Annotated in this window: 47 protein-coding genes; 19 read left to right on the top strand and 28 right to left on the bottom strand. The window is 71.1% G+C overall.

The genetic code is table 11. The features are described 5' to 3' along the window. Positions 1–184: 184 nt before the first annotated feature. Positions 185–1,630 (bottom strand): glyceraldehyde-3-phosphate dehydrogenase, encoded by a 1,446-nt coding sequence (locus ACZ4IF_RS34915; RefSeq protein ID WP_467570254.1) that lies wholly within the window; start codon positions 1,628–1,630, stop codon positions 185–187. A gap of 496 nt (positions 1,631–2,126) precedes the next feature. Next, positions 2,127–3,242 carry a GNAT family N-acetyltransferase gene (locus ACZ4IF_RS34910; RefSeq protein WP_467570251.1) on the bottom strand — a complete coding sequence of 372 codons (1,116 nt, stop codon included), beginning with the start codon at positions 3,240–3,242 and terminating at the stop codon, positions 2,127–2,129. 662 nt (positions 3,243–3,904) lie between these two features. Between ACZ4IF_RS34910 and ACZ4IF_RS34905 the strand changes: the two genes are divergently transcribed. Next, positions 3,905–5,104 carry an MFS transporter gene (locus ACZ4IF_RS34905; RefSeq protein ID WP_467570248.1) on the top strand — a complete coding sequence of 400 codons (1,200 nt, stop codon included), beginning with the start codon at positions 3,905–3,907 and terminating at the stop codon, positions 5,102–5,104. A gap of 122 nt (positions 5,105–5,226) precedes the next feature. Then, complete coding sequence (locus tag ACZ4IF_RS34900; protein ID WP_467570246.1) at positions 5,227–5,967, top strand: maleylpyruvate isomerase family mycothiol-dependent enzyme; 741 nt, start codon at positions 5,227–5,229, stop codon at positions 5,965–5,967. Positions 5,968–6,019: 52 nt separating this feature from the next. Here the strand turns inward: ACZ4IF_RS34900 and ACZ4IF_RS34895 are convergent, their stop codons facing one another. Beyond that, positions 6,020–6,433 carry a MarR family winged helix-turn-helix transcriptional regulator gene (locus ACZ4IF_RS34895; RefSeq protein WP_467570244.1) on the bottom strand — a complete coding sequence of 138 codons (414 nt, stop codon included), beginning with the start codon at positions 6,431–6,433 and terminating at the stop codon, positions 6,020–6,022. 85 nt (positions 6,434–6,518) lie between these two features. Here ACZ4IF_RS34895 and ACZ4IF_RS34890 point away from each other — a divergent pair, with 85 nt between their 5' ends. After that, positions 6,519–8,000 carry an MFS transporter gene (locus tag ACZ4IF_RS34890; RefSeq protein ID WP_432187598.1) on the top strand — a complete coding sequence of 494 codons (1,482 nt, stop codon included), beginning with the start codon at positions 6,519–6,521 and terminating at the stop codon, positions 7,998–8,000. Positions 8,001–8,074: 74 nt separating this feature from the next. Continuing rightward, positions 8,075–8,428, top strand: a complete 354-nt coding sequence (locus tag ACZ4IF_RS34885; protein ID WP_467570241.1) for a DUF6332 family protein — start codon at positions 8,075–8,077, stop codon at positions 8,426–8,428. Here ACZ4IF_RS34885 and ACZ4IF_RS34880 read toward each other — a convergent pair. The 3 genes from ACZ4IF_RS34880 to ACZ4IF_RS34870 form a co-directional block, all read right to left on the bottom strand. Further along, complete coding sequence (locus ACZ4IF_RS34880) at positions 8,389–9,054, bottom strand: response regulator (protein ID WP_467570238.1); 666 nt, start codon at positions 9,052–9,054, stop codon at positions 8,389–8,391. The two genes, ACZ4IF_RS34885 and ACZ4IF_RS34880, sit on opposite strands and share 40 nt — an antisense overlap. Then, entirely contained in the window at positions 9,051–10,295 is a 1,245-nt protein-coding gene (locus ACZ4IF_RS34875; protein WP_467570559.1) for a sensor histidine kinase, read from the bottom strand. Before ACZ4IF_RS34875 ends, ACZ4IF_RS34880 begins: the two co-directional genes overlap by 4 nt. Before the next feature lie 138 nt (positions 10,296–10,433). Beyond that, a complete protein-coding gene (locus tag ACZ4IF_RS34870; protein ID WP_467570235.1) occupies positions 10,434–11,147 on the bottom strand; it encodes a TetR/AcrR family transcriptional regulator in 714 nt (237 codons plus the stop codon). Between the two features lie 249 nt (positions 11,148–11,396). On the opposite strand from ACZ4IF_RS34870, the gene ACZ4IF_RS34865 reads away from it, so the two are divergent. Continuing rightward, positions 11,397–11,846: a nitroreductase family deazaflavin-dependent oxidoreductase gene (locus tag ACZ4IF_RS34865; protein ID WP_359496295.1), complete on the top strand. Its 450-nt coding sequence runs from the start codon at positions 11,397–11,399 to the stop codon at positions 11,844–11,846. 264 nt (positions 11,847–12,110) lie between these two features. Here the strand turns inward: ACZ4IF_RS34865 and ACZ4IF_RS34860 are convergent, their stop codons facing one another. Then, positions 12,111–13,340: a geranylgeranyl reductase family protein gene (locus tag ACZ4IF_RS34860; protein WP_467570232.1), complete on the bottom strand. Its 1,230-nt coding sequence runs from the start codon at positions 13,338–13,340 to the stop codon at positions 12,111–12,113. Positions 13,341–13,523: 183 nt separating this feature from the next. Between ACZ4IF_RS34860 and ACZ4IF_RS34855 the strand changes: the two genes are divergently transcribed. Next, positions 13,524–14,879, top strand: a complete 1,356-nt coding sequence (locus ACZ4IF_RS34855; protein ID WP_467570229.1) for a M20/M25/M40 family metallo-hydrolase — start codon at positions 13,524–13,526, stop codon at positions 14,877–14,879. 173 nt (positions 14,880–15,052) lie between these two features. Here ACZ4IF_RS34855 and ACZ4IF_RS34850 read toward each other — a convergent pair whose 3' ends face one another. Both ACZ4IF_RS34850 and ACZ4IF_RS34845 read right to left on the bottom strand, forming a co-directional pair. Then, complete coding sequence (locus tag ACZ4IF_RS34850) at positions 15,053–16,096, bottom strand: NUDIX hydrolase (RefSeq protein WP_467570556.1); 1,044 nt, start codon at positions 16,094–16,096, stop codon at positions 15,053–15,055. Positions 16,097–16,226: 130 nt separating this feature from the next. After that, complete coding sequence (locus ACZ4IF_RS34845; protein WP_467570226.1) at positions 16,227–16,424, bottom strand: hypothetical protein; 198 nt, start codon at positions 16,422–16,424, stop codon at positions 16,227–16,229. A 187-nt stretch (positions 16,425–16,611) separates the two neighbouring features. Between ACZ4IF_RS34845 and ACZ4IF_RS34840 the strand changes: the two genes are divergently transcribed. From ACZ4IF_RS34840 to ACZ4IF_RS34830, 3 genes are all read left to right on the top strand, one after another. Further along, positions 16,612–16,812: a hypothetical protein gene (locus ACZ4IF_RS34840; RefSeq protein ID WP_095932575.1), complete on the top strand. Its 201-nt coding sequence runs from the start codon at positions 16,612–16,614 to the stop codon at positions 16,810–16,812. A 133-nt stretch (positions 16,813–16,945) separates the two neighbouring features. Then, entirely contained in the window at positions 16,946–17,128 is a 183-nt protein-coding gene (locus ACZ4IF_RS34835; protein WP_467570223.1) for a hypothetical protein, read from the top strand. A 120-nt stretch (positions 17,129–17,248) separates the two neighbouring features. Beyond that, on the top strand, positions 17,249–17,989 hold the full coding sequence (locus ACZ4IF_RS34830) for a VOC family protein (RefSeq protein ID WP_467570220.1): 741 nt from the start codon (positions 17,249–17,251) through the stop codon (positions 17,987–17,989). Between the two features lie 9 nt (positions 17,990–17,998). Here the strand turns inward: ACZ4IF_RS34830 and ACZ4IF_RS34825 are convergent, their stop codons facing one another. Genes ACZ4IF_RS34825 through ACZ4IF_RS34815 form a run of 3 tightly spaced genes read right to left on the bottom strand, consistent with a single transcriptional unit; the run spans position 17,999 to position 21,127 of the window. Further along, positions 17,999–18,928 carry a carbohydrate ABC transporter permease gene (locus ACZ4IF_RS34825; protein WP_467570217.1) on the bottom strand — a complete coding sequence of 310 codons (930 nt, stop codon included), beginning with the start codon at positions 18,926–18,928 and terminating at the stop codon, positions 17,999–18,001. Beyond that, positions 18,925–19,839 (bottom strand): carbohydrate ABC transporter permease, encoded by a 915-nt coding sequence (locus ACZ4IF_RS34820; protein WP_467570215.1) that lies wholly within the window; start codon positions 19,837–19,839, stop codon positions 18,925–18,927. The genes ACZ4IF_RS34825 and ACZ4IF_RS34820 overlap by 4 nt, the downstream gene beginning before the upstream one ends. A gap of 19 nt (positions 19,840–19,858) precedes the next feature. Then, complete coding sequence (locus ACZ4IF_RS34815; protein WP_467570212.1) at positions 19,859–21,127, bottom strand: ABC transporter substrate-binding protein; 1,269 nt, start codon at positions 21,125–21,127, stop codon at positions 19,859–19,861. A 267-nt stretch (positions 21,128–21,394) separates the two neighbouring features. On the opposite strand from ACZ4IF_RS34815, the gene ACZ4IF_RS34810 reads away from it, so the two are divergent. After that, the gene (locus ACZ4IF_RS34810) at positions 21,395–23,440 is read left to right on the top strand and encodes an NPCBM/NEW2 domain-containing protein (RefSeq protein ID WP_467570210.1); all 2,046 of its coding nucleotides are present in this window, start codon (positions 21,395–21,397) and stop codon (positions 23,438–23,440) included. Positions 23,441–24,077: 637 nt separating this feature from the next. Here the strand turns inward: ACZ4IF_RS34810 and ACZ4IF_RS34805 are convergent. Next, positions 24,078–25,031, bottom strand: coding sequence for an ROK family protein (locus ACZ4IF_RS34805; RefSeq protein ID WP_359503998.1), 954 nt, complete (start codon positions 25,029–25,031; stop codon positions 24,078–24,080). 240 nt (positions 25,032–25,271) lie between these two features. On the opposite strand from ACZ4IF_RS34805, the gene ACZ4IF_RS34800 reads away from it, so the two are divergent. Further along, positions 25,272–26,366: a LacI family DNA-binding transcriptional regulator gene (locus ACZ4IF_RS34800; protein WP_467570207.1), complete on the top strand. Its 1,095-nt coding sequence runs from the start codon at positions 25,272–25,274 to the stop codon at positions 26,364–26,366. A gap of 3 nt (positions 26,367–26,369) precedes the next feature. Next, positions 26,370–27,116 carry a hypothetical protein gene (locus ACZ4IF_RS34795; RefSeq protein ID WP_467570205.1) on the top strand — a complete coding sequence of 249 codons (747 nt, stop codon included), beginning with the start codon at positions 26,370–26,372 and terminating at the stop codon, positions 27,114–27,116. A 7-nt stretch (positions 27,117–27,123) separates the two neighbouring features. On the opposite strand, the gene ACZ4IF_RS34790 is transcribed toward ACZ4IF_RS34795, so the two are convergent. Beyond that, positions 27,124–28,428: a DUF6986 family protein gene (locus ACZ4IF_RS34790; protein ID WP_467570201.1), complete on the bottom strand. Its 1,305-nt coding sequence runs from the start codon at positions 28,426–28,428 to the stop codon at positions 27,124–27,126. Between the two features lie 195 nt (positions 28,429–28,623). Here ACZ4IF_RS34790 and ACZ4IF_RS34785 point away from each other — a divergent pair, with 195 nt between their 5' ends. After that, on the top strand, positions 28,624–29,517 hold the full coding sequence (locus ACZ4IF_RS34785) for an endonuclease/exonuclease/phosphatase family protein (RefSeq protein ID WP_467570197.1): 894 nt from the start codon (positions 28,624–28,626) through the stop codon (positions 29,515–29,517). Between the two features lie 53 nt (positions 29,518–29,570). Here the strand turns inward: ACZ4IF_RS34785 and ACZ4IF_RS34780 are convergent, their stop codons facing one another. The 4 genes from ACZ4IF_RS34780 to ACZ4IF_RS34765 all read right to left on the bottom strand — a co-directional run bounded on the left by ACZ4IF_RS34780 (position 29,571) and on the right by ACZ4IF_RS34765 (position 32,778). Continuing rightward, on the bottom strand, positions 29,571–30,533 hold the full coding sequence (locus ACZ4IF_RS34780) for an electron transfer flavoprotein subunit alpha/FixB family protein (protein WP_359504011.1): 963 nt from the start codon (positions 30,531–30,533) through the stop codon (positions 29,571–29,573). Between the two features lie 52 nt (positions 30,534–30,585). Next, positions 30,586–31,371: an electron transfer flavoprotein subunit beta/FixA family protein gene (locus tag ACZ4IF_RS34775; RefSeq protein WP_028799665.1), complete on the bottom strand. Its 786-nt coding sequence runs from the start codon at positions 31,369–31,371 to the stop codon at positions 30,586–30,588. A gap of 240 nt (positions 31,372–31,611) precedes the next feature. Beyond that, the gene (locus tag ACZ4IF_RS34770; protein WP_467570193.1) at positions 31,612–32,121 is read right to left on the bottom strand and encodes a flavin reductase family protein; all 510 of its coding nucleotides are present in this window, start codon (positions 32,119–32,121) and stop codon (positions 31,612–31,614) included. Positions 32,122–32,364: 243 nt separating this feature from the next. Beyond that, positions 32,365–32,778, bottom strand: coding sequence for a TlpA family protein disulfide reductase (locus tag ACZ4IF_RS34765; protein ID WP_467570553.1), 414 nt, complete (start codon positions 32,776–32,778; stop codon positions 32,365–32,367). Positions 32,779–32,853: 75 nt separating this feature from the next. On the opposite strand from ACZ4IF_RS34765, the gene ACZ4IF_RS34760 reads away from it, so the two are divergent. Both ACZ4IF_RS34760 and ACZ4IF_RS34755 read left to right on the top strand, forming a co-directional pair. Then, the gene (locus tag ACZ4IF_RS34760) at positions 32,854–33,270 is read left to right on the top strand and encodes a DUF4395 domain-containing protein (protein WP_467570191.1); all 417 of its coding nucleotides are present in this window, start codon (positions 32,854–32,856) and stop codon (positions 33,268–33,270) included. Between the two features lie 186 nt (positions 33,271–33,456). After that, positions 33,457–34,185 carry a lysophospholipid acyltransferase family protein gene (locus ACZ4IF_RS34755; protein WP_467570189.1) on the top strand — a complete coding sequence of 243 codons (729 nt, stop codon included), beginning with the start codon at positions 33,457–33,459 and terminating at the stop codon, positions 34,183–34,185. Between the two features lie 4 nt (positions 34,186–34,189). Here ACZ4IF_RS34755 and ACZ4IF_RS34750 read toward each other — a convergent pair whose 3' ends face one another. The 6 genes from ACZ4IF_RS34750 to ACZ4IF_RS34725 all read right to left on the bottom strand — a co-directional run bounded on the left by ACZ4IF_RS34750 (position 34,190) and on the right by ACZ4IF_RS34725 (position 39,907). Further along, positions 34,190–34,882 carry a B3/B4 domain-containing protein gene (locus ACZ4IF_RS34750; protein ID WP_467570186.1) on the bottom strand — a complete coding sequence of 231 codons (693 nt, stop codon included), beginning with the start codon at positions 34,880–34,882 and terminating at the stop codon, positions 34,190–34,192. A 13-nt stretch (positions 34,883–34,895) separates the two neighbouring features. After that, positions 34,896–35,468: a transglutaminase domain-containing protein gene (locus tag ACZ4IF_RS34745; protein WP_467570181.1), complete on the bottom strand. Its 573-nt coding sequence runs from the start codon at positions 35,466–35,468 to the stop codon at positions 34,896–34,898. Positions 35,469–35,550: 82 nt separating this feature from the next. Beyond that, positions 35,551–36,624, bottom strand: coding sequence for a threonine aldolase family protein (locus ACZ4IF_RS34740; protein ID WP_095932590.1), 1,074 nt, complete (start codon positions 36,622–36,624; stop codon positions 35,551–35,553). Next, positions 36,621–37,373, bottom strand: coding sequence for an SDR family oxidoreductase (locus ACZ4IF_RS34735; protein WP_095932627.1), 753 nt, complete (start codon positions 37,371–37,373; stop codon positions 36,621–36,623). Before ACZ4IF_RS34735 ends, ACZ4IF_RS34740 begins: the two co-directional genes overlap by 4 nt. Positions 37,374–37,411: 38 nt before the next feature. Then, complete coding sequence (locus ACZ4IF_RS34730; RefSeq protein ID WP_467570174.1) at positions 37,412–38,809, bottom strand: DUF6421 family protein; 1,398 nt, start codon at positions 38,807–38,809, stop codon at positions 37,412–37,414. A gap of 81 nt (positions 38,810–38,890) precedes the next feature. Beyond that, positions 38,891–39,907: an alpha/beta hydrolase gene (locus tag ACZ4IF_RS34725; RefSeq protein WP_467570171.1), complete on the bottom strand. Its 1,017-nt coding sequence runs from the start codon at positions 39,905–39,907 to the stop codon at positions 38,891–38,893. A 633-nt stretch (positions 39,908–40,540) separates the two neighbouring features. Between ACZ4IF_RS34725 and ACZ4IF_RS34720 the strand changes: the two genes are divergently transcribed. After that, positions 40,541–41,224: a glycerophosphodiester phosphodiesterase gene (locus ACZ4IF_RS34720; protein WP_467570168.1), complete on the top strand. Its 684-nt coding sequence runs from the start codon at positions 40,541–40,543 to the stop codon at positions 41,222–41,224. 108 nt (positions 41,225–41,332) lie between these two features. On the opposite strand, the gene ACZ4IF_RS34715 is transcribed toward ACZ4IF_RS34720, so the two are convergent. Beyond that, the gene (locus tag ACZ4IF_RS34715) at positions 41,333–41,875 is read right to left on the bottom strand and encodes a GNAT family N-acetyltransferase (protein ID WP_359504035.1); all 543 of its coding nucleotides are present in this window, start codon (positions 41,873–41,875) and stop codon (positions 41,333–41,335) included. Between the two features lie 70 nt (positions 41,876–41,945). On the opposite strand from ACZ4IF_RS34715, the gene ACZ4IF_RS34710 reads away from it, so the two are divergent. The 3 genes from ACZ4IF_RS34710 to ACZ4IF_RS34700 all read left to right on the top strand — a co-directional run bounded on the left by ACZ4IF_RS34710 (position 41,946) and on the right by ACZ4IF_RS34700 (position 46,340). Further along, positions 41,946–42,332: a VOC family protein gene (locus ACZ4IF_RS34710; RefSeq protein WP_359504037.1), complete on the top strand. Its 387-nt coding sequence runs from the start codon at positions 41,946–41,948 to the stop codon at positions 42,330–42,332. Between the two features lie 400 nt (positions 42,333–42,732). Continuing rightward, on the top strand, positions 42,733–45,810 hold the full coding sequence (locus ACZ4IF_RS34705; RefSeq protein WP_467570164.1) for an AfsR/SARP family transcriptional regulator: 3,078 nt from the start codon (positions 42,733–42,735) through the stop codon (positions 45,808–45,810). Positions 45,811–46,178: 368 nt separating this feature from the next. Then, positions 46,179–46,340, top strand: coding sequence for a hypothetical protein (locus tag ACZ4IF_RS34700; RefSeq protein WP_467570160.1), 162 nt, complete (start codon positions 46,179–46,181; stop codon positions 46,338–46,340). A gap of 89 nt (positions 46,341–46,429) precedes the next feature. On the opposite strand, the gene ACZ4IF_RS34695 is transcribed toward ACZ4IF_RS34700, so the two are convergent. The 3 genes from ACZ4IF_RS34695 to ACZ4IF_RS34685 all read right to left on the bottom strand — a co-directional run. After that, positions 46,430–48,235, bottom strand: a complete 1,806-nt coding sequence (locus tag ACZ4IF_RS34695) for an AfsR/SARP family transcriptional regulator (RefSeq protein WP_467570158.1) — start codon at positions 48,233–48,235, stop codon at positions 46,430–46,432. A 154-nt stretch (positions 48,236–48,389) separates the two neighbouring features. Next, on the bottom strand, positions 48,390–51,344 hold the full coding sequence (locus ACZ4IF_RS34690) for an amino acid adenylation domain-containing protein (RefSeq protein ID WP_467570157.1): 2,955 nt from the start codon (positions 51,342–51,344) through the stop codon (positions 48,390–48,392). Beyond that, positions 51,341–53,536: condensation domain-containing protein (locus ACZ4IF_RS34685; protein ID WP_467570155.1), on the bottom strand; the 2,196-nt coding region annotated here is incomplete at its 5' end. The genes ACZ4IF_RS34690 and ACZ4IF_RS34685, both read right to left, overlap by 4 nt.

The following is a 53,536-nucleotide window of genomic DNA, read 5'->3' as shown; positions in this document are numbered from 1 at the left end:
GGCCCCCCGGCGCGCGCCCGGCCCCCCCCCCCCCCCCCCGGGGGGGGGGGGGGGGGGGCCCCCCCGCCCGCGGGGGGCGCCCCCCCCCCCCCCCGCCCCCCCCGCCCGTCGCGAGGACCCGGTGGACCTCCCTGGTCTCCAGGGTTGTCCAAAACGTTTCGGGTGTCTGTCGGAGACCTACGCGTCAGGCCACCGGGGCCGGGTAGGTCGGGTACTCCACCCCGGAGACGTGCTGGACGACGCGGATGACCTGGCAGGAGTAGCCGAACTCGTTGTCGTACCAGAGGTAGAGGATCGCGTTGTCACCGTCGACCTTGGTGGCGCCGGCGTCCACGATCGACGCGTGGCGCGAGCCGACGAAGTCCATGGAGACGGCGTCGGGGGCGGTGGTGAAGTCGATCTGCCGCTTCAGCGGCGAGTGCAGCGAGACGTTGCGGAGGTAGTCGAGGACCTCTTCGCGGCTGGTCTCGCGGCCGAGCCGCAGGCTGAGGATCGCGATCGAGACGTCCGGCACCGGGACGCGGATCGAGCTGCCGGTGATCGGCGCCTTGAGGTCGGGCAGCGCCTTCGCCACGGCGGAGGCGGCACCGGTCTCGGTGATCACCATGTTGAGCGGCGCCGAGCGGCCGCGACGGTCGGCCTTGTGGTAATTGTCCAGCAGGTTCTGGTCGTTGGTGAACGAGTGGACGGTCTCCACGTGGCCGCGCAGGACGCCGTACTCGTCATCCATGGCCTTCAGCGGCGGGACGATGGCGTTGGTGGTGCAGGAGGCGCAGGACAGGATGCGCTCGTCCGGCTTCACCATGTCGTGGTTGACGCCGTGGACGATGTTCGGGACGTCGCCCTTGCCCGGAGCGGTCAGCACGACCTTGTCGATACCGGGGCGCAGGTGCTTGGAGAGACCCTCGCGGTCGCGCCACTTGCCGGTGTTGTCGATGAGGATGGCGTCCTTGATCCCGTACGCCGTGTAGTCGACGTCCGACGGGTCGTTGGCGTAGATCACCCGGATCGCGTTGCCGTTGGCGACGATCGTGCTGTTCGGCTCGTCGACCGTGATCGTGCCGTTGAACTGACCGTGGATCGAGTCGCGGCGCAGCAGCGAGGCGCGCTTGACGAGGTCCTGGTCACCGCCGCCGCGGACGACGATGGCGCGCAGACGCAGGCCGTTGCCGGAACCGGCCTTCTCGATCAGCAGACGGGCGACGAGGCGGCCGATGCGGCCGAAGCCGTAGAGCACGACGTCACGGCCGGTGGAGCGGTCGAGCTTGTTCTCACCGATGGCACCGGCGACGGCCTCGGCGGTGAAGTCGGCCACCGACAGACCGCGGTCGTCGGCCTTGTACGTCGCGGCGAGCATGCCGATGTCGATCTGGGAGGGGCCGAGATCGAGCGTGGTGAGAGCTTGCAGGAAAGGCAGGGTTTCGGTGACCGAGAGTTCCTCACCGGCAATCTGCCGTGCGAATCGGTGGGTCTTCAGGATGCTGACCACCGACTTGTTCACCAACGACCGGCTGTGCAGCAGGACCGTGACGTCACGCTCCCGGTGCAGCTTCCCGATCATCGGGATCATCGACTCCGCGATCTCCTCGCGGTTCTTCCAGTTGGTGAACGAGTCGTCATTGACAGTCACAGGTTTATCTTTCGAGCTAGGCGGTGCTCATATGCTAACCCGACCCTCTTTTGACTCCGCGGGCAGGATCACTTGAGGCATCGTCGCAGTGCACTATTCGCCTATATCCGTACATACCGGCACGCCAGGCCAGGGGAAGCGCGCGGTTCACGACCGCGTTGCCGCCGCGGACCGTCCGGGATCAGGAGGCATGCCGTGACGGGACGTCGGGATGGCGTGGCCCACCTGCCGTGGGCGCCCCGCTCTCGCAACGCGCCCGTGACAGCGACGCGGTCGGCGCACGGACGACTCGGCCCCGCGCCCCGACAGGGACACAGACCTCGCGGTCGGCGCACGACCGCTCAGCCCGCGCGCGACCCCATCGGCGGGACCGCGGACGACTCAGCCGGCGCTCGCACACTCGACCCGCCCGCGAACCCATGGGCGCATCCGCGGAGACGCGGCCGGCACCGGGCACTCGCCCCGCGCGCGGGCCCCTCACAGGGAGGCGGCCCGCTCAGCGCGACCGCGCCCCCGCTCCGCCGGAACCCTGCCGACGCGGCGTACGCATCGAGCCGGCCGTCTTCAGCAGACGGTCGGCCCTCTCCCTGAGCGCGGGATGCGCCAGGACCGTGTTGCGCAGACCGCGCACCGGTCTGCGCCACATTCTGTGCGCCGCCGCCACCGGATGGGGACGGGCCGCGAAGCCTTCGCCCACACGCAGTTCGCGGGTCTTGAGCCAGTCCTTGTACTCCTTGTCACCACGCCCCAGGTCCATGATCCGCACCCCGTCGCGGCCGGCCGCCTCCGCGGTCCGCAGATGCATGATCAACCCGGGTGAGTAGTAGTGGAAGTCGGGGTCGTAGGCGGTGAACCACGCCGCGAGCACGGTCCGCGACCTCGGTCCGAAGTGAGCGGCCACCGGCCGGTCCCCCGCGTACAGCACGGACAGCACGCCGGTGAAATGCTCTTCGCGGACATCGAAAAGGTGGTCCACCAGCTCGACGATCCACGGTCGCGCGAACCGGTCCATCCGGCCCGTCCTGCGGTACTGCGCGGACTTCCACTCCATGAGTCGGCGCAGCATCCGCGGGTCGCGCTCGTCGAAGACGAACCGCAGTTCGCCTGCGTCGCGCCCGATCCGGCGTTCCTTCTTCAGTGTCGTCTTGGCCAGCCCCGGGTAGGTGGCGCGCAGCCAGCGCGCGTAGTCGCCGTCGCTGCGCTCCAGGTCGATCACCGGCGAGGCGAAGGTCCCCGTGACGTGCTTGGCGAAAGGCTTCTGCTCCTCGACGAGATGATCGAATTCGAGGATGGACAGACCGCAGGCCCGCAGCAGTTCCTGAGCGTTCCAGGTGACACCGGGGCGGTGCACGAGGGCCTGGCAGTCGGAGAGCCCAAGACCGACGGCCCGGCCGACGCCGAAGACGTTGCGCTCGTACGGGAGGAAGCCCACGGCCTCCCCGTCCTCCCACAGGACCGCCACCTGCGTCCCCGAGCGGTGCCTGCCGACCCCGATCGCGAACTCCGGCGCCAGGAACGGGTTGGCGTACACGGGCGACTCGTCCATGGCCTGATGCCACGCCTTGGACAGCGAGGCACCGAGTTCGTCGAGTCCGTGGATCGTTGTGTCCACCTCAGATCAACCGCCCTTCCAGAGGCTCCGCGAGGGACGTACCGGTTGCGGCGCAGGCCGGTGAGGCGTGTGGATCACTGTTCATGGAACGCATGGACGACCGCTCTCCCCCCATGACGCGCTGTCCGCGTGCTGCCATTCCTTGGTATCTGCCGATCCCCGCCGTGTACACGCTCCCCACTCGACCGGCGGCCGAGACCTGAACGGTTCGGCAGGGCTCAAACGTCGCGAAACAGTACGCACGCTGTCAAGGGCACCTACCGCAACGGAAGTCGGCGGATCGGGCGGACCGGTCCGCTCAGGGCCGCCCGACCCGCACATCCCGGGTTTTCACGCCTTCCGAAGACCCGGGATGTCACCCCATACGTCCCGCTCGCCACCATGGCCGCGCTCCGCCACCGGAGGCTCACCGGCCACACCGGTTCGACGCCTCGGCAGCCGGACAGCGGACCGGACGCGGGTGAGCACGCCCACCCGTCCGTCCGCGCGACGAGGCGGCCGGAGCCGCGCGACGGAGTCACAGAAACAGGGCGCGACGGAGTCACGGGAACAGAAGGGGGCCGCGACACACGGCCGTCCGGGCGTCCACCCGACCGCCGCCCCGCGATCGTTCAGCCGTCAACTCTCTTGCCACTCCCGGCCCTCCCGCCTAGCCTGATTTTGTGCCGCTGATAAACAAACCCCTCACCTCCCACATCCCGCCAGGTCACGACCTCACCCGGCTCCGTATCGCCCTCACCACCTTCTTCGCCCTGGACGGCTTCGTCTTCGCCGGATGGGTCGTCCGCATCCCCGCCGTCAAGGAACGGACCGGCGCCTCGGCGAGCACCCTGGGCCTCGCCCTGCTCGGTGTGTCCGCGGGCGCCGTGATCACGATGATGCTCACCGGACGGCTGTGCCGCCGTTTCGGCAGCCATCCGATGACCGTGGTGTGCGGAGTCCTGCTGTCGCTCAGCGTCACGCTGCCTCCGCTGACGCACTCCGCGGGAGCGCTGGCCGCCGTACTGCTGGTCTTCGGTGCCGCCTACGGCGGGATCAACGTCGCCATGAACAGTGCGGCCGTCGACCTGGTGGCCGCTCTGCGCCGCCCGGTGATGCCGAGCTTCCACGCGGCGTTCAGCCTCGGCGGGATGATCGGGGCGGGACTCGGCGGTCTGGTCGCCGGCCAGTTGTCCGCCACTCGCCATCTGTTCGGTCTCAGTCTGATCGGCCTGCTCGTCACGGCGCTCGCCGGACGGACCCTGCTCCGCCAGGAGGTGCCGACGCCACCCGATCGCGAGGACCGGGACGCGGACGCGGGTCGGACCATGGACGGCCGCGTCCGCCTGCTGGTGATCGTCTGCGGTCTGATCGCCCTGTGCACCGCGTACGGAGAAGGCGCCCTCGCGGACTGGGGGGCGCTGCACCTGGAACAGGACCTGGACGCGCACCCGGGCGTCGCGGCGGCCGGCTACTCCTGCTTCGCCCTCGCCATGACGATCGGGCGGCTGAGTGGCACGACCCTCCTGGAACGCCTGGGGCGGACCCGCACCCTCGTCGCCGGCGGCACCACGGCGGCGCTCGGCATGGTGCTGGGTTCGCTCGCCCCTTCGGTCTGGGCGGCCCTCCTCGGCTTCGCCGTCACCGGGCTCGGGCTCGCCAACATCTTCCCGGTCGCCGTGGAACGTGCGGGGGCGCTCGCCGGACCGAGCGGCGTCGCCGTCGCGTCCACGCTCGGCTACGGCGGCATGCTCCTCGGACCGCCCGCGATCGGGTTCATGGCCGACTGGTACTCACTGCCCACCGCCCTGACGAGTGTGGCGGCGCTGGCTGCCGTGGCCGCCGTCATCGGATGCGCGACCCGGCGGGCGGCGGTGGGCTGACGCGGGCACCACACGGACGCCCGGCGAGGGCGACGCCGACGCCGTGCGAACGCCCGGTGCGCACCGGGCCGCACCACCGTGCCGCCTGTCTTCGGCCGCGGACCATCGGGCAGACTCGCCGCATGGAGATTCCGGAGTTCGTGGAGACCCTGGACCGTGAGGGCCGGCTGCTGGCCGCGGCCGCGGAGGAGGCGGGGACCGACGCCAAGGTCGCGACCTGCCCCGGCTGGCAGGTACGGGACCTGGTGCGGCACACGGGCATGGTGCACCGGTGGGCGACCTCGTTCGTCGCCGAGGGGCACACCTCGTACCACCCCGACGGCGGCCTTCCGGATCTCGACGGCGACGAACTCCTGAGCTGGTTCAGGGACGGACACCGACGGCTCGTCGGCACCTTGGCGGGCGCCACGCCGGACGTACAGTGCTGGAGCTTTCTGCCGGCCGCTTCGCCGCTCGCCTTCTGGGCGCGGCGGCAGGCCCACGAGACGACGGTGCACCGGGTCGACGCCGAGTCGGCACTCGGCCCGCAACGGAGCGCCGTCGCGGCGGAGTTCGCGGTGGACGGCATCGACGAGCTGCTGCGCGGCTTCCACGGCCGGACGCGGAGCAAGGTGCGGACACCGGAGCCGCGCGTCCTGCGGGTGCGCGCGACGGACGTCCCGGACGCGGTCTGGACCCTACGGCTCTCGCAGGAGCCGCCGGTCTGCGAGCGGGAGGAGCGAGGAGCGGCGGACTGCGAGCTGACCGGTCCCGTCGACGAGCTCTACCTGTCCCTGTGGAACCGCCTGCCGTTCCCGGGCATGACCGGCGACGCCTCGACGGCCGAAACGTGGCGGGAGAAGTCCGCGATCACCTGGAGCTGAAGATCGCCCGGAGCCGCGACGGCTGCACCACGGCCCCGGGCGCCGGGTCCGGTCACTCGCAGCCGGAGGGCGCGCCACCGGCCAGCATCCGGGTCAGCACCGCGCGCTGCACGGGAAGGACCTCACCGTGCAGGGCGCGCCCCTTCGGCGTCAGGCACACACGGACGCCCCTGCGGTCCTCCGCGCACATCCCCCGCGTGACGAGACCGTCCTTCTCCAGGCGGCCGATGAGCCGGGACAGAGCGCTCTGGCTCAGGTGGACGCGCTCGGAGATCTCCTGGACGCGGTAGGAGGCGCCGCCGTCGGAAGCCGCGCCCTCGGCGAGGACGTCCAGCACCTCGAAGTCGCTGGCGCCCAGGCCGTGTCGATGCAGTTCGCGGTCCAGTTCGCACAGGGTGCGGGCATGCACCGCGAGGATGTCGCGCCACTGGTTGACGAGCCCTTGCTCGGCCTTCTTCGCCGCCATGGCCGCACCGTAGCAAAGAATCCGCTTTGTTGCATCGGAATTAAATGCATTTGCATTCAATGCATGTGCATGTAGTCTCGACCGCATGACCTCTCCGCTCACCCACTCCGCGTCACAGGGACGCTGGACCCCTCGGCTGTGGGGCACCCTGCTGGTGCTCTGCGCCGCGATGTTCCTGGACGCGCTGGACGTGTCGATGGTCGGCGTCGCCCTGCCGTCCATCGGTTCCGAACTCGACCTTTCCACCTCGACGCTCCAATGGATCGTCAGCGGCTACATCCTGGGATACGGCGGACTGCTCCTCCTCGGCGGACGCACCGCCGACCTGCTGGGCCGGCGCCAGGTCTTCCTGGTCGCTCTCGCGGTCTTCGCGCTCGCCTCCCTGCTCGGCGGCCTCGTCGACTCGGGCCCGCTGCTCATCGCCAGCCGCTTCATCAAGGGCCTCAGCGCGGCGTTCACCGCCCCGGCCGGCCTGTCGATCATCACCACCACATTCGCCGAGGGCCCGCTCCGCAACCGCGCGCTCTCCATCTACACCACCTGCGCGGCCACCGGTTTCTCCATGGGCCTCGTCCTGTCCGGCCTGCTCACCGAGGCGAGCTGGCGGCTGACCATGCTGCTGCCCGCACCCATCGCCGTCATCGCCCTGCTCGCCGGACTGAAGCTCATCCCGCGCAGCGAGCGCGAGAAGGACCACCGCGGGTACGACATACCCGGCGCCATCATCGGCACCGGCGCGATGCTGCTGCTCGTCTTCACCGTGGTCCAGGCCCCCGAAGCGGGCTGGGGCTCGGCCCGCACCCTGCTCTCCTTCGCCGCGGTCGCCGTCCTCCTCACCGTCTTCGTGGCCGTCGAGCGACGCAGCCCGAGCCCGCTGATCCGGCTCGGCGTGCTGCGCTCGGGCAGCCAGATCCGGGCCCAGCTCGGCGCGATGGCCTTCTTCGGCTCGTACGTCGGATTCCAGTTCCTGGTGACCCTCTACATGCAGTCGCTGCTGGGCTGGTCCGCCCTGCACACGGCACTCGCCTTCCTGCCCGCCGGCGCGCTGGTGGCGCTGTCCTCCACGAAGGTGGGCGCCGTCGTCGACCGGTTCGGCACACCGCGGCTCATCGCGACGGGCTTCGCCCTGATGGTCGCCGGCTACGCGCTCTTCCTGCGCGTCGACCTCGACCCGGCGTACGCGGCGGCCATCCTGCCGACCATGCTGCTGATCGGCGCGGCCTGCGCGCTGGTCTTCCCCTCGCTCAACATCCAGGCCACCAACGGTGTGGAGGACCACGAGCAGGGCATGGTCTCGGGTCTGCTCAACACCTCGGTGCAGGTCGGCGGCGCGATCTTCCTGGCCGTCGTCACCGCGGTCGTGACCGCGAACTCGTCCGAGGGCGCCTCGCCCCAGGCCGTCCTCGACAGCTACCGGCCCGGCCTGATCGTGGTGACGGGCATCGCGGTGGCGGGCCTGCTGATCACCCTGCCCGGGCTGCGGACACGGCGCACCGGACACTCGGTCCTGGTCGCCAAGTCCCCTGAGAGGGAGGCGGAGAAGGAGCCCGTGGCGCTCCGCGACTAGGGGGACGCCTCCCCACGATGTGCGTCCGGCGGGGCCCCTTGCCCCGCCGGACGCACACCTGTTTCACTCGCCGGATGGAGAACCACGGGGGATCACCTGGGCGTTCACGCGGCCCCGGCGCGGAAGGCACGCACACCGACGGCTCCACGGCCGAGCGGCGCACCCAGGCGCAGCGGGACGCGATCACTGTGGAGATCGGATACGCGCTGCTCAGCGCGGCGTTCGTGGCGGCCGTCGCCTTCGGGACGGTGGCCGGCCCCGCGCTCTTCCTCGACCTGTCGGACACCGCCGTGCGGGCACTCGTCATGACGGGAGTCGGCACGGCCGTCCTCGTCTTCGCCGTACGGGTGGTCACCGTGCTGGTCCGCTTCGGACGCGAGACCGCCGATCAGCCCAGCCAGCCGGGCCGCACCAGCCCCGATTCATAGGCGAGAACGACCAGTTGGGCCCGGTCCCTGGCCCCCAGCTTCACCATCGTGCGACTCACATGAGTCTTCGCGGTCAGCGGGCTGACGACCAGACGGCGGGCGATCTCGTCGTTCGAGAGCCCGATGCCGACCAGAGCCATCACCTCCCTCTCCCGCTCGGTGAGTTCGGCCAGGGACTCCGCCGCCGCCGGCTCCTTGGAACGAGCCGCGAACTCGGAGATCAGCCGCCGCGTCACCCCCGGTGACAGCAGGGCGTCGCCTTCGACCACCGCCCGTACGGCGCGCAGGAGTTCCTCCGGCTCGGTGTCCTTGACGAGGAAGCCGGAGGCGCCCGAGCGAATCGCCTCGAAGACGTACTCGTCCAGCTCGAACGTGGTGAGCATGACCACCTTGACGTCCCTCAGATCCGCGTCGTCGGTGACACGGCGCGTCGCGGCGAGACCGTCCAGCAGCGGCATCCGGATGTCCATCAGGACGACGTCCGGCCGCAGTTCGCGCACCTTGCGCAGCGCCTCCTCGCCGTCGGCCGCCTCACCGGCCACCTCGATGTCCGGCTGCGCGTCGAGCAACGCCTTGAACCCCGCCCTCACCAGTGACTGGTCGTCGGCGAGCAGTACGCGGATCACCGGTCCTCCTCGACCTTCGACGGCAGTACGGCCAGCACACGGAAGCCCCCGTCCCCACGCGGGCCCGCCTCGATCGTGCCACCCAGGGCCGCGGCCCGCTCCCGCATTCCGACCAGGCCGTTACCGCTTCCGCCCGCGTCGGCGCCGGTGGCCGGTCCGTCGTCGTCGATCCGCAGACGCAGCGCACTCTCCCCATGATCGAGCCGCACCCGCGCACGCCGCGAGCCCGAATGCCGTACGACGTTGGTGAGCGCCTCCTGGACGATGCGGAACGCCGCCAGGTCGATCCCGGGCGGCAGCTTCGGCACCGCGTCCGCGCCCTCGACCTCCACCATGAGGCCCGCACCCGCCGCCTGCTCGACCAGTTCGGGGAGGCGGTCCAGTCCCGGTGCGGGGGCACGCGGCGCCTCCCCCGGGGCGCGCAGTGTGTCGAGCACCTGCCGGACCTCGCCGAGCGCCTCCTTGCTGGCGGCCTTGATGGTCGTCAGCGCCGTACGCGCCTGTTCCGGGTCGGAGTCGAGCAGTGCGAGGCCGACGCCGGCCTGGACGTTGATCACCGAAATGCTGTGCGCCAGCACGTCGTGGAGCTCACGCGCGATCCGCAGCCGCTCCTCGTCGGCACGCCGCCGCGCGGCCTGCGCCCGTTCGGCCCGGTCACGGGCCCACTGCTCCCGACGCACCCGGACCAGTTCCGACAGTGCGACGATCGCCACGATCCAGGTGGCGGTCACGATCTCCTGCCCCCAGGACGCCGGCCCGTCCGTGCCGGGCGGCAGCCACCGGTACAGCCAGTGCCCCACCAGTACGTGCCCGGCCCAGAGCATGCCGACCGCCGTCCAGGCCGCCCGGCGGTGCCCGCTGACGACCGCGCTGAAGCAGCCCAGCGCGACGGTGAGGAAGACGGGCCCGTACGGGTATCCGGCGCCGAGATACACCAGCGCCGCGCCCGCCGTGCCGAACGCGACGAGCACCGGCCACCGCTGCCGCCACAGCAGCAGCGCACAGGCCATGAGCAACAGCGCCCGTCCGAGGAGGTCGAGTTGGACGCGATCGCCGGTCTGGGAGTGGGCCGCGACGTTCGAGCCGATGAGGACGAAGACCGTCAGCGCGAGCGTGGACCGCCAGGGCAGGCGAGCGGCACGCTCCGGGTCGCCCCAGCGGCTCCACCCGGGCGGCCCGTGCCGCCACCACAGGTGCGGCCCTCCCCACGCCGGGAACCTGGGGGTGCGCTGCTCTTCCATGACGGTCACGCTAGACCTCCCCGGACGGCGACCGCGTCCGCCGGGCGAGGTGATCAGGCGTACTCCCCGGGGAGTACCGGGGCGCACTGCGCACCGGGGCCGACCAGCCCGACCGGTCCGCCCGACCGGTCCGCCCGACTACTCCGCGGGACCGGCCGCCCGCGGGAACACCAGGCCGACTTCGTGGGCCAGTCGCCCCGCCGCGTGCCGGAAGAACGCCTCCCGGTCCTCGACGACCCGGTGGAACTGCCCGAACAGCTCGAAACCGATCAGACCGTACAGCTGTGCCCACGCGGCCACGAGCGTCGTCACCGTCTCGGGCGGGAGGTCCGGCGCGAGCTCGTCGGCCATGCGCCGCGCCTCCGGCTTCAGCTCGGCGGGCAGCGGCGTGCGGGCCACCCCCTCGTCCTGGTGAGCGTCCCTGACGATGGAGATCAGGAGCAGCCCCACCCGGGCAGCGGCCGGGATGGTCGTCTCCGGCGCGCTGTAACCAGGCACCGGCGAGCCATAGATCAGCGTGTACTCCTGCGGATGCTCCAGCGCCCAGCGACGCACCGCCGCGCAGACCGTGATCCAGCGCTCCCGGGGGGCCGCCCCGGCCACCTCGGCGTGCGCCGCCTCCGCGGCCTCGCCGAGCGAGTCGTACGCGTCGATGATGAGTGCCGTCAGCAGGTCGTCGCGGCTGGGGAAGTAGCGGTACAGCGCGGACGAGACCATGCCGAGTTCGCGGGCCACGGCCCGCAGCGAGAGCCTGTCGGCACCGTCCGCGGCGAGCTGTCTGCGCGCCTCGTCCTTGATGGCCGCGGTGACCTCGATCCTGGCGCGGGCTCGCGCCCCTCGTGCCGTACTCATACTCGCGCCCCTCGTGCGGTACTCATGCCAGGCAGTCTGACACGTTCGCAGAGCACCGCACACAAAAGAGAGCACCGATCCGAAACCGGAGCGTTGCTTCCAAGCCGGGTCGACGCCCCGATTGAAGATCGGTGCTCCAAAAAGAGAGCACCGCTCTTGCATTGGCGCACCGATCTGGAGCAGACTGCTCTCGAGCGAGAGCAGTGCTCACAAAAGAGAGCGTCGCTCTCTCGATCGATGGGGGTCGTCATGTCCACTCACGTCCAGAAGCCCGGCTGGTTCACCGTGAACGTCTTCAACCGCGCGGTCGCCTGGATCACCCGTCGCGGGCTCAGCGTCTGGGGCTCCCGCGTGCTGGCCGTGCGTGGCCGCAAGAGCGGCGAGTGGCGGACGACTCCGGTCAATCTGCTCGTCGTGGACGGGGAGCAGTACCTGGTGGCCCCGCGCGGTCATGTCCAGTGGACGCACAACATGCGGGCGGCGGGCGGCGGCGAGCTGCGGCTCGGCAAGAACGTGGACGTGTTCACGGCGACCGAGGTCGCCGACGCGGACAAGGTCCCGCTGCTGCGCGCCTACCTCAAGCGCTGGAAGGCGGAGGTCGGCGTCTTCTTCAACGGTGTCGGCCCCGACTCGTCCCACGAGGAACTGCTGCGCATCGCCCCGGACCACCCGGTCTTCCGCGTCACGGTCACCGGCTGATTCCGGGCACGCGACCGCACGGCCGCGGGCAGGCAGCGGCTCACCACGGATTCGGCCACGGGCACGTCGGCCAGGGGCGGACACCGAGCCGTCCGCCGCACCCGGTCTTCAAGAGGCCTGCGCGCCCTGGCGTCCAGGGCGTACCGACCCCCGTACCGGCCCCGATCCTCATGCCGAGCTGTGCCGGCGCCTCGAACTCACCGGTTGCCGGCGCCGACACTCAGCCCGGCCCATGCCCGGCGCTCGACCCGTCCATGCCGGCACTCAGCCCTCGACCGCGCCCGCCGCTCCGCGGTCGAACGCCGTCAGCGCGCGCCCGGCCATCGGATGGGTGCGCACCAGCTCGCCGAGCGAGGTCGACCCGCGGGTGATCCCGGTGAAGGCCCTCCACGCGGGCCGGACGGTCGTGAGCGCCGCGTGGAACAGACCGGGGCGGCGTTCGAAGGCGTTGAGCATGCGCTTGCCGACGCTCATCTCGACGCCGAGGCCCGCCTTGATGGCGAAGGCGTAGTTGAGTGCCTGGCGCCGCGCGTCCACCGCGTCGTGCGCCTCGGCGATCCGTACCGCCCACTCCCCCGCGAGCCGCCCGGAGCGCAGCGCGAAGGAGATGCCCTCACGCGTCCACGGTTCGAGCAGCCCGGCCGCGTCCCCGCACACCAGGACCCTGCCGCGCGACAGCGGGGAGTCGTCGGCGCGGCAGCGCGTGAGATGACCCGAGGAGACCGCCGGTTCGAAGCCCGCGAGGCCGAGGCGGGCGACGAAGTCCTCCAAGTAGCGCTTGGTGGCGGCGCCTTCGCCGCGCGCGGAGATCACCCCGACGGTGAGCGTGTCCCCCTTGGGGAACACCCATCCGTAACTGCCGGGCATGGGGCCCCAGTCGATGAGGACCCTGCCCTGCCAGTCCTCGGCGACGGTCTCCGGGACCGGGATCTCCGCCTCCAGGCCGAGGTCGACCTGGTCGAGCTTCACGCCGACATGGGCTCCTATGCGGCTGGCGCTGCCGTCGGCGCCGACGACCGCCCGCGCCAGTACCGTCTCGCCGCCCTGGAGCACGACGGCGACGGTGCGGCGGTCGGGGACGGCCGAGCCGTGCTGCTCGACACGGGAGACCGTGACGCCGGTACGCAGCTCGGCGCCCGCCTTCTGGGCGTGCTCGACGAGCTGCTGGTCGAACTCCGGCCGGTTGATCAGCCCGAACAGCATCTGCTTGGAACGCCGGGTGCGGGTGAACCTGCCGTCCAGCGAGAACGTGACCGCGTGCACCCGGTCCCGGAACGGCAACTCGAAGCCGGGCGGCAGCGCGTCGCGCGACGGGCCGATGATGCCGCCGCCGCACGTCTTGTAGCGGGGCAGCTCCGCTTTCTCCAGCAGCAGGACACTGCGTCCCGCGACCGCTGCCGCGTAGGCGGCCGATGCCCCTGCGGGGCCCGCGCCGACCACGACGACGTCCCACACCCGCTGCCCGTCGTCCGCCGAAGTGTTCTCGCTGCTCACGATGGTCTACTGCTCCCAGTCCAGCCGTCTGCCGCACCTGTCTCCCGCATCCTACGGCGGGCATCGCCGCAGGCCGCTGTGGGAGGATCGGCAGCGTATGCGCCCTGCACACCAGCAAGCGCGTACGCACCACCCGATCACCTGTACACAGAAGTCAACGTCGCACCCACAAGGAGCGTGCCCATGTCGTCGAATCCGGTCGCCGAGACCGTCGCCTCGCTCATGCCCCGTGCGAAGGCGGAGCTCGCCGAGCTGGTGGCCTTCAAGTCGGTGGCGGACTTCGACCAATACCCCAAGAGCGAGAGCGAGGGCGCGGCGAACTGGATAGTCGACGCGCTGCGCGCCGAGGGCTTCCAGGACCTGGCGCTGCTCGACACCCCTGACGGCACGCAGTCGGTGTACGGCTTCCTGCCCGGACCGGAAGGTGCGAAGACGGTCCTGCTGTACGCGCACTACGACGTGCAGCCGCCGTTGGACGAGGCGGCCTGGGTGACCCCGCCGTTCGAACTGACGGAGCGCGACGGCCGCTGGTACGGGCGCGGCAGCGCCGACTGCAAGGGCGGCGTCATCATGCACCTGCTCGCCCTGCGGGCGCTGAAGGCGAACGGCGGCGTGCCGGTGCACGTCAAGGTGATCGTCGAGGGTTCGGAGGAGCAGGGCACCGGCGGCCTCGAGCGGTACGCCGAGGAGCACCCGGATCTGCTGACGGCCGACACCATCGTCATCGGCGACGCCGGCAACTTCCGCGCCGGCCTGCCGACGGTGACCGCGACGCTGCGCGGCATGACCCTCGTGCGCATTCAGGTGGACACCCTCGAAGGGAACCTGCACTCGGGGCAGTTCGGCGGGGCGGCCCCCGACGCGCTGGCGGCACTGATCCGCGTCCTGGACTCGCTGCGGGCCGAGGACGGTTCGACGACGGTCGACGGTCTCGCGGGTGACGCGTCCTGGGACGGGCTGGAGTACGACGAGGAGTCGTTCCGCAAGGACGCCAAGGTGCTCGACGGGGTGGAACTCATCGGCTCCGGGACGATCGCCGACCGCATCTGGGCGCGTCCGGCCGTGACCGTCCTCGGCATCGACTGCCCGCCGGTGGTCGGCGCGACGGCCTCCGTGCAGGCGGGCGCCCGCGCGCTGGTGAGCCTGCGGGTGCCGCCGGGCGCGGACGCCGCCGAGGCGACCAAGCTGCTCCAGGCCCACCTGGAGACACGTACGCCGTGGGGCGCGCGGGTGAGCACCGAGCAGATCGGTCAGGGGCAGCCGTTCCGCGCCGACACGTCGAGCCCGGCGTACGCGGCGATGACCGAGGCCATGTCGGTCGCGTACGCGGGCCAGGAGATGCAGTACGCGGGCCTGGGCGGCTCCATCCCGCTGTGCAACACCCTCGCCTCGCTGTATCCGCAGGCCGAGATCCTGCTCATCGGACTGAGCGAGCCGGAGGCGCAGATCCACGCGGTGAACGAGGGCGTCTCACCGGACGAGCTGGAGCGCCTGTCGGTCGCCGAGGCGCTGTTCCTCCGGAACTACGCGGCAAGCTGACCGGTCTTCCGGCCGGGTGCCGGGTATGAGCGGTCGGGGTCGACCGGTCATACCCGGCGCCCGGTGTCCCTCGTCCGACGGCCGGCACCCGGCACCCGGCACCCGGCACCCGGCACCCGGCACCCGGCACCCGGCGGGAGAAGACCGCGCACGGGCGCCCCGACTCCTCCGTGTCACCCCACGGGGACCCCTGACTCCAGGTAGAGTGCCGCGCCCCGCTCGCGCGCCCGCAGGGCCCAGCGCAGCCGTTCGTAGCGCACGGGCGGCAGGAGGTCGGCCGCCTCCTCTTCGGTGGCGAAGCGCCAGTCGCGGAGCTCGGGTCCGGGGAGCAGCAGCCGGCGGGTGGCCGCCCCGTCGAGGCGGCCTCCGTCGAACAGCAGCCGCAGGCCGCCGTAGCCCGGGGGCTTGGGCGACTCCCAGTCGACGACCAGGAGCCGGGGCACGTCCTCGAGCGTGAGGCCTGTCTCCTCGGCGACCTCGCGCATGCCGGCGCGGGCGGGGGCCTCGCCGGGCTCGACGACGCCGCCGGGGAATTCCCAGCCGGGCTTGTACGTCGGGTCGACGAGGAGCACCCGGTCCTGCTCGTCGAAGAGGAGCACTCCGGCGGCGACGGTCTCCGCGGTGGGTTCGGGGGTCTGCACGATGTCGCAGACCGGTACCTCCCCGGTCCGCACGGCCTCGGCGATGCGGACCGCCGCGTCGTACGGGGTGAGGGCGCTGGTGTCCACGGGATGGGCGTCCGCGGTGAGCCAGGAGCCGAGCGCGGCACGGTACGGCTCGATGTGGTCGTAGGACCACTGGCGCACCCTGATCTCGCCGTCGGGCAGTTCCGGCGGCACCTCACGGTCGGCTATTCGCTCGCGCAGGATCGTTTCCGCCGGGGCGAGGAGCACATGCCGTACGGAGACACGGCGCGCGGCCAGGCCTCCGAAGATCTCGTCGCGGTATTCCTGGCGGAGCAGGGTCATCGGGACCACGAGGACACCACCGAGCTCGGCGAGCATCGCCGCCGCGGTGTCGACCACCAGACGTCGCCAGATCGGCAGGTCCTGGAAGTCGCCGACCTCGGCGAGGTGCTTGGCCGGCAGCAGGTGCGTGAGTGCGCCGCCGATGACCTCGGGGTCGAAGAGCGTGCTGTTCGGGATCAGCTCGATCAGTTCCCGTGCGGTGGTGGTCTTCCCCGCACCGAACGCACCGTTGATCCAGACGATCACGATTCCCCCTCTTCTGTTGGCCCCCTGTGGCTTGCCCGCTCCACCCTGCCACGGAAACCAGCCCCTGATGAGGGCGCCCACAGCATGGCGCCGGTGCCCCGTCCCCGGGCACCGGCGCCATGGAAGGAACCCTTCAGCCGTTCTCCCCGCCCAGCGCGTCCTGGTCGACGGCCAGACTGTCGCTGCTGATCGTGTGATCGACGGTGCTGAGGGAGTCACCGACGTTCAGATCGCCCAGCGCGTCCCCCTCCAGGGCGTGCGAGGGAGTGATCGCCGCGACGACGAACCCGGTGGCGAGGGAGGCAATGGCCAGCATGCTGCGCTTCTTCATGCCCGGTTCAACTGGCAAACCGCCGAAGGGTCACGCGCGCCGTCCGAGATGCCGGTCATTTCCCACCGGCACCCCGCCCCCGGCACCCACCGACGGAGGCGGTCGAGCAGTAGGCCGTACGGCCGAACTCGACTGTCGGCCCTGGTGAAGGCGTTCTAGCGTGGTCTCCCCGACTGAAGGAGTGAGGATGCCGGAGAGGGCGAAGCTGGACCGGCTGGGCAAAGAGGCTCGGGCCGTGAAGTTCCCCGACGGCAGCAAGGGGGTCATCCTGGTCGAGGCGGGGACACCGCAGGACGAGGCCGATGAGATCGCTGCCCGGCTGTGGGCGGAGTCGCCGGAGGCGGGCGTACCGGGTGACCTGGGCGGGTCGCTGCTGGACGGCATGTGATCCCTGCGGGTGCATGAGCGGCGTCCGGGGCCGGGAGGCACCGGGCGCGGCGTCGGTATTGCTCCGTTCGGGCGCGGCCGGGTTACGGACCGGGCGGTGGATCGTTTCTCCAGATATGAGCAGAAGTCGCAGGTTGCGGGATCTGGCAGGGCCGGCGGCGTTCGAGCAGTTGCAGGCGCAGCTGGCCCGTTCGGCCGCGTGCGTGACCAAGGGGCAGAAGTCCGCGCGGCGAAGAGCGGTCGAGGGCGCGGTCCCCTCGCCGGACGCGGAGTCGGACGACGACGGCGACGAGGCGGCGGCCCTCGGCACGGGCTGAGACCGCACGGCCGGGCGGCCTCGTACGTCGAAGAGGCGCGTGCTCTCGGCGCGCGCCGGAGGTGTGCCTGCGCGCGGGGCTCTCCCTGTCGTCGCGGAGCGGCTGCATAGGATCGCCGGCATGGCGCTGCGACCCGTGATGGTGAACATCAAGGCTCTTGACCACTCGGCGGTCGGCCGGTTCTGGGCAAAGGCGCTCGGCTGGAGTGCCTACAGCCCCGGCGCGACGACCTACGTCGGACCCGCCGGCGGCCTCGTCTGGCCGGACCCGGTCGTCGTCGGCGTCGACTTCGTTCCCGTCCCGGAGTCCAAGACGGCGACGAAGAACCGTGTACACCTCGATCTCGCCACCATGTCCGCGGCCCATCGGACGGAGTTGGTGGCACGTCTGAAGGCTCTCGGTGCGACGCCCGTCGACGTGGGCCGGGGCAGTGTGCCGTGGACGGTCCTCGCCGACCCCGAGGGCAATGAGTTCTGCGTGCTGGAGCCCCGGGAGATCTACCGGGACACCGGGCCGATCGCCGCCGTCGTGGTCGACTGTACGGATCCCCGGGCCATGGCCCGGTTCTGGGATGAGGCGCTGGACTGGACCCTGCACGGGGTGACCGACGATCAGGCGGTGTTCCGTGCCGCCAAGGGTGTCGGTCCGTATCTCGAGTTCCTCCGCACGCCCGGCGTGAAGACCGTGCCGGACCGCGTCCATCTCGATCTGCTGCCGTACCCCGGGGACGACAAGGCGGCGGAGGTGGCGCGGCTGCGGGCCCTCGGCGCCACCGACCTCGACGTCGGCCAGGGCGACGCCCCGTGGACGTGCCTGGCCGACCCCGAGGGCCACGAGTTCTGCGTCCTCGCCCCGTCCTGACGCGGAGCGTTACCCCTTCGTCGACCCCAGCGTCAGTCCCGCGATGAAGTGCCGCTGGAGGAGCAGGAACACGAGGATCGTCGGCAGCGCGACGAGGACCGAACCCGCGGCCAACAGGTTGTAGTCGGTGAAGAACTGGCCCCGGAGGTTGTTCAGGGACGACGTGACGGGGAGCTTGTCGGGGTTGGAGATGAAGATCAGTGCCCAGAGGAAGTCGTTGTAGATCCAGGTGAATTCGAGGGTTCCGAGGGCGGCGAGCGCGGGCCGGCACAGCGGAAGCGTGATGCGCCAGAACTGGGTCCAGACTCCGGCACCGTCGACCACCGCGGCCTCGAGGATCTCCTGCGGCAGGGTCCGCATGAAGTTGGCGAGCACGAAGACGCAGAAGCCCAGCTGGAACCCGACGTTGACGACGATCACGGCCCAGTAGGAGTCGTACATCGTGAGGGAGTCGGACATCCACCAGGGCAGCGGGATCTTGTTGAACAGGACGTACAGCGGGGTGACGATCACCTGCTGGGGCAGCAGGTTGCCCGCCGTGAAGAACATCAGCAGGACGAGACCGCCCCGCAGCTTGAGACGGGAGACCGCGAACGCGACGAAGGATGCCAGGAACAGGGTGAGGAGCACCCCGGGGACGGCGATGAGCAGCGTGTTGGTGAAGTACTTCCCCATGCCGGACTCGGTGTAGGCCCGGCGGTAGTAGTCGAAGGACAGGTGCCTGGGGAACGAGAAGTAGCCGTGCTGTGCGGTCTCCTCGTACGGCCGCAGCGAGGCGTAGACGGCGAGCAGGAGCGGGGCGAGGAAGGCCAGGGACACGCCCATCAGGAAGATGTGCACGCCGAAGCGGCCGGGGCGCGGCCCGCGGCGGGGCGCGGGACGTCGTGTCGTGGCGGACTCCGTCCGGACGGGCGCGTCGGTGCGGATGTCGGCGGTCATCGGTCGCGCGCACCTCGCAGCTCTTGGACCAGGAACGTCACGATGAATCCCAGGGAGACGGTGAGCAGGACGACCGCGATGGCGGAGCCGAAGCCGATGCGGCCGGCCTCGCCGATGATGTTGTCGGTGATCAGGACGGAAAGGAGTTCCAGGCCGTTGCGGCCCTTGTTGACGGCGTAGACGATGTCGAAGGCACGCAGGGCCTCGATGACGGTGATGACGCCGACGATGACGTTGACGGGGCGCAGCGTCGGGAAGACGACGCGGAAGAAGGTCTGGCGGGCGTTGGCGCCGTCGATGGCGGCCGCTTCCTTCAACTGCGGGTCCACGGACTTGAGTCCGGCCAGGTAGAGGATCATCACGTAGCCGGTGTGCCGCCAGCTCGCCGCGATCATCATCATCCAGAGGTTGAGGTGCGAGTCGCCGAGCCAGTCGATGGGGTCGTCGTGGTTGTTCAGGATGGTGTTGACCACGCCCTGGTCGGTGCCCAGCACCAGTTGGGCGATGAAACCGACGATGGCGAGGGAGAGCACGACCGGCAGGTAGATCGTCGACTGGTAGAAGCGGCTGAAGCGGACGCCCCTGTCGATGAGGACGGCCAGGAAGAGGCCGAAGGGCGTGGCGATCAGGCCGAGGAAGAGCAGCCACAGGATGTTGTGGCGGACGGCCGGCCAGAAGACCGGGTAGTTCTCGGCCATGTTCTTGTAGTTGTCGCCGCCGACCCAGTGGATGTCGCCGATGCCGTCCCAGGAGGTGAAGGAGAGTCCTATGGAGGCGAGGGTCGGGCCCCAGACGACGGCGATGTCGAGCAGGACGGGTATGCCGAGGAGCACGCCGAGGACGACGACGTCGCGGCGGGTGAACCGCCGCAGCCGTCGTCGTCCCGCGCGCCGTGGGATGTTGAGCGCCACGGGACGTCTTCCCCCAGGTTCAGCCGACGGGCGACGAGAAGATGGTCTTCTTCTGCCGTTCGATGCTGTTGCAGAGACCGTCGACGTCCTTCGGGTTTCCGATGAAGTCCTGGATCGCCTTGATCATGACGGTCGAGGCGAAGTCGGGCCGGGTGTCACGGTCCATGAACTGTGAGATCTGCTTGGCTCCGGACACCAGCTCGGCCGACTTCTTCTGCAGGGCGGTGTACTTGGAGGTGTCGGCGCCGTCGTTGACGGCCACGTTGTTGGGGTCGAGCGCGAGATAGGTGTCCTCGGCCTTGGGTGTGCCCAGCCATTTCAGCAGGGCTTTCGCCCCGTCGACGTTCTTCGACTTCTTGGCGACGAGGAATCCGTCGATGGGGGCTTCCACGGCGTCCTGCGCGTACTGCGGGTCGATCTCGGGGAAGGCGAAGAAGTCGATGTCGTCGCGCTCGTTCTCCGGGAACTGGGTTCCGGGGTGCGGCATTCCGAACACCGCCATGCCGGTCTTGCGCTGCTGGAGGCTCTGGCCTGCCTCTTCCCAGGTACGGCCGAGGGCACCCTTCTGGTAGTACGGCATGAGTTCGCGCCAGGTGTCGAAGACGTTCTTGACCTTGGTGTCGGTCCACGCCTTCTCGCCCGCCATCAGGGACTTGTGGAAGTCGTATCCGTTCAGCCGCATGTTGATGTAGTCGAAGGTGCCCATGGCGGGCCAGCCGTCCTTGTCGCAGAACGCGACGGGGGTGCCGTCCTTCGACATCTTCTTGGCGAGCGCGACGAACTCGTCCCATTTCGCGGGCTGTTCGTAGCCCTGTTTCGCGAAGAGGCTCTTCCGGTGGAAGACGGCCCACGGATAGTAGTAGTACGGCACGAAGTACTGCTTGCCCTCGTGCGTGGACTGCTCCTTGAGGGCGTCGGAGAACCCGCCGAAGCCGCTCCAGACGTCACTGATCTCGTGCAGCAGCCCCTTCTCGGCGAAGTACTGCATGCGGTATCCGGCGAACCACATGAAGACGTCGTCGGGCGTGCCCTGGAGATAGCGGTTGATGTTCTCCTGGAAGTCGTTGTGGTCCTTGGTGTTGACCTTGACCTTCTTGCCGGTCTTCTTCTCGTACGCCGCGAAGGCCGCCGCGTAGGCCTTCTTGGGGACCTCGTCCGACGCGTTGGACCCCACGGTGACTTGGTTCTTGTTCCCTCCCGGTCCGTCGCCGCACGCGGACAGCAGGGCGGGGAGCGAGACCGCGCCGATTCCGACGGCCGCACCTCGCAGGAGATTTCGCCGGGACATCCGATGTCCTGTGGAACCTTCGGGCACGACAAGCCCGTCCGACGATGACTGTGCCATGTCCCCCTCCTCGGGGTGCCATCCAACACAACCGAACGCGAGGCTTGGATCTCACTCCCATGTAAGGGCTCCGTCAAGGGTTCTGACGAGATATCGAACAACCGTTACCACTTCTCTTCCAACAGAGTCCGACACGTCCTACCGTAAACGCGCACCATTGTCGCGGACATGTCGTCATCCCATCTTTCGCGAGTTCGGAGGAACGTAACGATGCGTCACCTTCACACCCGCACAACCCGCAGAAGAGTGGTCGGAGCGCTAACCGCCGGACTGTTGTGTGCGGCCGGCCTCGCCTCACCGGCTCTCGCCGCCCCCGGAAGCGCCTCCGGCACACCGGCCACGGCCTCCCCCGCCTCCCCGGCTCTGGCCGACGGTCTCGCCCTCACCCCTCCGATGGGCTTCAACAACTGGAACTCCACGCACTGCCGGGCGGAGTTCAACGAGGACATGGTCAAGGGCATCGCGGACATCTTCGTCGACAAGGGCCTCAAGGACGCCGGCTACCAGTACGTCAATCTGGACGACTGCTGGGCTCTCCCGAGCCGGGACGCGAACGGCAAACTGGTGCCCGACCCCGTGCGGTTCCCCGGCGGGATCAAAGCGGTCGCCGACTACGTACACGCCAAGGGGCTCAAGCTCGGCATCTACACCAGTGCCGGCACGAAGACCTGCAACAGCGCGGGATTCCCCGGCGCCCTCGGCCACGAGTACAGCGACGCCCAGCAGTTCGCGGACTGGGGCGTCGACTACCTCAAGTACGACAACTGCAACAACCAGGGCGTCGACGCCCGCCTGCGCTACACGACCATGCGTGACGCGCTGAAGGCGACCGGACGGCCGATCGTCTACAGCATCTGCGAATGGGGCGAGAACAAGCCCTGGGAATGGGCCGCGGACGTCGGCCACCTGTGGCGCACGACCGGGGACATCAGCGACAGCTGGGGCTCCATGCTGTCGATCCTCAAGCAGAACCTGCCGCTCGCCCCGCACGCCGGTCCCGGGCACTGGAACGACCCGGACATGCTGGAGGTCGGCAACGGCGGCATGACCGACACCGAGTACCGCTCGCACTTCTCCATGTGGTCGGTCATGGCGGCCCCGCTGCTCATCGGCTCGGACCTGCGCAAGGCCTCCGCGGCGACCTTCGACATCCTCGACAACAAGGAGGTCATCGCCGTCGACCAGGACCCGCTGGGCAAGCAGGGCGCGGTGGTGTCCTCCTCGGGCGGACGCTGGGTCGTCTCCAAGGAGATGAAGGACGGCAGCCGCGCCGTGGCGCTGTTCAACGAGACCGGCAACGCACAGCGCATCGCCACGACCGCGCAGGCCGTCGGCCTGCCCGCGGCCGACGCGTACACCCAGCGCGACCTGTGGCGGCACAAGAGCTACAACACCGCAGGCACGATCTCGGCGACCGTACCCGCGCACGGCACGGTCCTGTTCCGCGTCGCGGCCGACCCCCGGTGGGCCGAGAACCCGCCCGCCGTCGAACTCGGCCTGGACGGTAGCCCGCTGGTGGAGGCCGGAAAGGCGGCCACGCTGACGTCGGCGGTCACCGACCTCGGCCGCACGCCCGCCCGGCAGGTCTCGGTGACGATGAGCGGACCTGAGGGCTGGACGGTGCGGGCGACCGGTCCGACCACCCAGGCCGTACTGCCGACCGGCCGTGCCCTGCGCACACAGTGGCGGGTCACCGCGCCCGAGGGCACGCCCACGGGCTCCTACGACCTCACGCTGACGACGGCGTACCGCTCGCCGACCGGCGTACGCGCCGAGACCGTACTGCCGTTGAAGGCGTCCGTGGTCGTGGCGCCCCCTTCGGGTGTCTCCTCCCTCGGCGACCTGCCGTGGCTGTCGACGACGAACGGCTGGGGACCCGTCGAGCGCAACACCAGCAACGGGGAGAGCGCCGCCGGGGACGGTCGTCCGATCACTCTGGGCGGGGTCGCCTACGCCAAGGGGCTCGGTGTGCACGCCGAGAGCGCCGTCGAGTACTACACCGGCAAGGCGTGCGAGACGGTCACCGCCGACGTGGGCGTGGACGACGAGAAGGGCGTCAAGGGCAGCGTCGCCTTCGAGATCTGGGCCGACGACGTCAAGGTCGCCTCGACCGGCGTGCTCACCAACGCGATGCCGGCCCAGCCGGTCACGGCCGATGTGACCGGCGCCCAGGTGGTCCGGCTCGTCGTCACCGACGGCGGCGACGGGATCGACTCGGACCACGCCGACTGGGCGGACGCGAGGCTCAGCTGCTGAGGCCGTGACAGCGCGAGGGGGGCGTGCGACGGCGGACCGGCCGACGCGACGCCCACCCTCGCTCGGGACCGGGACCGGGACCGGGACCGGGGCGCGGGCCGCCGGCCCGGGCCACCGGCCCGCGGCCCGCGGGCGGAGGAGAGCCCTGGCGGGGGGCGGGCCGTCTCCGGGCGGGAGGAAGAGCCCCGGGCAGGGTGCCGGCCCCGTGCGGCATGGGCAGAGACCCCGGCAGGGTGCCGGCCCCGTGCGGCATGGGCAGAGACGCCGGCAGGGTGCCGGCCCGCTACGGGGAGAGCCCCCGGCAGGGGTGCCGTCCCTCCGCGGCACGGGGAGAGCCCCCGGCAGGGTGCCGGCCGGCAGGGGGACAGCCCCGGGCAGGGCGCGACGCCCCACCGCACGCCGGGGGACGGAGATCCGCCTGCTGGTGGCCACCACAGCAGGGGGATCCCCACCGCGGGAACGGCGCGGGCCGGCCGCTTGGAGGAAGCCCGTGACACCGGAACCTCGCCCCCGGCCGCGGGCACGGCACGGGGGGCCGCCGACAGGAGCCCACGAAGCCGGAACCTCGTCCCCGGCCGTCGCCCCGACCGCACGCCTCGGCCGACGCCCCGACCTCACACCGCGGCGTCAGTCCCCCTCAGACCCCGGCCGCGGTCGCGCTCGTCCTGCGGGTGAGCGCGGCCGCCGCCGCGCCGACCAGGCCCGCGTCCGTGCCCATCAGCGCGGGCGCCACGGTCAGCCGCTGCACGAAGGACAGCGTCGCGTAGTCGGCCAGCGCCCTGCGCAGCGGCGCGAAGAGGACCTCGCCGGCCTTGGCCACTCCCCCGCCGATGACGGCGATGTCGATCTCGACGAGCGTCGCGGTCGCGGCGATGCCCGCGGCGAGGGCCTGCGCGGCCCGCTCGAAGGAGGCCACGGCCACCGGGTCGCCGGCGCGGGCGGCCTCGCCGACCGCGGCGGCCGTCGTGTCGCCGTCCGGGCCCGGCCGCCAGCCGGCGTCCAGTGCGCGGCGCGCGATGTTCGGGCCGCTGGCGATGCGCTCCACGCAGCCGCGGGAGCCGCACGGGCACGCGTCGCCGTCGAGGTCGACACTGATGTGGCCGATGTGGCCCGCGTTGCCGGTGGGGCCGGGGTGCAGCTGCCCGTTGAGGACGAGTCCGCCGCCCACCCCGGTGGACACCACCATGCACAGCGCGTTGTCGTGGCCGCGGGCGGCGCCCTGCCAGTGCTCGGCCGCCGTGATGGCCACGCCGTCGCCGATCAGCTCCACGGGAAGCCCTCCGGTGGCCCTGCGGACCCCCTCGACCAGCGGGTAGCCGCGCCAGCCGGGCACGTTCACGGGGCTCACCGTGCCTGCGGAGGCGTCCACCGGGCCCGCGCTGCCGATGCCGACCGCCCGTGCCCCGCTCCACAGCGGTGAGACGGTGAGCTCGCCGAGCACGTCCTCGACGGCGCGCATCACGGTGTCGCCGTCCTCCTGAGCGGGCGTCGCGCGCTGCGCGCGCAGCAGGATCCGGCCGTGGCCGTCCACCAGCGCTCCGGCGATCTTGGTGCCGCCGATGTCGAGCGCGGCCACGAGGTCGGTGTGCATCAGTGTCAGAACTCCCAAGGCGGTGTCGTGCCGGGCCCGCCGCGCTGCGGGTCCGGGTCCCCGGCCGGGTGCGGGCAGGACCGGACCCTGCCGGACGCCGTGCGAAGGGCGCCGTGACGACGGCAAGGACCGCACGCCTCGAGGGGAAGGCGCAGGCCGGAGATTGCGGTGGACAGTGTCTCCCGCATCTGACAACGTTGTCCAGGCTCTATGCTCGACGCCACATCCTCATACAACCCCATGGACCGGCGCATCCCCGTGGACGACAGGACAGGACAGCACATCGTGGCAGAGACCGCCCGCCGAGCAGACCGCCTCTCCGGAAGCCGCTACGGAAACCGTCCGACCATGAAGGACGTAGCGGCGCGTGCCGGAGTCGGCCTCAAGACGGTCTCGCGCGTGGTCAACGGCGAGCCGGGGGTCACCCCGGACACCGAGCGCCGCGTCCAGGAGGCCATCGAGGCGCTGGGCTTCCGCCGCAACGACAGCGCGCGCGTGCTGCGCAAGGGGCGCACCGCGAGCATCGGCCTCGTCCTGGAGGATCTCGCCGACCCCTTCTACGGTCCGCTCAGCCGCGCGGTGGAGGAGGTGGCCCGCGCCCACGGAGCGCTGCTGATCAACGGCTCCAGCGCCGAGGACCCGGACCGGGAGCAGGAGCTGGTCCTCGCCCTGTGCGCCCGCCGGGTGGACGGGCTGGTGGTGATCCCGGCCGGTGACGACCACCGCTATCTGGAGCCCGAGATCAAGGCGGGTGTCGCGACCGTCTTCGTGGACCGTCCGGCCGGAAAGATCGACGCGGACGTGGTCCTGTCGGACAGCTTCGGCGGCGCCCGCGACGGTGTCGCCCACCTCATCGGCCACGGCCACCGCCGGATCGGCTTCATCGGCGACATGCCGCGCATCCACACGGCCGCCGAGCGACTGCGCGGCTACCGGGCGGCGATGGAGGACGCCGGCATACCGGTCGAGGACGCCTGGATGTCGCTCGGGGTCACCGATCCGCAGCGGGTGCGCGAGGCGGCGGAGGAGATGCTCTCGGGCCCCTCGCCCGTCACCGCGATCTTCGCCGGCAACAACCGTGTCACCGTCACCGTGGTCCGTGTCATCTCCGAGATCGGCCGCCCCGTCGCCCTGGTGGGCTTCGACGACATCGAACTCGCCGATCTCCTGAACCCCGGCGTCACCGTGGTCGCCCAGGACGCCGCCGCCCTCGGCCGCACCGCCGCCGAACGCCTCTTCCGCCAGCTCGACGGCAGCCTCGTCACGCCGGAACGCATCGAACTCCCCACCCGCCTGATCACCCGCGGCTCGGGGGAACTGCCGCCGTCGGGCTGAACTGTGGCCGCCCCGGACCCGCACAGCCTCGAGGCACTCGGCCTGGCCGAGGCGCCGCGCGACCGGCCGCTGAGCTATCCGGGGGTCTGGCCGGCCGAGTCGGGGCTCCTCGACGGCAGCCGCATGGTGCCACTGAGCCGCTTGGTGCACGAGGACAGGGCGCCCGTCGTCGCCGTCGGCTCCAACGCCTGCCCCGCCCAACTCCGTCACAAGATGGCGGAGCACAAGGTGCCCTGCACCATCCCGATGGTGAATTCGTGGGTCGCCGGCATCGGTCTCGGTGTCTCGGCCCACGTGAGCTCGATGGGGTACGTGTCCGCGTCCCCGTTCCACGCGCCGGGCAGCGTCAGCGAGTTGTTCATCACCTGGCTCGACGCCGACCAACTCGCCGTGATCGACGCGAGCGAGGGCGTGAACGTACCGGCGGGAGCGTACGACCGTGCCCGGCTCCCCTCGCACTTCGCGATCGAGCTGGAATCCGGCGAGCTCCTGGAGGGTGCCTACCTCTACGTCAATCGGCACGGCATCCTGCGGGACGACGCTGGAGTGCCCCTCTTCCACCCCGGTGAGCGTCCGCTGCTCGCCGCCCTGTTGGCGGGATCGCCGCGGCTGCGAGCACTGTTCGGGGAGACCCCCGAGGAGTTCTGCTCACGCGCCCGGCTCGACCGGCGCCTCTGCGAGCGAGGCACCGGTCTGTTCGCGGAAGAGGGACTCACGGGAGCGTCGGGGCTGGAGCAGTACGTGCTGTGACGGCCTTCTACTGGCCCGAGATCGTCAGATCCGCCCGCCTCGGCGACGCGAAGCCCTCCAGGTCCGCTCGGGTCAGGCCGGTCAGGCGGGCGACCTCGGCGATGTCGAGGGCGCCGCAGTCCAGGCCGCGGAGCAGGTAGCCGCTGAGGGCCTTGGCGGTGGCGGGCTCGTCCATGACGTCGCCGGCGGCGTGGTTGGCGTAGCGGGCGAGGCGGGCCGCGGCCTGTTCGAAACCCTCGCGGTAGAAGGCGAAGACGGCGGCGTAGCGGGTCGGGATGTGGCCGGGGTGCATGTCCCAGCCCTGGTAGTAGGCGCGGGCCAGGGCCCGGCGGGTGAGGCCGTAGTGCAGGCGCCAGGCGTCGTGGACTTTCGCGGTGGGGCCGACCGGGAGGACGTTCGTCGAGCCGTCCGAGACGCGTACGCCGGTACCGGCCGCCGCGACCTGCATGATCGCCTTGGCGTGGTCGGCGGCGGGGTGGTCGCTGGCCTGGTAGGCGGCGGAGACGCCGAGGCAGGCGCTGTAGTCGAAGGTGCCGTAGTGCAGTCCGGTGGCCCGGCCCTCGGCGGCCTGGATCATGCGCGCGACGGTGGCGGTGCCGTCGGTGGCGAGGATGGACTGGCTGGTCTCGATCTGGATCTCGAAGCCGATCCGGCCGGGCTCCAGCCCGTGCGCCTTCTCGAACTCCTCCAGGAGGCGGACCATCGCGGTGACCTGCTCCGCGTACGTCACCTTGGGGAGGGTCAGGACGAGTCCGCCGGGCAGGCCGCCGGCCTCCATCAGACCGGTCAGGAAGACGTCGAGGGTGCGGATGCCGCGGTCGCGCACCGGGGCTTCCATGCACTTCATGCGGATGCCCATACAGGGGGCCGCCGTGCCGTCCCGGTAGGCTTCCGCGACCAGGCGTGCCGCGCGGGCAGCCGCCTCGTCCTCCTCGGCGTCCGGGCGCGGGCCGTAGCCGTCCTCGAAGTCGATGCGGAGGTCCTCGACGGGTTCGCGCTCCAGCTTCGCCCGTACGCGGTCGTGGACGGGTTCTGCGAGTTCGTCGGCGAGACCGAGAACGGCGGCGAACGAGGCGGCGTCGGGGGCGTGCTCGTCCAGGGCGGCGAGGGCCCGGTCGCCCCACGTGCGGACGGTGTCGGCGGCGAACACGTCACCGGGGACGTAGACGGTGTGGACGGGCTGCCGGGTGCCTGGGTCTCCGGGGTAGCGGCGTTCCAGCTCGGCGTCGACCGGGGCGAGAGAGGCGCTGATCTCCTCGCTGACGGCGCCCGCCAGGCTCGTCGACACCTTCTCCTGCTGACCCTGACCCATCCCACACCCTCCAGTTTTCCGCACTACGGAATCAACAATCCGTAGAGCGAAGTTATCCGGGGACCTTCCCGCCGGTCAACACCCTCTTGGATCGCGGGACGCTCGGGCACCGCGCCGAGTTCACCCGTGTCTCGCTTCCAGCTTCCACACTGTGGTGCGCACCCCTCATCCTGACTCGCGACCGAAGGAGACGGCGTGTCGAACTCCAGCAGAGTGACCCGGCGCACGGGGCTCAGGACCGCGGCGGCCACGGCGCTCGCGACGCCCCTGCTCAGCACGGCCGAGACCGCCGCATCCCGGCGCGGCGGCCGGCCCCTGGACGTGATGACGTTCAACCTCCGCTACGCCGGCACCGCCGAGCCCCACAGCTGGGCCGCGCGCCGCCCGGCGACGCGGGAGCTGCTGCGGCGCGGGACGCCGCACGTCATGGGAACCCAGGAGGGCCTCTACCACCAGGTGCGCGACATCGCGTCCGACCTCGGCGCGCACCACGGGTGGATCGGCACCGGCCGTGCGGGCGGCAGCCGCGACGAGTTCATGGCCGTCTTCTACGACACGCGCCGGCTCACTCCGGTGGAGTACGAGCACTTCTGGCTGTCGGACACGCCCGAGGTGATCGGCTCGAACACCTGGGGCGGGGTCTGCGTCCGCATGGTCACCTGGGTCCGGTTCCGCGACCTGCACGACGGGGACCGCGAGTTCTACCTGCTCAACACCCACCTGGACAGCCGCAGCGGCGGCGCGCGCGCCCGCGCCGCCACGCTGATCGGGCAGCGGATCGCGGGGCTCGACCCTTCCCTGCCGCTGCTCGTGACCGGCGACTTCAATGTCGCGGCCCACCGGGACCCGGTGTACGACACGCTGCTGGGCGCGGGCCTGGTGGACGCCTGGGACGCCGCGGCCGAGCGCGGTCCGTCGTACGCCACGTTCCACGGCTACCGGCCGCTGGTGCCGGACGGCGACCGCATCGACTGGATTCTCTCGACGCCCGCGGTGGCCGTGCACCGGGCCTCGGTCGACACGTTCTCCCTGGACGGACAGTTCCCGAGCGACCATCTGCCGGTGCGGGCCTCACTGACCCTGGGATGAGGCGGGGCCCCCGCGACCGTACGGTCGCGGGGGCCCCGTCGTCGCGAAGTCGCTCAGCCCTTGCGGGTCTTGATCTCCTCGGTGAGCTGCGGGACGACGTCGAAGAGGTCGCCGACCACGCCGTAGTCGACCAGGTCGAAGATCGGGGCCTCCGCGTCCTTGTTGATCGCCACGATCGTCTTCGAGGTCTGCATACCGGCACGGTGCTGGATCGCACCCGAGATGCCGGACGCGATGTAGAGCTGCGGCGAGACCGACTTGCCGGTCTGGCCGACCTGGTTGGTGTGCGGGTACCAGCCGGCGTCCACCGCGGCACGCGACGCGCCCACGGCCGCGCCGAGGGAGTCGGCGAGAGCCTCGATGATCGAGAAGTTCTCCGCGCCGTTGACGCCACGGCCACCGGAGACCACGATCGCGGCCTCGGTCAGCTCCGGACGGCCCGTCGACTCACGCGGCGTACGCGCGGTCACCTTCGTGCCCGTCGCCTTCTCCGAGAAGGACACGGACAGGGCCTCGACCGCACCGGCGGCCGGAGCGGCCTCCACGGCGGCCGAGTTCGGCTTGACCGTGATGACCGGGGTGCCCTTGGAGACACGGGACTTGGTGGTGAAGGACGCGGCGAACGCGGACTGCGTGGCCACCGGACCCTCGTCACCCGCCTCCAGGTCGACCGCGTCGGTGATGATGCCCGAGCCGATGCGGACGGCGAGACGGGCGGCGATCTCCTTGCCCTCCGCGGAGGAGGGGACCAGCACGGCGGCCGGGGAGACGGCCTCGACGGCAGCCTGCAGGGCGTCGACCTTCGGCACGACCAGGTAGTCGGCGTACTCGGCGGCGTCGTGGGTGAGGACCTTGACCGCGCCGTGCTCGGCGAGCGCGGCGGCGGTGTTCTCCGCACCGGAACCCAGCGCGACGGCGACCGGCTCGCCGATGCGGCGGGCCAGGGTCAGCAGCTCCAGGGTGGGCTTGCGGACGGCACCGTCCACGTGGTCGACGTAGACGAGAACTTCAGCCATGGGATTGCTCTCCTGCTTGGATGAGTTGAGGGGCGGTCAGCGACTGCTGGGCTCAGATGAACTTCTGGCCCGCGAGGAACTCAGCGAGCTGCTTGCCGCCCTCGCCCTCGTCCTTGACGATCGTGCCGGCGGTGCGCGCCGGACGCTCGGCCGCGGAGTCGACCTTGGTCCAGGCACCCTCGAGGCCGACCTCGTCCGCCTCGATCTCCAGGTCCTCCAGGTCCCAGGACTCCACCGGCTTCTTCTTGGCCGCCATGATGCCCTTGAAGGACGGGTAGCGAGCCTCGCCCGACTGGTCGGTGACCGACACGACGGCGGGAAGCGAGGCCTCCAGCTGCTCGGAGGCGGTGTCACCGTCACGGCGGCCCTTGACCACGCCGTCCTCGACGCTCACCTCGGACAGCAGCGTCACCTGCGGCACGCCCAGGCGCTCCGCCAGCAGAGCGGGGACCACACCGGCGGTGCCGTCCGTGGACGCCATGCCGGAGATCACCAGGTCGTAACCGGCCTTCTCGATCGCCTTGGCCAGCACCAGCGAGGTACCGATGACATCCGTGCCGTGCAGGTCGTCGTCCTCCACGTGGATCGCCTTGTCCGCGCCCATCGACAGCGCCTTGCGCAGCGCGTCCTTGGCGTCCTCCGGACCGACGGTCAGCACGGTGATCTCGGCGTCGTCCGCGTCCTCGGCGATCTGCAGCGCCTGCTCGACGGCGTACTCGTCGAGCTCGGACAGCAGGCCGTCCACGTCGTCACGGTCGACGGTCAGGTCATCGGCGAAGTGCCGGTCGCCAGTGGCGTCGGGCACGTACTTCACAGTGACAACGATCCTCAAGCTCACGCCGGCTCTCCTACTGCATCGTCATTTCTGGGCTGCCTGCTTTCAGGCAGCATAGGCGCCTGAAGCGGCCGATCCCGGTCGGGGCGGCCCGCGCTCCGAACGAAATATTACTCGCCAGTACACCCACCGGGCGCACACTAAGCAAGCGCTTTGGACTGTGACCTTGGCAACGCTGCGTAACCGACGGGTAGAACCAGCGAGTAGCACCAACGGGTAGCTCTCTGCCCCGGGATCGCCCGCTCAGTCCCGCAGGCCGTTGAAGCGACCCTGGTGGTACACGAGTGGACGGCCCGGGCCCGAGTGGTCGCCGACGACCACCTCGGCCAGCACGATGCGATGGTCTCCGGCGGGCACGCGCGCCACGACCCGGCACACCAGCCAGGCGAGCACGTCATCCAGGACGGGCACCCCCTCCGGGCCCTCGCGCCACCGGGTGGGCGCGCCGAAACGGTCCGCGCCGCTCTTCGCGAAGGTGGCCGCCAGCTCCTGCTGGTGTTCGCCGAGCACATGGACGCCGACATGGCCGGTCTCGGACATCGCGGGCCAGCTGGAGGCTCCGGTCCCGATCCCGAAGGAGACGATCGGCGGCTCGGCGGAGACCGAGGTGAGCGAGGTGGCGGTGAAGCCGACGGGTCCCGAGTCGCCGGCCGCCGTGATCACGGCCACTCCCGCGGCGTGTCGCCGGAAGACGGAGCGCAACAGGTCGGTTGAGGCGAGCCGAGCGGTACCCAGGTCGGGCGTGGCCGTCATGGAGTTGTCCTTCTGCGGGAGTGACGTGGGAGTCCCCCCGCTCGCGTGAAGCCGGGAGTGAGGGGCGGGGCCGTGACTGCTCAACAGTCCGGACAGCGCGCACTCGCGGTGCGGGCCAGGTCCACGTGGACGCGCTCGAAGAGAAGGAGTTCCGGGGGCATACGGTCAGGCTGACGATAGGTGGTGCGTGCAGTCAAGTGCGTCCCGTCATCTGGGAGATGCGTCACCATGATCGTCACGGCCTCAGACGGCCTCCCCCAGTGCGGCGATCACATCGGCTTTGCGCGGCTGGCCGGTGGCCCGTCGGACGATCCGCCCCTGCGCGTCGAGCACCAGCACGGTGGGGGTCTTGAGGATGTCGAGCTCGCGCACGAGGTCCAGGTGGTCCTCGGCGTCGATCTCGACGTGCGTCACGCCCGGGACCATGTGCGCGACCTCGCCGAGGACTCTGCGGGTCGCCCGGCAGGGGGCGCAGAAGGCGCTCGAGAACTGGACGAGTGTGGCCCGTTCACCGAGCCCCTCCCCCAACTCCGCCGCGCCGAGCCTCTTTCCGCCGTCGCGCCCGCGCACCCTCACCCTCCCGCTCCGCCGCCGATGCAGCACTCCGTAGGCGCTCGCCACCGCGAGCACCACCACGCACACCACAAGTCCGGTCATCGTCTGCACAAGCATTCACGAGACCGCAAAGATTCCCGGCCCCTCGGATCGCCTCCGGTGCGGAATGCTTGATTCATGGACATCGATGCGAGGGGACCGCGGTTCGGCGCGGCCGTGACGGCCGCCGTTCTGGCGGTGGTACTGATCACCGGGAGCGCCTGGCTGCTGGCCTGGCAGACGCTGGCGTTCGCGCTCGGGGCGGCGGGCGGCGTGGGCCGCTCTCCGTACGGCCTGCTGTTCCGGCGCGCCGTGCGCCCCAGGCTCGGGCCGCCGACGGACTTCGAGGCGCCCGAACCGCCGCGGTTCGCACAGGCGGTGGGGCTCTTCTTCGCGGTCGTCGGACTCGCCGGCTACGCGATCGGACCGGAGTGGCTGGGGCAGGCGGCGACCGGCTGCGCGCTCGCGGCCGCCTTCCTCAATGCCGCATTCGGGTACTGCTTGGGGTGCGAGATGTACCTGGTCATACGGCGGGTCACGGCACGCGCAGAGTAAAGGCGAGTTAAAAGTCCGAGGTGGAACTGACGATGGACGTGACGAGAATCTCGCCGCCTTCCGGCACCAGGACTGGCCCCTCGCCCGTTCTTCGGGCACGATCTGCGCAATGCCGTAAACCTACGGCTGCGTAACTTCCCGCCGGGAGAACCCCTTCCCTGGCAGAGAGAAGGGTCCACCGCCTCCATGGCAGAGCTTGTCTACCGTCCCGTCGTCGGTCTCGCCAAAACGATGTTCAAGGTCTGGGATCTCAAGATCGACTGCAAGGGATCGGAGAACATTCCGCGCTCGGGCGGCGCCGTGCTGGTGAGCAATCACATCAGCTATCTCGACTTCATCTTCGACGGCCTGGCCGCGTTGCCGCAGAAGCGTCTGGTGCGTTTCATGGCGAAGGAGTCCGTCTTCCGGCACAGGATCTCCGGCCCGCTGATGCGCGGGATGAAACACATCCCGGTGGATCGCAAGCAGGGCGAGACGGCGTATCAGCACGCGCTGGAGTCACTGCGCTCCGGCGAGATCGTCGGCGTCTTCCCCGAGGCGACCATCTCGCAGTCCTTCACGCTGAAGAGCTTCAAGTCGGGTGCCGCGCGCATGGCCCAGGAGGCCGGCGTCCCGCTGATCCCGATGGCCCTGTGGGGCACTCAGCGCCTGTGGACCAAGGGCCACCCGCGCAACTTCAAGCGCAGCCACACCCCGGTCACGATCCGGGTCGGCGAAGCGGTGGAGGCCCCCAAGGACCAGTACGCGGGGGCCATCACGCGGCGGCTGCGCGAGCGCGTCCAGGAACTCCTGGAGGCCGGCCAGCGCGCCTATCCCGTACGGCCCAAGGGCGCGGACGACACCTGGTGGATGCCCGCCCACCTCGGCGGCACGGCACCGACCCCCGAGCAGGTGCGCGCGGCCGAGGCACGCTGAATCGTCACTCCGGGGCGTGCACGGTGATGCGCGCCCCGGGGCTGAACTTCTCCAGGAGCTCGGCGAGTTCGGCTCCGGCGCTCTCGACGTCGGCGACCGGCATCGGCGCGAGGCTCTCCAGCAGGAAGAGCGCGGAGACGGACTCCTCGGTGAGCCTGGTGCGCGGCCCCTGCCGCCAGTTCCACCGGCGGCAGGTCACGCCCTCGTCGTCGCACCACACCACCTCACCGGCGTCGGGGTGTTCGACGACCTCCGCGCCGCCCACGACGGTGACGAAGTCCTCGTCGCCCGTGGCGCGTACGAGCCGCATCGCGCCCCGGATGCGGTCGGTGTCCTCGCCGCCGACCGGAATCAGACGGGCGACGCTGACGGCGTTGTAGAGGTCCACCAGCACGTTGATCCGGGGCAGACCGGAGTCGGCGAGTGCGCGCCGCGCCAGCGCCTCCGCCGAGTTGCGGGTGCGGGAGGGCTTGGAGCCGAACGCCGTGTAGACCTCGCGCCAGGCCGCCATGTGCGGGTCCTCGTGCGGGGACCGGCCGTCCAGCCGCCGGGCCAGCCGCCGGCCCGCGTCGTCGAGTAGCGCCGAAGTCGCCTCGGTGCTCGGCCCGTTGACCAGTCCGTGGGCCTCGACGGCGACATGCGTGAAGCCGGGCGCGAGGGCGCGCACCTCGTCGGACACGGTGAGCGTGGGAGTCATCGTCTGCCTTGCCTCAGAGTGCGGTGGGGAGTGTCTTCCACAGGGTCGGCCGGTCGGGTGCGGCCTTCAGGACGTCGAGCACGACCGGGTGAGGTTCAGCGTACAACACCGGATAGTCCAACTCATTGGACTCGGGGTCGGGTGTGAAGGCAAGCCGCTCACCGTTCAGGGAGAATTGGGCGTCGACACCGGGCTTGTTCCCCCGGGGGTCCTGCCGGTGCCACGCTCCGTCGAACCGGACGGCGACGAGCCCGTGCACCTCCTCGAACCGCTGGTAGCAGAACCCGGTCGGGATGTCCTCGGCCCGCAGCAGTGCGGCCAGGGCGTGAGCCTTGGCGAAGCAGATGCCGGTGCGCCGCTCCAGGACGTCGGAGGCGCGCCAGGTGACCCGCAGATCGCCCGAGTCGTACGAGTGCGGAATGGTGTCGCGCACGAACTCGAAGGCCGATCGCGCATAGTCATACGAATCGGCGGCACTCTTGGCGAGTTGCGCGGCCGTCTCGCGCACCTTCGGATGATGGTGGTCGATCACATCGTCGGCCGCCAAGTAGGCGGAAAGATCTGTGGTGTTCTGGATCAGCTCCATGCGCGCAGAGCATAGGAATGCGGCCACCCGGGAGTCAATGACTTTTCGGATGACCGCATATCTATGCACACTCGGAGGCTGCCTACCGGTGGGCCATCTCCTCCTTGAGGGCGGCCACGAACCGGTCGACGTCCTCCTCGGTCGTGTCGAAGGCACACATCCAGCGGACGTCCCCCGCCGCCTCGTCCCAGAAGTAGAAGCGGAAGCGCTTCTGGAGCCGCTCGCTGACCTCGTGCGGCAGACGCGCGAAGACCGCGTTGGCCTGCACCGGGTAGAGGATCTCCACGCCGTGCACCGCGCGCACGCCCTCGGCCAGGCGCTGTGCCATCTCGTTCGCGTGACGGGCGTTGCGCAGCCACAGGTCCTTGGCGAGCAGCGCCTCCAGCTGGACGGAGACGAAGCGCATCTTGGAGGCGAGCTGCATGGACAGCTTGCGCAGGTGCTTCATGTGGCTGACGGCATCCTGGTTCAGGACGACGACGGCCTCGCCGAACAGCGCACCGTTCTTCGTGCCGCCCAGCGACAGGATGTCGACGCCGACCGCGTTGGTGAACGTCCGCATCGGGACGTCCAGGGCGGCGGCCGCGTTGGCTATCCGGGACCCGTCCAGGTGCACCTTCATGCCACGGGCGTGCGCGTGGTCGCAGATCGCCCGGATCTCGTCGGGCGTGTAGAGCGTGCCCAGCTCGGTGCTCTGGGTGATCGCCACCACCTGCGGCATGGCACGGTGCTCGTCCTCCCAGCCCCAGGCCTGCTTGTCGATCAGTTCCGGGGTGAGCTTGCCGTCGGGCGTGGGCACGGTGAGCAGCTTGAGGCCGCCCATGCGCTCGGGGGCGCCGCCCTCGTCGACGTTGATGTGCGCGCTCTCCGCGCAGATCACCGCGCCCCAGCGGTCGGTGACCGCCTGGAGCGCGACCACGTTCGCGCCGGTGCCGTTGAAGACCGGGAAGGCCTCCGCGGTCGCCCCGAAGTGGCTGCGGACGATCCGCTGGAGGTTCTCGGTGTAGTCGTCCTCGCCGTAGGCGACCTGGTGGCCGCCGTTGGCCACGGCGAGGGCGGCCATCACCTCCGGGTGGGCCCCGGCGTAGTTGTCACTGGCGAAACCGCGGACCTCCGGGTCGTGGTGACGACGCGCATCGGTCCTGGGAGGGTTCACGGCTTCTCGGTCAGCCACAGACGCTTTCCGTTCACTTCGGCGGCGGGCTTGCTCCAGACCCCGGCGATGGCATCGGCCAGGTCCTTGACGTCCGTGAAGCCCGCGAACTTCGCGTTGGGACGCTCGGCGCGCATCGCGTCGTGCACCAACGCCTTGACCACCAGGATCGCAGCCGCGGACGTCGGCCCCTCGGCGCCCCCGGCCTTGCGGAAGAAGTCACCCATGGCCAGCGTCCACGCCTCGGCCGCGGCCTTCGCGGCGGCGTAGGCCGCGTTGCCCGCGCTGGGGTTGCTGGCGCCGGCGGCGCTGATCAGGACGTAGCGGCCGCGGTCGCTGCGCTGGAGCGCCTCGTGGAAGGCCAGCGAGGTGTGCTGCACGGTACGGACGAGCAGCAGCTCCAGGAAGTCCCAGTCGTCGAGGCTCGTCTTGGTGAAGGTCTCACTGCCGCGCCAGCCGCCCACCAGGTGCACGAGCCCGTCGACGCGCCCGAACTCCTTCTCGATGTGCGTGGCCCAGTCACGGGTGGACTGCAGGTCGAGCAGGTCGACCGGCTCTCCGGTGACGGTGGCGCCGCCCGACGCGTAGCGGGCCGCGTCCACGGCCTCGGCGAGACGCTCCGGGTCGTTGTCCGCCCCGACGACCGTCGCGCCTTCCTCGGCGAGCCGCAGCAGCGCCGCCCGGCCGGCGGGTCCGCCCGCACCGGCCACCGCGATCACCGCACCGCTCAGTGCCCCGTTCCCGTTCCCCATCTTCGCCTCCTGGTGAGCGATGTTCCCGGCGCGGTCGCTCACGCGGCGACCCGCTCGGCGCCGTCCGCGGTGATGCCCTTGGTGGCGGCGATCACGTTCTTGAGCTTCTTGGACAGTGCCTCATAGAACATGCTCAGCGGAAACTCGTCCGGAAGCACGTCGTCCACGAGCTTGCGCGGGGGCTGGGAGAGGTCCAGCGCGTCGGGGCCCTTGGCCCAGCGGGAGCCGGGGTGCGGGGCGAGGTAGGTGGAGACCAGCTCGTAGGCCTTGAACCAGTGGACGAGCTTCGGGCGGTCGATGCCGGCCCGGTACAGCTCCTCGATCTCGGCGCACAGCTGGTTGGTGACCTGCGGGGCACGCTGCCAGTCGATGTGCAGCTTGTTGTCGGTCCAGCGGACGACGTCGTGCTTGTGCAGGTAGGCGAAGAGCAGCTGGCCGCCGAGGCCGTCGTAGTTGCGGACGCGGTCGCCGGAGACCGGGAAGCGGAACATCCGGTCGAAGAGCACGGCGTACTGCACGTCGCGGCCGTGCGCGTTGCCCTCGGCCTCCAGCTTCACGGCCTCCTTGAAGGCGGTGAGGTCACAGCGCAGCTCCTCCAGGCCGTACATCCAGAACGGCTGGCGCTGCTTGATCATGAACGGGTCGAAGGGCAGGTCGCCGCGGCTGTGGGTGCGGTCGTGGACCATGTCCCACAGCACGAAGGCCTGCTCGCAACGCTCCTGGTCGTGGACCATGGCCGCGATGTCCTCGGGCAGCTCCAGGCCCAGGATGTCCACGGCCGCGTCGGTGACGGCGCGAAAGCGGGCGGCTTCGCGGTCGCAGAAGATGCCGCCCCAGGTGAAGCGCTCGGGCGCCTCGCGCACCGCGATGGTCTCCGGGAAGAGAACGGCCGAATTGGTGTCGTAACCCGCGGTGAAGTCCTCGAAAGTGATACCGCAGAACAGCGGATTGTCGTAGCGCGTGCGCTCCAGTTCGGCCAGCCAGTCGGGCCACACCATGCGCAGGACGACCGCTTCGAAGTTGCGGTCCGGGTTGCCGTTCTGGGTGTACATCGGGAAGACGACGAGGTGCTGAAGGCCGTCCTCGCGGCTCGCGGCGGGCTGGAAGGCCAGCAGCGAGTCGAGGAAGTCCGGCACCTGAAAGCCGCCGTCGGCCCAGCGCCGGAGGTCCTTCACGAGGGCCTCGTGGTACGCGACGTCGTGCGGCAGCAGCGGGGCGAGCTGCTCGATGGCCTCCGTGGCACGGCGCACGGTCGCCTCCACCTGAGCCGCCTCCGGGGCGCCCTCGGCGTCGAGGTCTATGGAGCCGTCCTTGGACTGCCAGGGACGGATCTCCTCCACGGCATCCTTGAGCACGGGCCATGCCGGGTGCTCCACCACCCTGCCCACGGGAGGAACCCGCTCCTCCGTACCCACCTGCACAAGAATTTCCGTCATGTCCCACCTTCCACGGGAGAACCTCGCGTATGGACACCGTATGTAAGCGAGGTTCCTTCCCGCAAGAGGAGACTCGGGAGATTATCCTGCGCAACCCCCATCATCACCGTTCTTTTTCCTGCCGGACACCGTGTGGGCGATTACTTCCGCTACGCGGCGCTGGGCGGTCCGGGCGTCCTCGAGGAGCTCGGGGAAGCCGAAGAACCCGTGGAACATGCCCGGGTGCACGCTCTCCGTCACCCGCACACCGGATGCCCGCAGTTTCGCGGCGTACGCACGGCCCTCGTCGTGGAGGAGGTCGAAGCCCGCCGTGACCACGTGGGCGGGAGGCAGGCCGTGCAGGTCGGCCACCAGGGGCGAGGCGTGCGGGTGCGCCCGGTCGCCGTCGGCCCCGAAGTACTGCTCGGCGAACCAGCGGCCGTGGGCCGGCGTGAGGAAGTAGCCCAGGCCGCCCCGGCCCGGCAGCTCCGTGCGCGGCCGGACGTCGGTCGCCGGATAGACGAGCACCTGGAGCGCCAGTGCGGGGCCGCTCCGGTCACGGGCGACGAGCGCGGCGACGGCCGCCAGGTTCCCGCCCGCGCTGTCGCCCGCGACGACCAGCGCGCCCGGGTCGCCGCCCAGTTCGCCGACGTGCCGCGCGGCCCAGCACAGCGCGGCGTACACGTCGTCCACGGCGGTCGGGAAGCGCGCCTCGGGCGCGAGCCGGTAGTCGACCGACATGACGGCCGCGTCGGCGTCCCGGCACAGGGCCCGTGCGACGGGGTCGTGGGAGTCCAGGCCTCCGATGACCCAGCCCCCGCCGTGCAGGAAGACGACGGTGGGGCGGGGCGCCGGTGGCCGGGCCCGGTCCGCCGCCGGGGCGGGCCGACGAGACGGTGGCAGGTAGATCCGTACCGGGATGTCCGGGGCGCCCTGCGGTCCCGGTATCGCGCGGTCCTCGACCGAGCCCACGGCCGGCGGCTCGAACGGCCAGGCGGGCGCGGCGGCGAGAAGACGGCGGGCCTCGGCCGCATCCGTGACGGCACCACCGAGGTCCGGGAAATGGAGCCTGATGGCGTCGAGGAGGACGAGGACGTCGGGCGCGGGTTCGGTGGGCATCACGGCTCCACTTCGGGGCGGTCGGGCCCGGGCCGGTCGGGCTCTGGGCGAGCAGGTTCCGGGCGGTCGGGTTCCGGGCGAGCAGGTTCCGGGCGAGCAGGTTCCGGGCGGTCGGGTTCCGGGCGAGCAGGTTCCGGGCGGTCGGGTTCCGGGCGAGCAGGTTCCGGGCGAGCAGGTTCCGGGCGGTCGGGTTCCGGGCGGTCAAGATCGGGGCGGTCGAGGGAACTTGCCGTACGCACCGCCGTCCACCGGCACGCGCCCACGGATGTCCGCCGGTGTTCACGGACGGTCGAGGACGGTCGCGGAGTGTCATCGGTCTGCACGGTCTGCACGGCTCCGGCCACTGGCACGGACCGTACGGACGGCGCGGTCCCACGGCTTCCGTCAGCAGTGAACATGACTAGTCGTCAGGCCTTCGGACCGCAAGACGCCCCGGTCAACCAATGGAGGACTCGCCCACCCGCGAGTGACCCGATCGGGCGGAAAGAGGCCGCACCCCTGCCGACCACCCCCATTGCCCCGTGTACGAACGGGTACACGGGGCGGCGGGACCATTAGGCTGCGGAGTCGCGTGGGCGGCCCCGTCGCCACCACGCGCGAGCCGAGCCGCCGTCGACGGAAGCGAGTCGAATCTTGAACTTCCTCACCATCGGTCATCGTGGAGTGATGGGTGTCGAACCCGAGAACACTCTCCGTTCCTTCGTCGCCGCCCAGCAAGCGGGCCTCGACCTGATCGAACTCGATCTGCATCTGAGCAAGGACGGCGCTCTCGTCGTCATGCACGACGCCGAAGTGGACCGTACGACCGACGGCTCGGGGCCGATCGTCGAGATGACCCTCGATGAGCTGCGCGCCCTCGACGCGGGGCGCGGGGAGCGCGTCCCCGTCTTCGAGGAGGTCCTGGACGCGGTCGGCACACCGCTGCAGGCCGAGATCAAGGACGTGGCGGCGGCCAGGGCGCTTGCCGAGGTCATGCACCGGCGCGACCTGGTCGGACGGGTCGAGGTGTCGTCGTTCCACGACGAGGCGATCGCCGAGATCGCCCGGCTCGTGCCCGGCGTGCGGACCGCCCTCATCGCGAGCCGTTACGGCATCGACGTCGTGGAGCGGGCCACGGCCGTCGGCGCCGCGACCGTGTGCCTGAACATCCGCAGGCTGACGCTGGAGGTCGTCGAGCACGCCCGCAAGGCCGACCTGCGGATCATCGGATGGGTCGTGAACACCCAGGAGCATCTGCGACTGGTGCGCGCGCTGGAACTGGACGGCGCGACCACCGACTACCCCGAGATCAAGCGCACCGGCCGCTTCACCGCGTGACGGCCGCCGCGCGGCCCACGGCCCGGCCGTGCCGTCACGGCCGGGCCTGAGGACTCCGACCCGACGGCCGCGGCCCGGCCGTCCGCGCGTCCCGCGGCACGGCCCGGGTCAGACGAGCGGCTTGACCAGCAGCTCGAACTGGAGGTCGTCGCGCTGCGGGATGCCGAAGCGCTCGTCGCCGTACGGGAAGGGCGTCATCCTCCCCGTACGGCGGTAGCCGCGCCGCTCGTACCAGGCGATGAGGTCCTCGCGCACCGAGATCACCGTCATGTGCATCTCGGTGATCCCCCAGGTCTCGCGCGCGGTCCGCTCCGCCTCGGCGATGATCACCTTGCCGAGGCCGCCGCCCTGGAGCCCGGGGCTGACCGCGAACATGCCGAAGTAGGCGTGGTCACCGCGGTGTTCGAGCTGGCAGCAGGCGACGATCGCGCCGTCCCGCTCCACCGTCAGCAGCCGGCTGTCGGGCGCCTTGACGACCGCGAGCACGCCCTCGGGGTCGGTCCGCTGACCTTGGAGGATGTCCGCCTCCGTCGTCCAGCCACCCCGGCTGGACTCCCCGCGGTACGCCGACTCGATCAGCGCGACCAGGGCGTCCACGTCACCGTCGGTGGCGTCGCGGAAGGTGAGTCCGGTGGAGGCGGCGGTGTCCATGGAACGTATCCCCGTTCGGTGGCGCGGCTGAGGCACCGATGAGCCTAACCCTCCCCTACGCTCCTGCTGCATGGTGCACGTACTGAGCAGCCGAACCCTCCTGCGCCCCACCGACCCGGAGCGCTCCCGCACGTTCTACGGCGAGCAGCTGGGGCTGGACGTCTACCGGGAATTCGGCACGGGCCCCGAGCGCGGCACCGTCTACTTCCTCGGCGGCGGCTTCCTGGAGGTCGCCGGGCGCTCCGAGACCCCGCCGTCCCCCGCGCTCAAGCTGTGGCTCCAGGTCGCGGACGTGGCGGCGGCGCACGAGGAGCTCACCGCGGCCGGGGTCGAGGTGGTGCGCCCGCCGGTCCGGGAGCCGTGGGGGCTGATCGAGATGTGGATCGCGGACCCGGACGGCACGGAGATCGTGGTCGTGGAGGTCCCCGGGGACCATCCGCTGCGCTACCGGCCCTGAGCGCCGTACGAGGTTCCCGGCGCCCGGCGCCGTCCGCCCGACCCGACCCCTGCCGGCTCGGGCGGGCGCCGCCGAGGGGCCGTGAGGGCGCGGAGCCGACGGAGGGCGGGTCGGAACGACGGGTGACGGGACCGGTCGACGGGCGTCGTCGTGGGAATTGAACTCCGTTCAGGGAAAGCTGAGACTTGTTCAGGAATTCACTTTCGCCGCAATTATTGATCCGCAAACAACACCCTTTACTCAACATCAAACCTACTGACACGTATTCAGAAACAACCAAATCCAGCCCTTCCGCTGGAATTAACAATTCCACATCGGCCGATGCATAGAATGGATCAACCATGGCCCGTCACGGGGCACCCGCGAGCTCCGGCAGGGACTTCGGAGCAGGGGAGGGCAAGTGGAGAAGCGGTTGCGCTTCAAGATTCTCGGTCCGCTGAGCGTGCTCGCGGACGACGGACAGGTGAAGGTGGGCGGGCCGCGCCACCGGACCATTCTGGCGCTGTTGTTGCTCAATCCGGAGAGGACCGTATCGGTCGACAGGCTGGTCGACGCCGTCTGGGGCGACCAGCCGCCCGCGACGGCACGCACCCAGGTATCGATTTGCATTGCCGCCTTGCGCAAATCATTCAGGAAAGCTGGATTCTCCGAGGAAGTCATCGTCACGGCTCACCCTGGATATCTCCTGCGGGCGAGCGAGCATCAACTCGACAGCCTCGAATTCTCCGCGCTGGTCTCCGGCGCGGAGCACGCCGCCCGGCAGAAGCGGCTGTCCGACGCCGCCGAGCACTACGCCGAGGCACTTCGCCTGTGGCACGGCCCCGCACTGGCGGGCGTGACCGGCGCGGCCGTGGAGGACGAGGCACGCCGCCTGGAGGAGTTACGGCTCAACACCTACGACGACGCCATCGGAGTCGAACTGGAGCTCGGTAACCACCAGAGAATCATCCCGGAACTGGCCGCCACGGTGCGCGCGCACCCCATGCGCGAGCGCACCCGGCACCATCTGATCACCGCGCAGTACCGTTCCGGCCGTCGCGCCGAGGCGATGGAGACGTTCCGGCTGGGGCGCCGGCTGTTCATCAACGAGCTCGGTCTGGAACCGGGCCCGGCGCTGCGCGAGCTGCACGACGCGATCCTGCACGACGAGGTGCAGCCGGCCGCCGGCGAGCGGGAGCCCGCCTCGACGGAGCCCGAAGAGCCTCGCGATCCGGTGGGCAAACCCTTCGAACTGCCCCCGGACGTACCGGGGTTCACCGGACGGGTGCGGGAGATGGCTCTGCTGGACGCCCTGCTGGAGCGTACGGAGGAGGTCCGCGGTCCGACGGCGGGCCTCGTCACGGGGGTCGGCGGCCTCGGCAAGACCTGCCTCGCCGTGCACTGGGCGCACAGCGTCTCCGAGTGCTTCCCCGACGGCCACCTCTTCGCCGACCTGCGCGGTTACGACGAGCACCACGAGCCCGCCCCGGTGGGTGAGATCCTCGGCCGGTTCCTGCGGTCGCTCGGCGTCCCCGGCGACCGCATCCCGGTGGGGCTGGAGGAGCGGGCCTCGCTCTACCGCAGCATCCTCGCCGAGCGGCGGGTGCTCGTGGTGCTCGACAACGTCCACTCCTACCCGCACATCGTTCCGCTGCTGCCGAGCAGTCCGGGCTGCTGTGTGCTGATCACCAGCCGGGAACAGCTCGCCGAGCTGGTCGCCTGGCCGCCGCAGTGCCGGGTGCAGCTGGGCCGGCTCACCGGACCCGAGGCCGTGGAACTGCTCGGCCGCATCGTCGGGGAACGGCGCGTCGCCGACGATCCCGCCTCCGTCGCCCGGGTCGCCGAGCTGTGCGACCGGCTGCCGCTGGCCCTCCGGATCGCCGGGGCACGACTCGCCGCCAAACCGCACTGGACGGTGGCGCGGCTGGAGGCGCTGCTCACCGACGAGCGCCGCCGCCTCGACGAGTTGAGCGAGGGCGAGTCACAGGTCAGAGCGGGCTTCGCGGTGAGCTACCGGTACCTGAGCGACGAGGCGGCACGGCTCTACCGGCTCCTCGGACTGCTGGAGGTGCCGGACTTCGCTCCCTGGCTCGGTGCCGCGGTGCTCGACACGGATCCCGTGACCGCGGAACGGCTCCTGGAACAGCTCGTCGACGCGCAGTTCCTGGACGTGACCGCCGCGGACGCCACCGGAGGCCCCCGCTACCGGTTCCAGAACCTGCTGCGCCTGTACGCCCATGAGCGCGCCCACCGGGAGGAGCCGGACGAGGAGCGGCGGGCCTCCCGCGAACGGGCCTTCGGCAGCGCGCTCTCCCTGGCGGAGCTGGCCCATCGCCGCTTCTACGGGGGCGACTTCAGCATCATCCACGGCACCGCCGCGCGCCGTCCGCTGCCCGCCGACCTCGCCCGTGATCTCGCCGCCCGGCCGCTGAAATGGCTGGAGGCCGAACGGCGCGCGCTGTCCGCCGTGGTGGAGCAGGCGGCCGAGCACGGGATGGACGAACTCGCCTGGGACCTCACCATGTCGACAGTGGTGCTGTTCGAGACCCGTGACCACACCGACGAGTGGCGGGCCTGTGCGGAACGTGCCCTCGCCGCGACACGGGCCGCCGGCAACGTCCGGGGGCAGGGCGCGATGCTGCACATCCTGGGCGCGCTGGAGATGCGCCTGCGGCGGTTCCCGGAGGCCGACGACTGCTTCGCCGCCGCGCTGTCCCTGCATGCGCGGGCCGGGGAGCGGCACGGGCGCGCACTCGTGCTGCGCAGCATGGCGATGATCGACGAGATGCGCGGCGAACTGACGCGCGCGATGCGGCGCAGCACCGAGGCCCTGGAGGTCTTCCGGGAGGTGGGCGATCTCTCGTCCGAGGCCCACGTGCTCAACAACATGGCGCAGATCGAACTCGATCGTGGCCATGTGGACGAAGCGGCCGAGCTGGGCCGGGAGTCCGTGCGGGTCGCCGAGGCCATCGGGGAGGGCGGCTCGCGCAGCGTGGCGCTGGCCACGCACCGGCTCGGCCGGGTCCTGCTGGCCCAGGAGCGTTTCGTCCGGGCCGAGGAGGCCCTCCTGCGCATGGTGCGGATCGTGCAGGACAACTCCGACACGCTGGGGCTCGCGCACGGCCTGCTGGCGCTGGGCGAGGCGCGGCTCGGGGCGGGACGGTGGGAGCAGGCCCGGATGACGCTGACGCAGGCGCTGGAGGCCGCGTCGCAGGTCAGCAATCCCCTGGTGGAGGGGAAGATCAAGCTGGCGCTGGGCGAGACCTGCGCGAAGTGCGGTCACCGCACCCGCGCGCTGCGCCATCTCGCGGAGGCCCGCGAGTGCTTCGCACGCATCGATGTGAAGCCGTGGCTGGACCGGGTCGACCGGGCCCTCGAAGCGCTGAGCACGGAGCGGGCACCTGCGCTGGACACGGCGCGGCCTTCCCAGGCCGATGGCGCGCACGACCGCGGGAGCACGGCACGGGCCGCGGCGGCGACCTCGCTGCGTCGCCGCTGAGCCGGGCGCTGGTCGCGACAACGATGCCCTGACGGCCGGCACCGCGCCGGGACGGTGTCGCGGCCGGTGGAACGGGTGTCGCCACGACGCTCCGGCGGATGGCTCAGTACGCCGGGACGGAGCGGGCGACGACCACGGTGGTACGACACGAGGACCAAAGGAGCGCCACCGGGACCGGGGCGATGCCGCCGTCCCCGGCGGCACGCCGTCGGTCCCGCGCTACGCCGCCGACCCTCGTGGTGTGCGGGACGAAGGCGGATCGATAGTGGTCCGAAGCCGAAGGTCCCTAGTTTCGAATGCGAACGAAGGGAGCGGCGCCGGGCGCCGCCCCCTCACGCACCCGCTACGGCGCAGACCTGGGAGTCGCAATGCAGAACATCCGGAGCACGACGGCCGGTCACATCCTGGTGGCCTGGATCATCGCGCTCTGCGCGCTCGGCGCGGCGGGTTCCCTGGCGGCCGCCGTCTCCACCAGTGCTGGATCGGCCGGCACGGTGGTCGTCGGCCCCGACGAGGAGGACTGGCACTGAACGCTCCCGCGCAGAGCGACCGGTCCGGCCCCGCCGCCGCGGGGCCGGACCGGTCCGAGCCGGGCCCGGTCACCGCGTCACCCGCTTCTTCAGCGGGCCGCGGCCGACCGTTCCCGTTCGCGATGTGCGGTCGCAAGGTGCTGCGCGAAGAGCAGTACCAGCTCGTGGAAGCGGTACAGCGGACGGCCCAGGCGGTCGACACCGCAGATGTCGAGCAGCGCCGCGTCCACCAGGTGCTCCAGACTCTCCTCCGCCGCCGACTCGGGCTCGGCGAGATACCGGGCAGCGCGCTCGGCGGGGAAGGGCTCCGTGCCGATCCCCGCCAGGCGCACCAGTGTCCGCCCCGCCGGTCTCGGCAGCTGCCGCACCGACGGGACCAGCACGCGCCGCAGGTCCAGGCCCCCGTAGGTGAGTTCACGCAGTCGCTGGTCGGGGTCGGCGAGTCGGGCGGCGAGCCAGGAGACCGGCCAGTGCGGCCGGGCGGCCAGCCTGCTGCCCGCGATACGCACCGCGAGCGGCAGCCCTCCGCAGTGCGCGAGCACCTGGTACGTGGCGTCCGGCTCGGCAAGCAGTCGCCGGCGCCCCACTCCGGCCGCCAGCAGCTCGTACGAGGTGTCCCTGCCGAACGGGGTGAGGACGGTGGTCCGTGCCTGGGCCACCCGGGTCAGCCTCGCCCGGCCGGTGATGAGGACCGCCGCCTCGGCCGACCCCGGCAGCAGGAGGTCGAGCTCCCGGCTGTCGACGGCGCCGTCGAGGACGACGAGGAGCCGCCTGCGCGCCGTCCGGGTGCGGTAGCGGCGGATCAGCTCGTCCAGGTCGGCGCCACGCCCCGGACCGTCGGCCGGTGCGCCCAGGGCTCGCAGCAGGACCGTCAGGACCTCGGCCAGCTTCTTGGGACGGCCGTCCGGGTGGGCCAGCTCGGCGAAGAGCTGCCCGTCCGGGAAGTGCTCGGCGCTGCGGTGCGCGGCCCGCACGGCCAGCGCCGTCTTGCCGACGCCGGCCATGCCGGTCACCAGCAGGGCACGCGGCCCGCCGCCCTTGCGCGATTCGGCCAACTGCGCGCACAGCGTGTTCAGTTCCTCCCCCCGCCCGATGAAGTCCTCGATGTCCGGCGGCAGGGTGACCGGACGCGGCTCGTACGGGTCGCACGGCTCCTCGTCCCCGTAGGAGACGGCGACGGCGGTCCGGGCCGGGCCCGCGCTCCTGACACCGAGGCTGCCGACCAGGACGGCCTGGTAGGTGGCGCCGAGCGCCTCACCGGGCTCGATGCCCAGCTGCTCGTCGAGCACCTTGCGGCCCTCGTGATACGTGTGCAGCGCGTCGGCCTGCTGGCCGCAGCGGAAGAAGGCCGTCATGAGCTGCGCGCGGAGCTTCTCACGCAGCGGGAACTCCGCCACCAGGCCCGTGAGTTCGGAGGTGAGCTGCTCGTGCCTCCCGAGCTCCAGGTCCGCCTCCACGCGGCTCTCCAGGGCGTGCAGCCGCTGCTCTTCGAGGCGGGCCAGCTCGGCGCCCGCCAGGTACTCGGTCACGTTGCCGAGCGCGGCCCCCCGCCACAGTCCGAGCGCCCGGCTCAGCAGGGTGCTCGCCTCCCTGTGCCGCCCGCGGCCCAGGGCCGCGCGGCCCTCCCGGTCCAGCTGCTCGAACTCCAGCAGGTCGAACGTGCTGTGCGGCGCCCGCAGGACGTAACCCGGCGGGCGCCGGTCGATCTCGACGTCGTCGCCGAGCAGTTTGCGCAGGCGCGACATGTAGGTGTAGATCTGCGCCCCGGCCGTGGCGGGCGGCTCCCACCCCCACAGCATGGAGCTCAGGCGCTCGTCGGACACGACCCGCCCCCGTGCGAGCAGCAGGCTCGCGAGGACCGTGTGCACCTTGGATCCGGACAATGCGATTCTCACGCCACCCTTGCGGGCTTCCACCGGGCCGAGGACTTGGAAGTCCATTCGGCACCCCCCGTTCTGACATGTGCGGAACTTGGCTCGGTGGAGAAACTATGGAGGACCGTTATTCCTGCGTTATCCGTCGGCCTCTTTGGCCTGCCGGTACCTTGCGCTAGGCGGAAATGATCCTTCCGAGGGCGGCGGCGACGGCCCGGTGGACCTCCTTGCCGTTGTCGGAGTTCGTCATCACCACACAGCCCGTGCCGGACCGCAGCCGCACCGAGGTGAGCGCACGGAAGCCGGCGGTCTGTCCACCGTGCCCGAACTCGGGTTCCCCTGGTGTCGCGTCGACCACGGTGCCCAACCCGTAGAAGCTGCCGGGGAACGCCTCTGTGAGCATCGCGCCGGCCAGCCGTGCGGACAACAGGTCGGACAATCCCTGGTGCGCGCGGCGCAACGCCCCCGCGAAGGCGGCCAGGTCGGCGGCTGTGGACCACAGGCCGCTGCCGGCCCGCACCGGGCGTACCCGGTGGCCGCCGGACAGTGCGCGTCCGTGCTGGTCGTGTCCGGCCGCGGCGTCCGGGGTCCCGGGCGCCCCGAAGGCACTGTCCCGCATGCCCAGCGGTTCGAACACCAGCTCCTGGACCGCCTTGTCGAAGTCCCGTCCCATGACATCGGCCAGGACCTGTTCCACGACCGCCCACTGGGCGCCCTCCTTGCGGAACTGCGCGCCCGGTTCGTGCTCCGCCCGGACCTCGTCCAGGATCCCGGTGAGACTCGGCATCGCCTCGTCGGGACGCCACCAGGTGGCGCTGGTCCCGGCAAGACCCGAGGTGTTGGACAGGCACTGGCGCAGCGTGACGGGCCGGCCGCCGGCCGCCCGTGGCAGCGTCCGGCCGATGAGCACGGTGTCCAGGTCCGCGTCGAGGTCGAGGACACCGCGGTCGACGAGCCGCAGGGCGGCGTACGCGGTGACGTGCTTGCTGATGGAGCCCGCCTGGAAGCGGGTGCGCAGGGTCACGGGAGCGCCGGTCTCCGTCGAGCGCACGCCGTGGGCGCCGACGGCCACGGCCTCGCCGTCCCGCAGGACCGCGACGGCCGCGCCCGGGACGCGGTGCTCCGCCATGACCCGCTCGACCTCGCCCGCGGAGAGGGCACGGGCGTCCGCTGTCGTCGTCATGGTCGTCCTCCTCGTGGTGGGCGTACGCGCGGCCGTCGTCCGGGCGGTGTCCCTCGGCGCTCCGTCCGCCGTTGCGGACGGAGCGCTGTCGGACGCTCCGGCGTCGAGCGCGGTCGCGAGGTCCTCGATCGTCCCGTTGTCCAGGAGCATGCGCAGGCTCAGGGCGAGGCCCGCCCGGCGGGCGGCGGCGAGGACGTGGACGATCCGCATCGAGTCGGCGCCGAGATCCACCAGCCGGTCCCGGACACCCACGTCGGGCACGCCCAGCACCTCGGTGCAGACGTCCGCCAGGAGACGCTCGACGGGGGTCCGTGGGGCCACGTACGCGCGGTCGGCGACGAGCGCCGAACGGCCCGGGGCCGGGAGGGCCTTGCGGTCGATCTTCCCGGCGGCGCTGAGCGGGAGTTCGTCGAGGAGGACGAAGGCCGCGGGCACCATGTACGCGGGGAGTTCCGCCGCGAGGCCGCCCCGCAACGCCTCCTGGTCCGGGCCCGAGGCGCGGTCCACGGCGACGTACGCGGCCAGCCACCTCTCGCCGCCGGCGTCCTCACGGACCACGACGACCACGTCCCGGACGCCTTCACGGCGCCGCAACCGCTCCTCGATCTCACCGAGTTCGATGCGATAGCCCCGGATCTTCACCTGGTGGTCCTCGCGGCCCAGGTATTCGAGCTGACCGTCCGCACGGTGGCGGGCGAGGTCGCCCGTCCGGTACATGCGCGAGCCGGGTGGGCCGCCGAACGGTTCGGGCAGGAACCGCTCGGCGGTGAGCGCGGGCCGCCCCACGTAGCCGCGCGCCACACCGGCACCGCCCAGGTACAGCTCGCCCACCACCCCGACGGGTACGGGTTGCAGGGCCGCGTCGAGCACGTAGGCCCGCATGTTGTGGATCGGGCGGCCGATCGGCACGGTGTCCGCGCCGCCTTCGACCTCCCAGCCGGTGGCCCAGACGGTCGTCTCGGTCGGCCCGTACAGGTCGACGAGGCGGTCCACGTGTCCGTGCAACTCCCGGGCGAGGGGCGGCGGGCAGGCCTCGCCGGTCGTGATCGCGGTGACCGGCCGGTGCGCGAAGCCCGCCGCCCGCAGCAGCTTCCACCCTGCGGGGGTGGCCTGGACGTGAGTGACGCCCCGGCCGTCGATCAGTTCCAGCAGCGCCCCGGAGTCACCGGTCTCCTCGTCGCCGGCCAGCACGATCCGGCCGCCGGTGACCAGCGGCAGGTACAGCTCGGCTGCCGAGATGTCGAACGAGAGCGAGGTGGCGGCGAGCCAGGTGTGCGCGGGCCCTGCCTCGAACCGCTCACGCATCGAGAACAGCAGGTTCAGCAGCGAACGGTGCGCGATCTGCACACCCTTGGGCCGCCCGGTGGAACCGGACGTGAACAGGGTGTAGGCCAGGCCGAGTTGCAGGGCGTCCGGCGCGCCGAGGTCGGGAGCGGTGTCCGGCAGGCCGGCGATACCCTCCCGCTCCCCCGGCGCCTCCAGGTCGAGGAGCACGCCCTCGTACGCTCCGCCGTCGGCGGCAGGGACACCGTCCTCGGGCCCGTCGGACGGCCCGCCCGGACGGGGTACGCCGGTGGAGGCGTCGCCGATCCGGTCCAGCAGGTCCGTCTCTGTGACCACCAGGCGGGCGCCGGCCGCTCGCAGCATGTAGATGAGCCGTTCGCGGGGCAGCGCCGGGTCCAGCGGGAGGTGGGAACCGCCCGCCTTCCAGATGCCGAGCAGCACGGGCAGGAGTCCCCGGCGACGGCGCAGCAGCACACCGACCACCGCGTCCGTGCCGACGCCCGCCGCGCGCAGCCGGTGCGCGACGCGGTTGGCCTGCCGGTCGAGTTCTCCGTACGTCAGTGATCCGTCCCGTGCCTCGACGGCGACGGCGTCGGGGCGGGCGGCGGCGGCGCTTGCGAACACCTCGTGCACGCGGCGCGGCCCTTGTCGCGGATTGCTCATTCCCACTCCACCTCGGTGTCGTTCCAGTCCTGGAGGATCTGTGCGCGCTCCGCCTCCGGGACGACCGCCGCCTGCGCGTCGCCCTCCGGGCCGGCGGCCATGGCTTCCAGCACGGCCCGGTACATCCCGGCGAGACGTTCGGCGTTGGCCCGGTTCAGGCCGGTGCTGATCGCGCGCAGCACGAGACGCCCAGGCACGTTGGCGAGGGACAGCGTGAATTCGTTCGAGCTGTCCCCGGCTCCTGCCCGCACGTCGACCGTTCCGGTGTCCACCTGGTGGAAGTCCTGGTAGCGGAACATGACGTCGAACAGCCGGCGTCCGCCGGCGAGCCGCTGCACGGCCGGCAGCGGATGCCGCCGGTGCCCGTACACCTCGGCCTCGCGGTCGAAGACCTGGCGGACGAGTTCGCCCCATGTGCGGGCTCCCCGCCGGTGGGCGAACGGCAGCGTGTTCAAGTACATGCCGTACACCCGCTCGACACCGGGGACTTCGGGGCGCGCGCTGTACAAGACGCCGGTGTGGAAGGCCTCTTCGTGCGTGAGCGTGCTCAGCACCTTCAGATGCGCGGCGAGCAGCACCGCCTTGAATGAGGTGCCTGTCTCCGCCGCGAGGGCCCGCAGCTCCGGTTCGAGGTCGCGGAACTCCACCGACAGCTTGAAGTCCTCCCGGGGGATCCCGGGCCCGGTGCCCCAGTCCGCGGGCAGGCTCCACGGCGCGTGCTCGTGCACGATGCCCCGCCAGTACGCGCGGTCGTCCTCGGAGTCCAGCGAGGCGAGTTCGGCCGCGATGAAGTCCGCGTAGCGGACCGGCACGGGCTCGGGGGTGCTGGGTTCCTCCCCCGCCGCGTACGCGTGGTAGAGGCCGAGCACCTCCATCAGCAGGGACTGCTGGCTCCAGCCTTCCGTGATCGCGTGGCAGTGCGTGAACCCGAGGTGCCAGGCCTCGTCCGACTCGACGAGCGCGGAGATCCGCAGCAGCGGTGCGCGCCCGAGGTCGAACAGGTCGCCGCGCTCCCGCACGATGTGGTCCCGCCGTGCCTCCTCGAACTCCTCGGCGGAGCCACCGCGCAGGTCCCGCACCGAAACGGGAGCGTCGGCGGTCGCGTGGACCAGTTGCAGCGGGACCTCGAAGTCCTCCAGCTCGATGGAGGCGCGCAGCATCTCGTGCCGCTCGACGACGGTCCGTGCCGCGCGGGCCAGAGCGTCCTCGTCGAAGGGCCGTCCGTCCTTGATCCGGAACGTCGAGGTGTTGTGGTACTTGTTCAGACCGTCGTCGGCCAGCATCTCCAGGACCATGCCGAGCTGCACCTGCGAGAGCGGGTAGGCGTCGACGACGCCGTCGGGGAGGGATTCCCTGACGTTCTCGGCGACCAGCGCGAACGGGGCCACGGCCACCGGCGCCGTGCGGTCGGTCCGGTGCGCCCCGCCGGGGCCGGCTCCGCTGTCGTCGCCGAGCGCGGTGGCGAGTCCGGCGACGGTCCGGTGACGGAACACGTCACTGACGGCCGCCTCGAACCCTTCGGCCCGCAGGGCACCGACCAGCGCGATCGCCTTGATGGAGTGACCGCCGAGGTCGAAGAAGTTGTCCTCGACACCGACCTTGTCCAGACCCAGGACCTGACCCCAGACCTCGGCGATCCTCTCCTCCGTCGCACTACGGGGAGCCACGTAGGTGTCCGTGGCGACCGCCTCCGGGTCCGGCAGGGATCGCCGGTCCAGCTTGCCGTTCGCCGTCAACGGAATCGCATCGAGCCGCACGAACGCCGACGGAATCATGTACTCGGGCAGCGTGCCGTTCAGCCACTCCCCCAGTGCGTCGGGGTCTCCGCCGACGACGTAGGCGATCAGGCGTCGGTCGTCGGTCACGACCACGGCCGCGTCCGAGACATCCGCGTGAGCCGTCAACGCAGCCCGGATCTCACCCAGTTCGATCCGGTAACCACGCACCTTCACCTGATCGTCGATCCGGCCCAGGAACTCCACCGCACCGTCCGACCGCCACCGCGCCAGATCACCCGACCGATACATCCGCGCACCCGGCTCACCGAACGGATCCGGCAGGAACCGCAGCGCCGTCCGCACCGGATCACCCACATACCCCCGCGCCACACCAGCCCCGCCCACGTACAACTCACCGACCACACCGACCGGGACGGGCTCCTGACGCGCGTCCAGAATGCGCATGGTCATGTT

The organism is Streptomyces sp. NPDC025784 (assembly GCF_055558435.1).
Note: the sequence above shows the minus strand (reverse complement) of the source record. Positions and strands in the feature narration are given on the sequence as shown.

What these genes read in the sequence shown, in the direction of transcription:
- ACZ4IF_RS34840 (WP_095932575.1), top strand. Translation starts at nt 16,612, where the DNA reads ATGCCGGAGAGGGCGAAGCTGGACCGGCTGGGCAAAGAGGCTCGGGCC.
- ACZ4IF_RS34770 (WP_467570193.1), bottom strand. Translation starts at nt 32,121, where the DNA reads ATGACGGCCACGCCCGACCTGGGTACCGCTCGGCTCGCCTCAACCGAC.
- ACZ4IF_RS34870 (WP_467570235.1), bottom strand. Translation starts at nt 11,147, where the DNA reads ATGAGTACGGCACGAGGGGCGCGAGCCCGCGCCAGGATCGAGGTCACC.
- ACZ4IF_RS34735 (WP_095932627.1), bottom strand. Translation starts at nt 37,373, where the DNA reads ATGGGGAACGGGAACGGGGCACTGAGCGGTGCGGTGATCGCGGTGGCC.
- ACZ4IF_RS34725 (WP_467570171.1), bottom strand. Translation starts at nt 39,907, where the DNA reads ATGCCCACCGAACCCGCGCCCGACGTCCTCGTCCTCCTCGACGCCATC.
- ACZ4IF_RS34875 (WP_467570559.1), bottom strand. Translation starts at nt 10,295, where the DNA reads ATGGAAGAGCAGCGCACCCCCAGGTTCCCGGCGTGGGGAGGGCCGCAC.
- ACZ4IF_RS34810 (WP_467570210.1), top strand. Translation starts at nt 21,395, where the DNA reads ATGCGTCACCTTCACACCCGCACAACCCGCAGAAGAGTGGTCGGAGCG.
- ACZ4IF_RS34790 (WP_467570201.1), bottom strand. Translation starts at nt 28,428, where the DNA reads ATGGGTCAGGGTCAGCAGGAGAAGGTGTCGACGAGCCTGGCGGGCGCC.
- ACZ4IF_RS34715 (WP_359504035.1), bottom strand. Translation starts at nt 41,875, where the DNA reads ATGGACACCGCCGCCTCCACCGGACTCACCTTCCGCGACGCCACCGAC.
- ACZ4IF_RS34765 (WP_467570553.1), bottom strand. Translation starts at nt 32,778, where the DNA reads ATGACCGGACTTGTGGTGTGCGTGGTGGTGCTCGCGGTGGCGAGCGCC.
- ACZ4IF_RS34800 (WP_467570207.1), top strand. Translation starts at nt 25,272, where the DNA reads ATGGACCGGCGCATCCCCGTGGACGACAGGACAGGACAGCACATCGTG.
- ACZ4IF_RS34690 (WP_467570157.1), bottom strand. Translation starts at nt 51,344, where the DNA reads ATGAGCAATCCGCGACAAGGGCCGCGCCGCGTGCACGAGGTGTTCGCA.
- ACZ4IF_RS34815 (WP_467570212.1), bottom strand. Translation starts at nt 21,127, where the DNA reads ATGTCCCGGCGAAATCTCCTGCGAGGTGCGGCCGTCGGAATCGGCGCG.
- ACZ4IF_RS34830 (WP_467570220.1), top strand. Translation starts at nt 17,249, where the DNA reads ATGGCGCTGCGACCCGTGATGGTGAACATCAAGGCTCTTGACCACTCG.
- ACZ4IF_RS34700 (WP_467570160.1), top strand. Translation starts at nt 46,179, where the DNA reads ATGCAGAACATCCGGAGCACGACGGCCGGTCACATCCTGGTGGCCTGG.
- ACZ4IF_RS34890 (WP_432187598.1), top strand. Translation starts at nt 6,519, where the DNA reads ATGACCTCTCCGCTCACCCACTCCGCGTCACAGGGACGCTGGACCCCT.
- ACZ4IF_RS34885 (WP_467570241.1), top strand. Translation starts at nt 8,075, where the DNA reads ATGGAGAACCACGGGGGATCACCTGGGCGTTCACGCGGCCCCGGCGCG.
- ACZ4IF_RS34805 (WP_359503998.1), bottom strand. Translation starts at nt 25,031, where the DNA reads ATGCACACCGACCTCGTGGCCGCGCTCGACATCGGCGGCACCAAGATC.
- ACZ4IF_RS34865 (WP_359496295.1), top strand. Translation starts at nt 11,397, where the DNA reads ATGTCCACTCACGTCCAGAAGCCCGGCTGGTTCACCGTGAACGTCTTC.
- ACZ4IF_RS34710 (WP_359504037.1), top strand. Translation starts at nt 41,946, where the DNA reads ATGGTGCACGTACTGAGCAGCCGAACCCTCCTGCGCCCCACCGACCCG.
- ACZ4IF_RS34755 (WP_467570189.1), top strand. Translation starts at nt 33,457, where the DNA reads ATGGCAGAGCTTGTCTACCGTCCCGTCGTCGGTCTCGCCAAAACGATG.
- ACZ4IF_RS34730 (WP_467570174.1), bottom strand. Translation starts at nt 38,809, where the DNA reads ATGACGGAAATTCTTGTGCAGGTGGGTACGGAGGAGCGGGTTCCTCCC.
- ACZ4IF_RS34750 (WP_467570186.1), bottom strand. Translation starts at nt 34,882, where the DNA reads ATGACTCCCACGCTCACCGTGTCCGACGAGGTGCGCGCCCTCGCGCCC.
- ACZ4IF_RS34845 (WP_467570226.1), bottom strand. Translation starts at nt 16,424, where the DNA reads ATGAAGAAGCGCAGCATGCTGGCCATTGCCTCCCTCGCCACCGGGTTC.
- ACZ4IF_RS34855 (WP_467570229.1), top strand. Translation starts at nt 13,524, where the DNA reads ATGTCGTCGAATCCGGTCGCCGAGACCGTCGCCTCGCTCATGCCCCGT.
- ACZ4IF_RS34745 (WP_467570181.1), bottom strand. Translation starts at nt 35,468, where the DNA reads ATGGAGCTGATCCAGAACACCACAGATCTTTCCGCCTACTTGGCGGCC.
- ACZ4IF_RS34760 (WP_467570191.1), top strand. Translation starts at nt 32,854, where the DNA reads ATGGACATCGATGCGAGGGGACCGCGGTTCGGCGCGGCCGTGACGGCC.
- ACZ4IF_RS34900 (WP_467570246.1), top strand. Translation starts at nt 5,227, where the DNA reads ATGGAGATTCCGGAGTTCGTGGAGACCCTGGACCGTGAGGGCCGGCTG.
- ACZ4IF_RS34895 (WP_467570244.1), bottom strand. Translation starts at nt 6,433, where the DNA reads ATGGCGGCGAAGAAGGCCGAGCAAGGGCTCGTCAACCAGTGGCGCGAC.
- ACZ4IF_RS34780 (WP_359504011.1), bottom strand. Translation starts at nt 30,533, where the DNA reads ATGGCTGAAGTTCTCGTCTACGTCGACCACGTGGACGGTGCCGTCCGC.
- ACZ4IF_RS34825 (WP_467570217.1), bottom strand. Translation starts at nt 18,928, where the DNA reads ATGACCGCCGACATCCGCACCGACGCGCCCGTCCGGACGGAGTCCGCC.